The sequence below is a fragment of the Thalassospira sp. NFXS8 genome (assembly GCF_040148805.1).
Classification (GTDB): Bacteria; Pseudomonadota; Alphaproteobacteria; order Rhodospirillales; family Thalassospiraceae; genus Thalassospira.
Map to the genome: position 1 here is coordinate 1,845,195 of NZ_JAGEMF010000001.1, position 57,671 is coordinate 1,902,865.

Genomic DNA, 57,671 nt, shown 5'->3' on the forward strand with positions numbered 1-57,671 from the left:
AGGCATCTGTAAATTTTTATCAGGGCTGCATATTTTAGCCCGATAGGAATTGGCGTTCGGGTTTCTGCGAACCTTCGACGAAATTTGTACGAAACATTACGCAAAACGCCGACAATCTTTTCCACCGAAATTTGCCATAAAACGAATGGGCGACCCCACATGCAAATCACCCTTGCCGCTGTAGGCCGCATCAAGGCAGGCCCGGAAAAGGATTTGTTCGACCATTACGTCGCCCGCCTGCGCTGGCCCTTTGCCCTGCGCGAGGTCGAGGAAAAGAAAAAACTGCCCGCCGCCCAGCTTAAGGCCCGCGAAGCAGAACTTTTACTGGCCGCCATCCCCGAAAATGCCTTTCTGATCGCGCTGGACGAACACGGACGCGAATATGGATCCATCGATTTTGCCAAAAAGCTTGAAGGCTGGATCGATCAGAATGGCGGCAATATTGCCTTTGCCATTGGGGGCGCCGACGGCCACGGTGATGCACTAAAAGCCCGCGCCAATGCCATGTGGTCACTGGGCAAGGCAACCTGGCCCCATATGCTGGTCCGCGCCCTGATCGCCGAACAGCTTTTTCGCGCCCACGCCATTCAAACCAACCATCCCTATCATCGCGAATAGTAAAAACCCACTCGTTAGTGGGGCATAAAAAATACTTATTCCCCAAATACTTGCGCGCCATATAAGCAAAGGCTAAACAGATCGCCTTTCTTAAACGCACAAGGGGGATTTGTGTTGTTCAAACAGCTTCGTATGGCTGCCGTTGTTGGCGCCATGCTATTTTTAGGCGCCTGTGCCGTTGGGCGTAGCGTCGTCGATATCAATGCGCCATCTTCGTCGCCCAACCCGCAAAACGGCACGGCTATTCGGTTGGTAAATGTTGTTGATAACCGCGAATTCCAGATCAAACCACGATCAGCCGATATCCCGTCGCTTTCTGATGCGAAAATCGACGATAGCAGCATCACCGAACGGGCCTATGCCCGCAAACGTGGTGGATTTGGCAAGGCTCTTGGCGATGTATTGTTGCCCGAAGGCGAAACTGTTGCCAATCAGGTAAAAGAAGCCATCACAACCGGTTTTCGCCGGGCCGGATACCGTGTTTTTGACCAGGACAGCACCGACATGGATGCCCAAACCGCTATTCCGGTTTCGGCAGATATCATCGAATTCTGGACATGGATGCAACCCGGCTTCTGGCAGCTTACCCTGCATAACCGCATCAAGGTTAAGCTGGAAGGCGATTTGCCAGCCTTAAAAGATGGCCTGACAGTGGAAAACCATTATCAGGACGGCATGCAAATGGTGCTGGATAATGACTGGCCCCTGACCGCCTCGCAGTCATTGGTCGAATTCGCCGACAAACTGCGTGATGACCTGACAAAACATCAAAATTAAGCATCACAAACAAAATGCCGATAGCCCTATATTCAGGGCTATCGGCACGTCATTATTGCCACAACGCGTTGGTCCTTGCCAGTCGGCATCCTTGCCAAAAGCCAACGAACTAAAGCGTTTTTCCCTTAAGACAGACAGTTTGCCAAAACAGCCCTGACAGGCACAAATCACCACCGCCCTGTCGCACCGCAACCGGGTTATTTCAGGCTATATTCCAGCCGGACAACACCGGACGGATAAATATGGGTCGCCACGGGGGATGGTTGTAAATGGCTGGTTTCCTTGTCAAACAGGGAAATCCCCTGACCCAGAACAACCGGGATGACAAACATGTCCAGTTTGTCGATCATATTGGCATACAAGAACTGATTGATCACGCTTGCCCCGCCAACAATCCAGACATCGCCGTTATCAAGCCGTTCATTGCGCAAGGCATCGGTCAGTTCCATCAGGCTTCCGCCAAAGGCAACCGTATTTTCCGGGGCATCATCGCCAAGTGGATGCGACGTTAAAACAACGGTACGCCGGTCCCCGTATGGCCATTCACCATACGACATGACCTGGTCAAACGTCCGGCGACCAATGATCAGCGTTCCCACCTCATCAAGGAATTTTTCAAAATTGAATTCTTGCGGGTCATAGTCGTCAAGCCAGTCGACCGCCCCGTTTGAACGGGCGACATAGCTATCAAGGCTGACCGCCACATAAATGCGGAACAGTTTTTCACTCATTATATTAACCCAACCAATCTGCCGGATTTTTCCGGTTTAATTTTAGTTTTAGTTTAACATTAGTTTCCCAACGCTACCGGCGATTGGTGGCGATAATCCGGCTGGAATAGGGTGATATCATCATCCAAAAACGCAAAACGCCCCAAAAGCCGACATCATCCGGCCTTCGAGGCGTCCATTGCGGCCATATTTGACCATATCAGCGACATTTTCGGGTGCAGAACCGCCTTTTATGACGGTGACAGTTCCCAAATCTGTTTAAAAAGCCATCGTCAGATCAACATTCAACAACGTTGACATTCACGGCCAGCCCCCCCTGGCTGGTTTCCTTGTATTTGCTTTGCATATCCGCCCCGGTTTGGCGCATGGTTTCGATCACACGGTCCAGCGATACGGTATGTTGTCCATCGCCCCGCAGGGCCAGCCGGGATGCGTTAATCGCCTTGACCGCCCCCATGGTGTTACGTTCAATGCACGGTACCTGTACCAAACCGCCAATCGGGTCACATGTCAGGCCCAAATTGTGTTCCATGCCAATTTCGGCGGCATTTTCAACCTGCTCCGGTGTGCCGCCCATCACGGCACACAATGCCCCTGCCGCCATCGAACAGGCTACGCCCACTTCCCCCTGGCACCCCACTTCGGCGGCTGAAATCGAGGCCCGTTTTTTATAAATCGAGCCAATAGCCGCCGCAGTTAGCAAAAATTCACGAATTTTTGTCTGGGTTACATTGGCGCAAAACCGTTCATAATATCGCAAAACAGCCGGAATCACCCCCGCCGCCCCATTGGTCGGCGCGGTCACAACCTTGCTGCCAGCCGCATTTTCCTCGTTCACGGCCAGGGCATACAGGTTCACCCAGTCGATCACGGTTAGCGGGTCTTTCAACCCGGCTTCGGGACGGTCCACCAGTTCGCGATACAGTTTATTGGCCCGACGCTTTACATTTAACCCGCCAGGTAAAATACCTGGTGTGGCGCAGCCGCGATCAATGCAGTTCATCATCGCGTTATAAACCCGGTCGACGAATTCATAGGTTTCATCGGCCGCGCGCCAGGATTTTTCATTTTCCATCATAATTTCAGCGATGGATAATCCCTGTTCCTTGCAAATCGACATCAATTCGTCGGCCGATGAGAAGGGATGCGGCAGGATAATGTTATCGCCGGAATATTCCGCCCCGCGGTCATCCCCTGAAACAATAAAACCGCCGCCAACCGAAAAATATTCCTGGCAATGCAGCTTTACCCCGTCACGGTCATAAGCCGTAATTCGCATCCCGTTAGGGTGCTGGGGCAGGCTTTCATCCATATGAAAAACCAGATTATTTTCAAAGTGAAAATCAATTTTCTGCTGGTCAAACAGCATCAGGCAGCTATCGCGTTTGATCGCATCAATCGTCGGACCAATTTGATCGGGATCGACCGAGCGCGGGCGTTGCCCGCACAGCCCCATTAAAACCGCCGTGTCCGTGGCGTGCCCTTTACCCGTCAGGGCCAACGACCCGTAAAGGTCAACAATTACGCTGCCGGTTTGGGGCAAAAGTTTACGGGCATCCATTTCCAGACAAAACCGGTAACCGGCCCGCATGGGGCCAACGGTATGCGAACTCGATGGTCCAATGCCGATGGTGTATAAATCGACAACAGAAAGATTAACGTCCTGGGGACGTTGCGTGGATGAATTGGGCATAGGCCTCCCTCGGCTCTGATCGCGTTATATTTTTCTGCAATATTTACTGCGATATCAACGAACCGGTGCCAGCCCCCTCTGTCCTTTGGGGCCAAATGGCCCCTACCTGAGATTGTGCGTTGAACGCCTGCGCGTCACAACTTCATCCTTCGGTGGAAAGACGGCCAAACAGCCGGCTTTCGCTCTCCAGAGCCTCAATCCGCAACGGTCCATGTGCCTGAGAGTGTTCGGGGCGAATTGCTCCTTCGGCGCCCGCCGGAACGTTGTCCGACCGGTCTCTCCCATTGCGGTGCGCGAGGTATCACCGTTTAACGGATTGATCGTACCTGTTTGACCCGAACCTTGTCAAAGAAGCGCTGACGCATTTGCGAAAATTTCATCCGGGGTGGCTGTTCAGGGCCATCTTTCATGATAAGTTACGTCAAGAATTTGCGTCAGATGGCGGAACCCACCGCGCCCGGCGCCGTTTTGACCTATGACTGGATCATCATTTACAGGTTTGTTTACTGGTAATTCAGTCTTTTATCCTAGAAGTGGGGTTATGACAGTGACTGTATCGAACGCCGCAAAGCGTCCCCGTCCGGTGGTGCTATGCATTCTGGATGGTTGGGGCTATCGCGAAGAAAGCGAAAACAATGCCGTTGCACTGGCCAATACGCCGGTGTGGGACGACCTGTATGCCCATAATCCAACCGGTTTCATGATGGCCTGTGGCCTGGATGTTGGCCTGCCCGAAGGGCAAATGGGCAATTCGGAAGTCGGCCACATGAATTTGGGTGCAGGCCGTGTTGTGATGCAGGAACTGCCCAAAATTGACGACGCCGTCAAAACCGGCAGCATTGCCGATACCGATGCCGTTAAAAAAGTTATTTCCAGCCTGAAAAAAAGCGGCGGCGTTTGCCACATTGCCGGGCTTTTGTCCGAAGGCGGGGTACATTCGCATCAGGCGCATATGGCCGCCCTTGCCAAAATCATTGCCGATGCCGGTATTACCGTTAAAATCCATGCCTATACCGATGGGCGTGATACCCCGCCGCGCAGTGCGGCCGGTTTTTTGAAAAAATTCCGCTCCCTGCTGGGCGATGCCGATGTTGAAATTGCCACCGTTACCGGTCGCTATTATTCGATGGATCGCGATAATCGCTGGGAACGGGTCAGCCAGGCCTATTTCGCGATGGTCGAGGGTAAAAATTACAACAAAGCCCAAAAAGCAAACACCGCTGAAGATGCCATTGCCAACGCCTATGATGCCGATACCAACGACGAGTTCATTTTGCCCACCGTCATTGGCGATTATGACGGCATGAAAGACGGCGACGGCCTTTTGATGACCAATTTCCGTGCCGACCGTGCGCGCGAAATTCTGGCAGCCCTGTGCGCCCCTGATTTTAACGGATTTGATCGCAAAACGCCGGTCAAATTTGCCGTTCAGACCGGAATGGTCGAATATTCGTCCAGCCATGCCGCCTATATGGATGCGATCTATCCGCCCAAAACCCTGCCCAACATTTTTGGCGAAGTGGTTTCCAATGCAGGCATGAAACAACTGCGCATTGCCGAAACTGAAAAATACCCGCATGTGTCGTTTTTCTTTAACGGCGGCGAAGAACAGGTTTATCCCGGCGAAGACCGCATTCTGGTGCCCTCGCCCAAAGTTGCGACCTATGATTTGCAACCCGAAATGTCGGCCCCCGAAGTGTGTGCCAAACTGGTTGCCGCGATTGAGGCCGAAACATACGACGCCATCATCGTTAATTTCGCCAACCCCGATATGGTCGGGCATAGCGGCATTTTGTCGGCCGCGATGAAAGCCGCCGAAGCCGTTGACGAATGTGTGGGCAAGGTTGTTGCGGCTGTTCGCAAGGTTGGGGGCGTTATGTTTATTACCGCCGACCATGGCAACTGTGAAACCATGGTTGACCCGGAAAGCGGCGAACCACACACCGCCCATACCCTTAACCCGGTGCCGACCATTCTGGTTAACGGGCCCAAGGGCGTTACCCTGCGCGATGGCCGCCTGGCCGACGTTGCGCCAACATTGTTGCAATTGCTGGGCCTGCCGCAACCGGCGGACATGACTGGCAAAACGCTGATCGAAGGTCTGAAACCCGATGCTGCGCTGCCCCCGGCAAGCTGATATTGGCAAATGGTTGATTGCTCCGGCTCTGGCCGCCTTTATGGTGACCGGTGCCGGAGCATTTTTTCCGTTAGGTGCAGAATCCCTGCGCAAGGTTGACTCACGCCTTGATGCGGTGCAAAGCCAGCTTTCAGAACAAAAAAAGCAGGAAGAATTCCTGTCGCGCAAATCACATGAATTGCTGACCGAAGAACAGGCCCTGCAATCTGAAGAAGTGTCGGTTGCTCGCCGGGTTCAGCAATATGAAAGCGAACTGACCGACATAGAAGACAAGCTGGTCGAACTTGAAAACCGTGAAAAAGACGCCACCACCGCGCTCGAAGACAAGGCCGGGCAATATGCCCGCATTTTAATGGCGCTGGAGCGGTTATCGACCACCCCGCCCGAAGCCCTGATTGCCCTGCCGCGCAGCCCGCAAGACACGTTACGATCCGCCATATTGTTAAAGGCTGCCCTGCCCGGTGTTGAACAGCACGCCAAGGATTTAAAACGGGAACTGGGCGAAATTACCGATTTGCGTGGCACCATCAAATCCCGGCGTAGCGAATTGGGCGATGTAACAGCAAAGCTGCGCGACGAACGCGAAAGCCTGTCGCGGTTGCTAGACGATAAACGCCAGTTACGCCAGGATACCGAGGACGAAGCCCGCGAAGCCGCCCGTGCGGTGCAAAAAATGGCCCTGGAAGCCAAAACGCTGGGCGAACTTCTTGCCAGTATTAAAAATCGTGCCGATGGTTTGCCATCACCGCGCGAAAAACCCGACTACGAACTGGTTAAAGACGCCCCCGATAGCGAAATTGATGGCGTGTTGCCATCATCACCCACCCAAACCGCATCATTGAACACACCGGCCGGTAATCGTAATACGGTCGCCAAAACCGCCGACGCGGTGAAAGAAGCGGCCGTTGCCAGCTCGATCACCGAGGCACGCGGCCATTTGCGGATGCCGGCGGCGGGCAAAATTGTAACACTTTTTGGTGAACGTAGCGTTCAAAGCGGCCTTCCTGGCGGTGCCCATGCCAAAGGAATCGAGATTGAAACCCGGCCCGAAGCGCAGGTTGTCTCGCCTTTTGATGGCAAAGTAGTGTTCGCCGGGCCGTTTCGGGGCTATGGCAGACTCTTGATTATCGAACACGGCGAAGGATACCATAGTCTTGTTGCGGGTTTTGATCGCCTGGACAGTGTGGTAGGACAATATGTACTGGCGGGTGAACCTGTTGGAACCATGGGCGAAAACAGGCCGAAACTGTATCTCGAAATGCGCCATGACGGCGAAGCGATCAATCCGCTTCCCTGGCTGGCATCACAAAACGGCAAGGTAAGCGGATGAAAAAGTCTCGATTGGTAGTATTTGCACTGGCGGCGGGCCTGAATTTCGGCCTTGCAGTGCCAGCTTTTGCGCAGTCTTCGACCCCCGGTGATACCCCGACATCATCAGCCGAAACCTATCGGCTTCTCAACCTTTTTGGCGACGTGTTTGAACAGGTCAAAGCCAAATATGTTGAACCGGTCGATGATAAAAAACTGATCGAAGCCGCCATTAACGGCATGCTAACCTCGCTTGACCCGCATTCATCCTATTTGAATATGGATAATTTCAAGGATATGCAGGTTGATACCCGCGGCGAATTTGGCGGGCTGGGCATCGAAGTCACCCAGGAAAACGGCTTTGTAAAAGTAATTTCGCCGATTTTTGATACCCCTGCCGAAAAAGCCGGGATCCAGCCGGGCGATTTTATCACCCATATCGATGGCAAATCGGTGCGCGGCCTGCCGCTGAACGATGCCGTCGACATGATGCGCGGCAAGGTCAATACCGACATCAAACTGACCATTGTGCGCAAGGGCGAACAGGCCCCGTTTGATGTCACGCTGACCCGTGCGGTCATCAAAATCCAGTCGGTGCGCCCGCAGGTGAAAAACGATGTCGGTTATATCCGCATCACGAAATTCAGCGAACAAACCTTTAGCGGCCTGCAACGCGCCATCGAAGACCAGCGCAAGGAAATCGGCCCGAAACTGAAAGGTTTCGTGATCGACCTTCGCAACAATCCCGGTGGTTTGCTTGACCAGGCGATTGCGGTTTCCGATGCCTTTTTAAACGAAGGCGAAATCGTTTCGACCCGTCCACGGGACACCAAAAACACCGAACGCTATACCGCCAAAGACGGCGACCTTGCCGACAACCTGCCAATTGTTGTTCTGATCAATGACGGGTCGGCATCAGCATCGGAAATTGTGGCTGGTGCCTTGCAGGATCATGGCCGGGCGATCATTATGGGCACGCGCAGCTTTGGCAAAGGGTCGGTACAAACCATTTTGCCGATGCCGGGCAATGTGGCCCTGCGCCTGACCACCGCACGTTATTATACCCCGTCTGGCCGTTCGATTCAGGAAGTCGGCATTGTGCCCGACATCATTGTTCCCCAGTCGAAGGTCGAAACCATCGAAACCGGCCAACGCCGGTCCGAAGCAGACCTGAATGGTGCCCTGCATAACGAGGATTCAACCACGGTTGACGCCGAAACCAAGGCAGACAAGCTCCGTCAGGACGCCGAAAAAGTAACCGAAGACGATTATCAGCTTGCCCGCGCACTTGATATGATCCGGGGCATTTCGCTTTATGGCAGCTTCAGATCAAAAAGCTGAAAGATCGTGACGGGAACAGGAAGAGACTGACCCGCAGTGATCGGTAAACTGTTCAAATTTCTGCGGCCCCGCCGCAAAACGGAATCCTCTGCAACCGATACGGATGACGATATGTTGTCCGACACGGTGGCGGAGGATGTTCCGTTTACAGAACTGCCCTACGATGAACAGTATCGCCTGTTGCCGTTACGCCCGCCGTCGCGGCGCTGGCGGCTGTCCAAATTTTTGTTACTGGTACTTTGGCTGTTGCCTTTTGGCGTTGCCACACTGGTGGCCCTGCCTATCATCGACCCTGAAACCGGCTGGCGGCTGTTCCATCTTGGCGGTCCAAAGGTAACCGATGCCATCCCCGGAACCGAACGTGAACTGCAAGATGAAATTGCCAAGGGCGTGCTTGATATCGAGGCCCGCAACCGCGCCGAAGACGAAGCACGCCGCAAGGCCGCAGAAACCCAGAATACAGCAAACCCGAATAACGCTGATCCCGATGCCATGGGGGACCTTCCACCCGGCATCGCCAGTTTAACCGGACAAGGCAATAACGGGGCTGCAAACGGTGAAGACATCGCCCCGGGAGGCCCGTCGCCCGAAGAATTGGCCGCCATGGCCGCAGAGGGTGATTTTGATGAAAAAATCGAAGCTGACCCGCTGCGCCCTGCGCCGATTCCCGGGTTGGACGAAGAAGGCAGTTTTGGCCGGGTGCCGCGCATTGCCGACGATGGCACAACGCCGGCCCAGGCCTATGCCCGACCCTTTACCCTGGAACCTGAACAGCCCTATGTCGCCGTGATTGTAACCGGACTGGGCCTGAATGCGGACCGCACCACCAAAGCAATTGAGGATTTGCCCTTAAACATTTCTCTGGGCCTGTCACCCTATGCCGATAACCTGCCCAAAACATTGGCCCGTGCCCGGCAAATGGGCCACGAAGTGTTTTTACAATTGCCGATGGAACCCGATGACTTCCCGTTATCGGACCCCGGCCCGCGTGCCTTGATGACCAGCCTGCCCGAAGGGGAAAATCTGGTGCGGCTGGAATGGTTACTGGCACGGTTTCCCGGATATGTCGGGGTGGTGGGGCATCTTGGGTCCAAATTTGCCAATCTTGACAGTTCCATTCGCCCGGTTATTGATTTTCTTGATAAAACCGGGCTGATGTATATTGATGGTAGCAATACAGGCATGGTCAGCTTGGCAGCCCAGCTTGCTGCCAATGCTGAAGAAGCCAATGCCATTGTTGATTTTAACATTGATACCGTGCCCAGCCGCCGTGCGATTGATGCCCAGTTAAGCGCACTGACGAACAAGGCAAAAACGGATGGTTTTGCCATTGGCCTTGCCCAGTCCTACCCGGTAACAATTCAGCGGTTGCGCAACTGGGCGCAACGACTGGACCGCCAGGGAGTTAAACTTGCACCGGTTTCTGCCCTTGCCAGCAAACAGGTCAAACCGCAATCGCCACAGGAAGCCGCTGCTGCCCAACGCATGAATGAAACAACTGAAAATGCGAAAAAGGGCAGTTCTTCGCCAAATGCTGACGCCACCGAAGAAACCATCGAGGGTAACTGATCTGCCATGTCCAAAGACCCCGCCAAAAAAACCAAAGCAGACAAGAAAAAAAAATCCAGAAAAATAAAGACGGATTCCCTGCCGCTTCCCCTTGATGCCGGTCAGTCCAGTGACAGCGACGCCCCGGGCAGCGACCTTCCCTATCGGCCCTGTGTTGGCGTTGCCCTGTTTAATGAACGCGGCGATGTCTGGATTGGCAACCGTGTTGGTTTTGAAGGTGCGTGGCAATTGCCACAGGGCGGCATTGACGGCGATGAAACACCCAAACAGGCCGCCTTGCGCGAATTAATGGAAGAAATTGGCACCGATAACGCCGAAATCATCGCAGAAACCCCGGAATGGCTGACATATGATTTGCCCGAACATCTGATTGGCAAGGCATTTGGTGGCAAGTATCGCGGGCAAAAGCAAAAATGGTTTGCCATGCGCTATCGGGGCAAGGACGAGGATTTTGTCATTGCCGGTGACCACCCTGAATTTGACGCCTGGCGCTGGAACGACTTTTTATCCCTCCCCGACATGATCGTACCGTTTAAACGCCCTGTTTATCAGCAGTTGGTAGAAATTTTCAAAACTGTTCCAGATCAAATCAAACAAGGTGATGATCAGGCATAAGACCAAAAGTCTGCTTGAACGCGGCACACTTTTGGTTACATTTTGCTGTCATTAACACCCTTGGGTTTGGAAAGGTTCTAAAATGGGTATGGATCGCCTGATATTCGGTATATTGAGCATTGCAGTTGGCCTTGGCGGCCTGTTTTATGCCTCAGCCGCACATGATGGATATTCCTATTTTGTCGGGCTGATTATGTTTTTTGGCGCCATCCTGTTTACGTTCGCGCTGATCAACAGTCATTTTGACGACGTTGAAAAAACACATTAAACCCGGCGGACGACCACCTGGCGGGGGAATAACAAAAGGACCGGATTTTGACCAATACACATTGGGATCCAAACCAGTATGGCCTTTTCGGTGACGAACGCCGCCGCCCGGCGACTGACCTGATTGCCCGCCTGCCAAAACCGGCACAGGGGTTTAATCCCGCCAATATTGTCGACCTTGGCTGCGGCCCTGGTACTGTTACCTCGCTTTTGGTCGATGCCTATACCACCAGCGGCAACAACCCGGTCATTACCGGCGTCGACCATTCAGCTGAAATGCTGGACAAGGCCCGTGCCCATGATGATCGTATCATCTGGCAGCAAAGCGACATTGCATCGTGGGAACCAGATGCCCCGATTGACCTGTTGTTTTCCAATGCGGCCCTGCAATGGGTTCCAGGTCATGCCAGCCTGTTGCCCCGCCTGCTGAATTTTGTAAAACCCGGCGGGCTGGTCGCCATTCAGGTGCCCAACAATTTTCTGGCCCCCAGTCACCAGTTGATCAACGAGGCCGGTGAAAAATGGGAAAAGGACGTGGCCGCAGCACAGGACCAGATTAAAATCATGCGTCCGGGCGATTATTTCGATGTTCTGGCTCCGATTTGCAGCAATGTTGATTTGTGGCAAACCCAATATTGCCACGTCCTTCGCGGTGAAGACCCGGTATTTAACTGGGTATCCTCAACAGCCCTGCGCCCGGTTCTGGCAAACCTGCCAGATGATGATGCCCGTGCCGCCTTTTGCGACCATTATAAAACCCGGCTTAGCCAGGTTTACCCGCCCCGGCCCGATGGCATTACCCTGTTTCCGTTTAACCGCCTGTTCATTGTCGCCAGCAAAGCCTGAATACCGTCGCCACCTTGCGTGACCAAGCCGGTATAGATACTGAACAGCGCCCGGCGATAATGCCACCCGAAAGGGCGAGGAGATGACGATGACGCAAAACCACCTTACGGGATGCTGCCGTTGCGGGCAGGTTCAATTTGAAATCAGCGCACGCCCCTTAATGACAGCCGCCTGCCATTGTGCCGGATGCCAAAGCATGAGCAGCAGCGCGTTTTCGTTAACCGCCATGATCCCGGCTGATGCATTTGCCGTAACCCGCGGCGATCCTGTAATTGGCGGGCTGCATGGGCCACAGCAACATCATTATTTTTGCCCCAACTGCATGACATGGATGTATACCCGCATCGACGGGTTTGATGCATTCGTCAATGTCCGCCCCACCCTGCTTGAAAGCAACAAGTGGTCAACGCCGTTTATCGAAACAATGACACACAATAAACTTCCCTGGGTGCAAACCCCGGCGCAATATCACTATGACGAATTTCCCCCAATGGAAGACCTGCAACGCCTGATGGATACGTTTGCCGCAGCCCCTGCCTAAAGCATGGTTCTTTTGGGGATAACCCGGCTTTAAGGCCACAAAAGCAGCCCTTGCCCGTCACGGAATTATTACATGTGACACCATTGGCACGGGCTGTTTCACCTGTCATGATCCCGGATCAGAATTGTGAAGCCGACAGGGAATAATGGCTGTCGGCACCCCATCAGCACAGGTATTCAAATGTCAGATATCGTTGCAGCACAGGATGCACAAACACCGACGCCGGGCCGGGTGGTGCAGGATGTTTTTGTTAACCTGTGTGGATACGAAACCCGCATTCGCCAGTGGGGTACGCCCGGTAAACCCGCCATTATTATGGTTCACGGGTTGGCACGGCTATCAACCGACTTTGACATTATTGCCCGGCAACTGGCCGATGATTATTTCATTTTGTGCCCCGACATTCTGGGCCGGGGATATTCCGCCTGGGCACAAACCCCCGAACGTGAATATGTACCGGGCTTTTATGCCGCCCAGATGGTTGAAATGCTGGACCATTTCAGCATTAACCAGTGTAGCTGGATTGGCACATCGATGGGCGGCATTATTGGCATGGTGGTTGCCGATATCGCGCCCCGGCGCATTGAACGGTTATTGCTAAACGATATTGGCCCCGAACTGGCACAGGATGCGGTAGACCGGATTAAATCCTATGTCGGGGGGACACCGGAATTTTCCAGCATTACCGAAATAGATGCCATTATGCGCACCATCTATGCCCCGTTCGGCCTGGAAAATGACGCCGAATGGGCGGAACTGGCGATGTATTCGGCCCGGCGTCTGCCTAATGGCAAATTTGCCATGCATTACGATCCGCGTGTGATGGAAGTTTTTCGCGACCAGATCGACGAATATGATGGTTGGGACATGTTTAATCGTCTGGCGTGCCCGATCACATTATTTAGCGGCGCACAATCGGACCTGGTGCCGGCGACAATTGTAAAAAAAATGCAGAATGCAAAACCGAAAATGCACCTGCTTAGTCTGGAAAGCTGTGGTCATGCACCTTATCTGAACACTATGGACCAGATCGAATCGGTTAAAATATTCTTAAAAAGCTGACGTAATCACAAAAAAACCATTTTGCCCTGCAAACTGGAACCATATAAAAAGCCGGAAAACCGGCAGGGAATGGTTGCTATGCAATAAGTCCACTGGCATTTTGCGCCGAAATGATCATATTGCCGCGGCCTGACACGCAAACAAAAAATCGCATCCCGTCGCCAAACGCTGGTCGACCCAAAGATGCAAAATTTTTTCTTTCGGGGGCGTCCTTTTGGTGCCTGCAAACGTTCAGGTAAGTGACTGCCGGTTTACCGGAGTCGCAAGCTGGACCATGCAGAAAACACCATTGTATTTGACACGGGAATGACGGAAATGACGACGCGGCAATTTTTAACAGCAGGCATGATAGGCGGCATTGCAATGCTTTGCGCCACATACCCGCTTGTTGCCAGCGCCCAGCAAGCTGTTAGCGAAACTGAAATGCCGGCTTTGGCCCCCCGGACATCCCCCGAACCAAAAATTTCAAGCTATCTGGTGCAGGGTATTTTGCCCGCCCCTGGCCGTGCCGGTTTTGACAATTATTTCAGCACGGCGCCCAGCCGCCATCATGGCGCTGTTCTAACCCTGCCGGGACGTTCAACCAACAATGCCGATAATGATCAAACCGGTTTAATGTGGCTTGAAGCCAACAGCAACCAGAACGCCGGTAAAGGTGTATCGGCCCAGTTTGGCATCGGGTATTCCCCCAACCGTAATGTCGGTTTTGCCTTTGGCCCGGTTGTTGAATTAAACGGGTCGCTGGGCAATCATATCGGGGCATCGGCAAGTGATAACGAAGATTACCTGGTCACCCCGACAATGCGAAATGACAACGGCATTGCCAGTGCCGGTTTCAACAATGAAACAGGAACAGACAGTGCCGGGCTTGCTGCCAGTCTGTCCTATATGCCGTTCGAGGATTTGTGGGTTGGTATCCATGGCCGTCTGACCAGCGACCTTACATCATCATCCGGCAGCAGCACGACCGACCGCTTTGATGCCATGTTGGGCCTGACGGCGGGCTATCGGCTGCAATTTTAAGCCATAAGTCATCAATTTTCATTAAAATCGGGGTCTGGCATGGCTGATCTCTTGCCAGTGCGGCAACGAGGCTTCATGTTGCCCCTGTAAGCGTTTGTAATGCGACTCGCAAAGGCAGGGCAAAATACCCGTCTTTGATTTTGATATGATGGCAAGCCCTGGAAAATAAATGACCGTGTCCCCTTCGCCCTTTTCCGGTTCTTCTGAAGATCCGTTTCTCGCTTGCAAGGAACTGGCTGCGGCCAAAAACGCCAATCTGTATCGGGCAGCAATGCGCCTGAACCCGGCACGACAAAGGTTTTTTCTGGCGGCTTACGCGTCGATGCGGGTGATTGACGATATTGTCGATGACGGATTTTTGGAAAAATCCGACGCCGAACGCGACAATCTGCGCGACGACACCTTCGATATTATTGACCGCTGGCAAGACCAGATCGAAGCCGCCAAAGTCATGGCAGACAACCCGTGGCCCGACGTTGGCCCCCTGCCCGGTCCGGTGTATGACGCACTGACCCTGACATTGGGTGAAAGCGATTTGTCGGTAGACCCTTGGGTAAAACTGGCTGAAGCGCTTCGCAAGGATGTCGCCGAAGATCCGCTGGATGAATGGGACGACTTTATTGCCTATTGCGAAGGGGCCACTGCCGCCCCGGCATCGATTTTCGTTTATTTGCTTTCGGCCCGTTATGATGACGAAATCGGTTATGTGTCCAACCTGACGGCGTCGCCGCTGTATCATGCACGTGATATGGCAATTTTTTGCTATGTCATTCACATCCTGCGTGACCTGCCGATTGATGTTAAAGGCCCGGACCGACTGGTGACCATTCCCGGTGAAATGTTACTGGCAGCCGATATCAGCATTGGCGAAATTCGCAACGCAATCGGCCAGCAAAACTATGACGCGCTGAACGTTCTAGGCACTTTCATGCTGGAAAAGGCATGGGAACATTTTGAAACCGGGCAAGCCCGCAGTGCCGAACTTCTCGCTATTCTGGACCCGGAAGAAACCGATACGTTATCGCGCCTGTTTAGTGTCTATATCGAACTTGCGGCCATGATGGACGCGGGTTATGGCGACTTTCTGGCCGACCGGGTTGCCATTATTGACACCACGGCAGACAAAAGCCTGCCAGACCAAAGCACGCGGGAACGTGCCCTCAAAACGGCATCAGACAAAGATACGTCCCATGGCAATGGCAATGCCAACCAGTCCCCGCCAAAAGACAATTCTGAATCCGGATCAGGCGGCAACAGCACCGCTTCGTAGGTGCGGGCCAAACGTCGCTTTCTCATAAAATGACGGCCCGCAAAAAACAGTTTTATCAACAAAGGCCCGGCACATCCCATGCCGGGCCTTTGTTTTTCAAATCAAACCGAACTTTTACAGTTTCAGATCAATTCATTGCCTTGGCACTTGCCGGGCTATCGCTACCCGGTGCCGTTTTTTCATCGTCCTTTTTACCTACCAGCAGGGCCGATGCACTGGCATGTTGCACAAGCTGTTTACCGGTATAGCCCGCAATGCGGAAATATTCCGGTCGCGAGGACAGTTTCAGGGTGTAATCCCCCTCCTTGCCATCGCCTTTGCCAATCAGGTAATCAACCGGTTTATCCTTGCCCTTGATCGTCAGGGACAGTTTTAAAACCGGATGATCCATACCGTATTTCGGCTTGGCATCGTTGCCGAGTACGGACGAAATCCGCACTTTTGCCATCATAGCAGCAAGTGTAGAGGCCGCAGCAGGTTGCAGTTTCTGGTCGGCCGTCGCATTGGCAAGGGTCCAAACCGTTTGCGTTTTGGCCTGGTCCTGATCTACCTTGTCGGCATTTTCAGCGGAGGCTGTTTTGTCCGCCGATTTGGCATCGGTTTTTGCAACCGGCGCCGGATTTGCCACCAACGACAAACCATCGACATCCATTTTAACAATATCGTCAGCCGGGACTTGCAAGGCCGTACTGTCGATCCAGTCATCTGCCTTGGCCGGGGCGTCATAGCTGCCCATGGTTACGGCATAAACTTCGTTTTGATCATCGCGGCGGGCATGAATTTGATGGGTGCCTTGCGATGTACCAAAATACAGGACAGCCGTTGATTGATCACCCTTTGCAAGGGTAATACGGCGTTCAAAATCGTCCTTGGCCAGTTTAAACCGTTTGATGGCACCGCTTGATGTGGCAATTGGCAAGCCTTCATGAAGATCTGCCAACTTGCTGATCAAGCCATCAACCTTGTTGCTATCAGCCGGGAAGTTCCCCTGATCAGGCAATTGCCAATCCTTGCCGTTTTTCACCAGCATGACTTTGGCCCCATCTGAATCCTCGATGGTTACGTGGTCCACTTTATCGGTTTTGGCTGCAACAAGTTTATCATCCCCACCAGTTTCCGAGCTTTGCGGCTGGTAAAAGTTAATACCGATGGCAAAACCCACCTGGACGATAAACAACACCACCAATATCTGAATGGTCCGTTTCATAATTTCAGACCTCCTGAAGAATGCGCTGGTAATGTTTGCGTTCGGTTGCCGCCACCCGGCGACGCCAGCCCCACACAGCCAGAAGGCCAATCAGGGCAATACCGTAATTCAGATATTCCCACATCTGTTCGGAACCTTCCGATGTTGGAACAAGGGTCCGGGCAAACTGGGTCCGTCCGCGCAACGCCAGCAGGGATTGATCTTCAAGTGACCAGTCCACAACGTTTTGCATAAATTCCAACGGAGCCGTGTAACGTGTGCCCATCCCGCGGGAGGCAAGGCTAAGCGACATGTCATCGGCAAAACTGTTGGAACCGACCAGAACCAGGCGAGCCGAAGACGGAGAACGATCAATCACACCACCAATCTGGACGTTTTTGTCGTCGTCTTTTTTCGCCGTGGCGGCATCGTTCTTTTTCGCATCCTTTTGGTCAGTTTTTTTGGCATCATCGGCCAAAAGCGGCGAGTCTTTGCCCGCATAAAAGGACTTGAACTGCCCTTCAATCGCAACGGCAAGATCGTGCGAACCGCGATTCCCCGAAACAGCAAACCCGGTATCAGGATGGGCTTTGTAATCGGGCAAAATATCGGTGCTATCAGACAGCCAGCTTTGTTTGGAGCTATGTAAAAGGGCCGTAACGCTGCGATCCTTGTTTTTGGCATTATCAACCGTCACCGGTGATGCCCAGTTCAACGTCAACTGGTCCAGGCCGGCTGTTACCGGGTTATCCCCATTAAGCTGGTCACCGCGCAAATCGGGGAAATGCGGATAAGGCATCATGCTGATTTGCTGAACCGTCATGCCGCCAATTTTACGTTCAACCGGCACGGGCAAAGATGCATTTTGCGGATCCAGCACCATTTTATCATCAATCGACACACCATAGCTGGCGAGCCAGTCTTTCAGGCCAGAGTCAACTTTTTTGGCCGAAAGGGTGTTGGTAACGCTGATATCGTAAGGCGATGTTGCCATCACCACACTGCCACCGCGCATCAGGAACTGGTCAATGGCAAAACGCTGCTTATCATCCAGGTTAACCGGGTCCAGCACCATCAGCAAATCGGCTGCCTCGGGCACATGGCCGTCCTTCAGATCGGCTTCAACCACACGGGCGTTTTCCGACAGGGTTTTGTATAGTTCCGTATATTGCGGGCCCGGGGCCTGCTGCATATAGGGGCTGGGCGGGGGCGATGCCGGTTTAACCAAAGCAATGGTTTTAAGGAAACCCGGTGCCATACGATGCAGGGCAGAATCGATCGATCGTTTCAGCGCTGCTTTATCCGTGGTTTCGGGCAGCGGCACCTGTACTTCATCCTTGCCGCTTTTCAGCATCATATAAAACCAGAACGGTTGCGGGTCCATCAGGCTGGCGACCTGCGGGCTAAAGCCGTAATCATCCTGTAAACGGGTTGCCAAAGCGCCGTCATTGGCATCAGGGTCCTGAAAGGCAATGTTAAATTTGTCGCCTGCCTGATCCTTGTAATCCTTTAAAACGCCGTCCAGCGTTTTGCGGAATTCCTGCAACTGGTCGGGCAGTTTGTCGCTTGGGGAAACAAACCCTTCAAAGGTAACCGGTTGGGTCATGTTTTCAAACGGGTTACCCCCGGCCTGATACTGGTTAACCAGCTTGCGGATGGTACGGCTGATTTCATATTCAGGGTTTTTCAGGCCAACATTGATGTCGCCCTCGCCCTGGGTTTTTACCTCGATCAAATCACCATAAGTCAGGGTTTCAAACTGGTCGCCATAGGCAACGACAATATCGAAATAGGAATTAACCACAGACGACTGATAACGGCTGTTGGTCTGGAAAGGTACCGGACGAATACCGTATTTCGATGCGGCTTCCTGTTCCTTGTCGGGGTCGGCGGTCGGGTCAATAAATTCAACCCGGACATGGCCCTTGGATGCCACCTGGAATTCCGACAGCAAATCCTTTACCCGGGGCACCAGCGGTGCAAGCAACGGATGGGTTCGCGGCGAAAAATAAGCCCGGATAACCAAAGGTTCCTGCAAATGTTGCAATTCCTGTTTGGTCGAGGATGACAGCGAATAGATATGCTGATGCGTCATATCGGCACGGGCGGCCGTAATCGGTGCCAACCAGAAATTGGCCGCCACAAAGTTCAGCACAAACAGGGTGGCAACAGCGCCCCATAACCGATGTTTGTTGCTGGCCGGGTTACCATGCCAGCGCAGCTTTTCCAGGCTGAACAGGTTCAGCGTCAGGAATACGCCGACAATGGACAGGTAATAATAAAGATCACGCAGGTCGAGAACACCCCGCGTGATGGATTCGAATCGGGTTCCTGTGCCAAGGGCGGCCAATAAACCGCCAACCTTGTCCCCAAACAGCGATGTCAGGGTGTCGGAGCCGATCAGGTAAAACACACCGCACACAAGGGCGGTCAGGATCAGGGCGACAATCGGGTTGTCGGTGCGGCCGCTCATATAAAGGCCGATGGCAATATAGGCTGCTGCCAAAAACAGTGTCGCAACATACCCGCCAATCACGGGGCCCCAATCCAGCGGGCCTAAAATGGAAACGGTAATGGGCAATGGCAAGGTTAAAACCAGCGCCAGAACCACCAGCAGCAATGCGGCCAGAAATTTGCCCAGCACCAGCGAAATTGGCCGAACCGGCGCGGTTAGCAGGGTTTCAAGCGTACCTGCCCGGCGTTCTTCGGACCAGGCCCGCATGGTCAGGGCCGAAACCAGAAAAATCAGTAAGACCGGCATCCATTTAAACAATGGCTGCACGTCGGCAATGTTGCGGGCGAAAAAGGTTTCAACCCAGAAAAACACAAACAGATTTACCGCCAGAAACGCACCAATAAACAAATAGGCTGCGGGTGTGGCGAAAAATCCCCGAAATTCCTTGCGGGAAATACGCAGGATGTCAGCCATTGACCACCTCCTCATTAACCTCGGCGAAAATGGTTTCCAGATCGCGGCGTTGCGGTTGCAGGGCATAAAGCAGCACGCCGTCGCGGCTCAGGGCCTGGGCGATGACGGGCGCGGCATCATTGCTGGCTTGCAGCCGGTAATGATGGCGACCGCCTTCTTGCGAATGGCTGACAATGCCGGTGATTTCAGGAACGGTTGAAAAGGCCTGTTGCGCATCGCGGTCTACGGTGACCAGCAAACCACCCGATTCCTGCAATTCATCAATGCGGGCATCGACCACCAGTTTGCCCGCCCGCATGATCAGCGCACGTTCGCAAACGGCCTGTACTTCCTGCAAAATATGGGTGGAAACAATTACGGTGGCAGATTTTGCCAGATCGGCAATCAGGTCGCGCATATGGCGGATCTGCGTGGGATCAAGACCATTGGTGGGTTCATCAAGAATGATGATATCGGGGTTATGCAAAATCGCCTGCGCCACGCCAACACGTTGACGATACCCACGCGACAGGGTCTGGATCGATGCGGTTGCCTTGACTTCCAGAACCGTGCGTCGAATGGCACTGGCCACCGCCGCCGGGCGTTTGTCGGCAGGTACACCATGCAGGCTTGCCTGATAGTCAAGATAGTCGATTACTGTCATTTCCGGCCAGACCGGGCAGTTTTCAGGCAAATAACCGATGCGTTTCTGAATGGCACGGGTATCACGCCCGACCTCCAGGTCATCAATGGCAATTTTGCCCGAAGTTGGCTCCAGATAGCCGGTGATCATTTTCATGATCGTGGTTTTACCGGCGCCATTATGACCCAGCAAACCGACGATCTCGCCGTGCTTTATTTCAAAACTGACGTCATCCACCGCTATGAAATCGCCATAGCAGCGCGTCAGATGCTCAAGTTTGATCATCTGTTAGTTCCGTAAACGGGATTTTTGAACGGGATGGGACACATGCTATTATTCATGCGTCGTGGGGAGAACGACACATGCCAGCTTTTTGCTGAAATTTAAGAAACCTGCCCGTTACGAAGGGGGAGGAATAGGTGTAACGAGCGGACAGTGATGAAGTCGGCTGTCATGACCAGTCATTGTGACGAACGTCCATGCTGTGACAAAACCAGGGAGGGTTAACACTCCCAACCTTTGGCTAGAACATGGCAACAATATGACACCACGCCAGTAGACTGAAAATTTGCAAAGTTTTGCTAATTTTTTGCGGCGCAATATTAGCACATCCCGCAAGGAACAAAGGCTTTCGCGGCAGTTCAAAAGTGCTTCAAAATCCGTATTTTCGCCCGGATCAGCGAAACTTTCCAGTCTAAACGACCTATACCTTTTACAAAACAGGGATAGGGTGATCCTCACCCGATAATACGGCATGTGCCAGACACCGGCATGACGGGCCCCCGGCACCAAAGCAGATTCCCGACCGCATAAAAAACCCCTGCCCGTGATATCCACAGACAGGGGTTTTGATATTTCGGCAAACCCGGGCTTTAAAAGCAGGGTTAATTTTTGCGCAGGGCCGCCACACCGGGCAAGACCTTGCCTTCCAGCCATTCGAGGAATGCACCGCCAGCGGTGGACACGTAGGAAAAGTCACCGTCAACACCGGCATGGCGCAAGGCAGAAACCGTGTCACCACCACCGGCAACCGACAGCAACTTGCCAGCCTTGGTCAGTTTGGCTGCATGTTGTGCGACCGAAACAGTCGCCGTATCAAACGGGGCAATTTCAAACGCGCCCAGCGGGCCGTTCCATACCAGCGTTTCACAGCTTTCAAGGCGTTTATTCAAATCCGCAATAGTTGCCGGGCCTGCATCCAAAATCATGCCGTCGGCATCAATTGCTTTCAGGTCGGAAACAACGTGATCGGCATGTTCCTTAAATTCCCTGGCGACCAAACCATCAATCGGCAGAACGATTTCACAATTGGCGGCTTCGGCCTTGGCGAAAATTTCACGGGCGGTCACCAGCAGGTCATGCTCGCAAAGCGATTTTCCCACATCAACGCCTTTGGCTGCCAAAAACGTATTGGCCATGCCCCCCCCAATGACAAGCTGATCCACCCGTTCCACCAGATTACCCAACAGGTCCAGCTTGGTAGAGATTTTGGCCCCGCCAACAATGGCCATAACCGGGTGTTTCGGAGCTTCCAGGGCCTTGCCCAGCGCATCAAGTTCGATTTGCATCAAACGACCGGCATAAGCTGGCAATTTATGCGCCAGCCCTTCGGTCGAGGCATGGGCGCGGTGCGCACAGGAAAAAGCGTCATTGACAAAAATGTCACCCAGCTTTGCCAGTTCCTCGACAAAGGCGGGGTCATTTTTTTCTTCTTCGGCGTGGTAACGCAGGTTTTCCAGAATGGCAATTTCGCCGTCTTTCAGCGCGTTAACCACATCGGCAGCATCATTGCCAATGCAATCATTGGCAAAGGCAACCGGGCGACCCAGCTGTTTTGCCAGGGCATCCGCCACCGGTTTTAACGACATTTCAGGCACACGTTGCCCTTTGGGGCGACCAAAATGGGTAATGATGACAAGCCGCGCACCGGCATCGGCCAGTTCTACAAGGCCGGGCACGGTACGGTCGATACGGGTGGTATCGCTTACGGCACCATCTTTCATCGGGACGTTAAGGTCGGCACGCAGCAAAACGCGCTTGCCTGCGACAGAAACACCGTCAAGCGTATTGAAATCAGCCATTATCAGAACCTGCCTTTGCGTTTAACAAGTTCCGGCGGGGCAATGTCGTGCATGCCCCAAAACCGGAAACAGCCGCCAGAACAGCGGCGCGATCATCGGGTGCCTTTTTTCGCCGATCCATAAGCCCGGTGCAAGCCCGAAGCGAAAAAGCGGTCAATGAACACCAAAAAGGGAAGGATGAAGAATGCCGGAAAAGCTGGTGGCAACCGGCCCTGTCATCAAGACATGGTCATCGGCCAGCCATTCGATTCCCAAAACGCCCCCGTCAAGAACAACCTCGACAGTGCGCCCGGTCAGCCCGCGGCGCGCTGCGGCGACTCCTGCCGCACAGGCCCCGGTTCCGCAGGCACGGGTAATGCCAACACCGCGTTCCCACACCCGCATCCGAATACGATTATCGGCCATAACATGGCAAACCTCGATATTGGCGCGTTCGGGAAACATATCGTGATGTTCCAGGATGGGGCCGTATTTTTCCAGATCAATGCTTTCGGCATTTTCAACAAAAAACACCGCATGCGGGTTACCCACACTTACACCAACGGCATCGGCTAACGGGCCGACCGTCACGGGAATATGGTTGGTATCAACCGCCTTGAGTAACGGAATTTCGCGCCAGTCCAGCCAGGCAGGCCCCATGTCCACGCTAACCTGTCCATCCTCAAGCCCGCGTGCTTCAAGCAAGCCTGAAACGGTTTGCACCGTCACGTCACGCCGCTTAAGTTCGGCCATCAGTACATCGGCGACACAGCGTGTGGCATTGCCACAGGCCCCCACTTCGCTACCGTCATTATTGCGAATACGCATAAAGGCATCGGCGTCATCATCACGCGATGGCTCGATAACAATAAGCTGGTCACAGCCCACCCCGGTCTTGCGATCGGCAATGCGGGCGGCGGTGGCATCGTCCATGTCCAGAACAACCGAATCGCGCCGTCCGTCAAAGACGACAAAATCGTTGCCCAGGCCATGCATCTTGGTAAAGGAAATTCCGTTCATATCCACTTGGCTACCGGCTGTAAAAAGGCGACTACGCCTACAGCATCACGGCTTTGAGGCCGGGGCGCAATAGCGGATTTTACGGGGCACAAAACCGGCGTCGGAAAAAAATGATTTCAAACGCAGGTTTGGCTCGTCGACCGCAACATAGGTGGCGGCACAGCCATGCAGCCGCAACAGGCGATCCATGGCTTCGCGCATACAATTAAGAACATGCCCGCGCGCAACAATTTCAACGGCTTTGACATTATCGACATGCAAAACCTGCCCGATGCTGATGTCGGTGCGAACTTCATATGAAAACAGTCCGTGGACATAACCACGTTCGTTGCAGACAATTACGATTCCCTTGTCGCGCAGCCATTGGCTTTCGGGAACCGGGTCATCTACACAAACATAATCGGCCACAAAATCCTGCCATTTTTGCAAGGTTATGCCAACTTCGGTCATCTGGACCAAAGGGTAGGTCATATCCGCAATGCCGGCGGTAAGGGGTCGTGCGCTATAGGTGTTCAACATGGTCGTTTTCCCGAATTTATAATGCGATCATGGCGCAAAGAAAACGGCCCAGCGTTGATGTGCATCAACAACAACAGCCCCAATAACAAGGCATAAGCATTACTGCGATAAAACATTCCGAAGCGACATTAATGTATCTGGCATTCCCAACGCCCATAACGTTAATCGCCCCGAATTGACATTGATCAGTGTGGTGCGAACGAAATGTGCGGATGATGCCGGAAACACATGTTTATGAACGTTTTTGTTGAAACCTTGTGATATGGACACAACAATCACAGGTTGAACCGGAATTTTTTATCGTCGGCGGCACGGGGGATGACCAGGTCATTGCAGGATGCCGCCAGGGCTGTTCGGATTGCCGGCCCCATGCGGCAATCCACCCGCACACGCAAACGGGAGTCGAGAATGAGCCAGGGGAGCATGGCACAGACGGCTTCGTCCGCCGTTGACTACAATATGGACGTAGTGCGCTGGGGCGCGCTGGCGACCGTCTTTTGGGGCGTCGTCGGCTTTCTGGCAGGTGATCTTATCGCCTGGCAGTTGGCGTTTCCCGCATTAAACTTTGACTTCGAGTATCTGAATTTCGGGCGTCTGCGCCCGCTTCACACCTCGGCAGTCATTTTTGCATTTGGCGGCAATGCGCTGCTGGCGACATCGTTTTATGTCGTACAGCGCACTTGTCGCGCCCGCCTGTTCGGTGGCAAGGCTTTGCCTGCCTTCGTATTCTGGGGCTATCAGTTGTTCATCGTCATGGCCGCAATCGGCTATGTGATGGGCGTGACCCAGGGCCGCGAATATGCCGAACCGGAATGGTTCGTTGACCTGTGGCTTACCATTGTCTGGGTTTGCTATCTGGCCATTTTTGTCGGCACCCTGTTGAAACGCCAGGAACCGCATATTTATGTGGCCAACTGGTTTTACCTGGCCTTCATCGTGACCATCGCGATGCTGCATCTGGGCAACAACCTGGCGATACCGGTCTCGCTTTTCGGCACCAAATCCTATTCGATGTTTTCCGGTGTGCAGGACGCCCTGACCCAGTGGTGGTATGGCCATAACGCAGTGGGCTTCTTCCTGACCGCTGGCTTCCTCGGCATGATGTACTACTTCATTCCGAAACGTGCCGAACGTCCGGTTTATTCCTACCGCCTGTCGATCATTCACTTCTGGGCGCTGATCTTCCTTTATATCTGGGCCGGTCCGCACCACTTGCACTACACTGCCCTGCCCGACTGGGCACAAACCCTTGGCATGACCTTCTCGATCATGCTCTGGATGCCTTCATGGGGCGGGATGATCAACGGTCTGATGACCCTTTCGGGGGCCTGGGACAAACTGCGTACCGATCCGGTTTTGCGTTTCATGGTTGCCGCTGTTGGTTTCTATGGCATGTCGACCTTCGAAGGCCCGGTTATGTCGATCAAATCGGTTAACGGTTTGTCGCACTATACCGACTGGACCATCGGCCACGTTCACTCTGGTGCCTTGGGCTGGGTTGCTTTCGTAACATTCGGTGCGATCTACTTCCTGATCCCGGTTCTGTGGAACCGTGAGCGCCTGTATTCCATGCGTCTGGTGGCGCATCACTTCTGGCTCGGCACTATTGGTATCGTCCTCTACATCACCTCGATGTGGGTGTCGGGTATCATGCAGGGTTTGATGTGGCGTGCCCACGATCAGCTTGGTTTCCTTCAGTATTCCTTCATCGAAACCGTTGAAGCCATGCATCCCTACTACATCATCCGTGCCACTGGCGGCGCCCTGTTCCTTCTGGGTTCCTTCCTGATGGTCTGGAACGTCTACAAGACGATCCGTGGTGATATCCGTCGGGAAGCACCGATCGGGGTTAGTGCCCCGGCAGCGGTCCAGTAAGGAGGGATGGAAAATGCTTCTTAAAAAACACCACTTCCTCGAGAAGAACGTTTTCTTCCTTATTCTCGGTATTTTTCTGACCATCATCATCGGCGGGATTGTTGAAATCGTTCCGTTGTTCACGATGGAACAGACGATCGAGAAGGTCGAAGGGGTTCGTCCCTACACGCCGCTGGAACAGGCAGGCCGGAACATCTATATCCGCGAAGGTTGCTATAACTGCCATTCGCAGATGATCCGTCCGTTCCGTGACGAAGTGGAACGTTATGGCCATTACAGCCTGGCTGCAGAGTCGATGTATGACCATCCGTTCCAGTGGGGTTCCAAGCGTACCGGGCCGGATCTGGCACGTGTCGGCGGCAAATATTCCAATGCCTGGCATGTTGCCCACCTTGATGACCCGCGTTCGGTCGTGCCGGAATCGATCATGCCGGGCTATCCGTTCCTTGCCAAAAAGGAACTGAAGTTCGACGACGCAGCAGAACATCTTAAAACGTTGCGCATGGTCGGGGTTCCCTACACCGACGAACAGATCGAGGACGCAGTGGCGGACCTTCATCTTCAGGCCACCGCAGACGAGGATTACGACGACTTCCTCGCCCGCTATCCGAATGCCGCCACCGGGGATTTTGACGGCAATCCGGAGAAACTGACCGAGATGGATGCCCTGATCGCGTATCTGCAAATTCTGGGCCGTATGGTGGACTTCACCACCTATAACCCAAGCATGAATTTGCGCTGAGACAAGGAGGCGAATTATGGAATTCTTTTCCGCACTCGCTGATTTTCTCCGGCCCTTGTGGGGGCTGTGGCTGATGGTTTTCTTTGCGGTGATTATTGCTTTCGTCATGTGGCCAAGCAAAAAACGCCAGAAGAACTTTGAAGACCATGCCCAGATCCCGTTCAAGGACTAGGACGAGGGAGAACCGAGCTATGTCGACGCATGTCGAAAAAGACAATGTTACCGGCCGCGAAACAACCGGCCATCAATGGGACGGTATCAAGGAGCTCAATACGCCGCTCCCGTCCTGGTGGGTCTATGTGTTTTGGGTTTGCATCATCTGGTCGATCGGTTACTGGGTGGTTTATCCATCCTTTCCAACCGCACACGGCTATTTGAAAGGGATGTTCAACATCACCGAACGGTCGAAAATTGAAGAAACGATGGCAAATGTTGCTGCCGAACGCGCGCCTTATATGGAACGCCTCGCTGCTCTGGATGTTGACCAGATTGCCAACGATTCGGAACTTCTCAATTTTTCGATGGCAGGTGGCAAGGCTGTATTTGCTGAAAACTGCGCCCCGTGCCACGGCACGGGCGGGGTTGGCAATACCGGCTTCCCATCCCTTCAGGACGATGACTGGCTGTGGGGGGGGACGCTTGATGACATCTCGCAAACCATCCATGTTGGCGCGCGCTGGTCGCAAAACGACGATACCCGTTTCAATGATATGCCTGCATTTGGCAAGGATGGCATCCTGTCCAACGCCGAAATCAGCGACGTTGTACAACATGTCCTGTCCTTTAGTGGCCGGGAAACCGACCCTGCCGCCGCAGAACGTGGCACAGAAATCTTTGCCGATAACTGTGCAGCGTGCCATGGCGACAACGCCAAGGGCATTACCGAAATGGGTGCGCCAAACCTGACCGACAATATCTGGCTGTATGGCGGCGACCAGGCCACCATCACCGAAACGGTCACCAATGCCCGTCGCGGTGTCATGCCGGCCTGGGAAGGCAAGCTTAGTGACGAAACCATCAAAATGCTGGCGGTTTATGTTCACTCGCTTGGTGGTGGTCAGTAACAACCACAGCAGGGCAGTGTTATAAACTGCCCTGTGATCCTGACAAAAAAGAAGACCGGGGTTTTGCCGCCCCGGTCTTTTTTATTGCCTGCGCCCCACGATTACAGCTTGTAACTAAGCGAGAATTTGAAATTACGCCCCTTGCCCGGGAACACGCCAAGATAGGGCTGATAATAACTGTCAAACAGGTTCTGGATCGTAAAGTTTGCCTCTGCCCCGTAAAATGCGCCGTCATCCGGGGTCCAGCTCACAAAAACATCATGCAGGGCATAACCCGCACTCGCCGGATAGGGTGAATAAGGAAAGACATCATCGTCAGGAACGTCGGTTTGGCGTTTGACAAACTTGCCTTTCCAACCCAGCGACAGATCATAGGATGCAATTTTATAACCCAGTGTCGTCACCAGTTTCATTGGCGCGATGTCATAAACCGGTTGATCTGCGCCATGAATGTCGCGCAACGATCCGTTATGTTCGCCTTCCATAACCGAAAATGTCGCACCGCCAAACACACCGGGGCTATCGTAATAAAACTCCGCCTCGATCCCCTGGGTATAATAACCCGGCAAATTGGCATAGGACGGGGCATTATCGCCATAAAGGGCCACATTGGGGCTGCCAAACAGGACCTGGATATTATCGTCTACATCGTTGCGAAACAGCGACAGGCGGGTATGCACCACATCCTTTGCCTGCATCACATTTTCAAACCGGGTCGACAAACCGATGCGCTTTGCATTCACCCGTTCAACATTAAGCTGGTTAGAAGTCGCCCGCGTACTGCCCACTGTATAAATTTCATCCACCAGCGGCGCGCGCAACTTATAGGCCCAATCGGCAAACAGCGTGTAGTTCGGGTTCATTTTGTAAAAGGCATTTAACGACGGTGAAAAACCGCTATAGGTTTCTTCACCGTAATCGTGCCCGACCGCCGGGTTGTTATATTTGCTTGCTGCGTTCGGCACCCCTTTGCTGACGATGTAATCATAGCGCAAACCCGGCGTCAGTTCGAAACCATTGCCGAAATCAACATTATATTCCCCCCACCCGGAATAGATGGACTGGTTGCCCGACGGAATATTATAAGGCTGCAAATATCCGTAATTGCCTGTGGCACTGTTACGCAGGCTACGGTCATAGGCCCAGCTGTCGCGGTCCTGAAACTTGTACTGAACGCCATAGGTAAAACTGTTATCAAGCCCGAACAGTTCATAGTCGGACTGGTTATAAAGATCGGCTGTGTATGTATCATAGGTCAGCCAGTTAATGTTGCCGCCCAATCCCAGGCTGACAAACATATCATCAATCAGACGGTCATCACGCTGCCGGGTGCGCGACCAGCTTAGTTTTGCCGTCGTATTAATCAAATCACTGTCGGGATTATAATTATATTCGCCCGACAATGACCGGTCGCTGGTTTCACGGTCCACCGTGGAACGCGCAAGCGCAAGGTCATAGCCATATCGCCCAATCAGATAATCAGTGGGAATAATCTGACCACGTTTGGCGGCGAAGGGGGCCAGACGGTCGCTTTCAGACATTGCCCCGGCGATTTCGATAAAGTGGTTGTCGCGATCAAGGCTGCCTTTGAAATGGCCGCTATAAAGCGTGCCCGATGACAGGTTCAAACGCTGCCCATCACTGGTGCGGAACTTTTTGTTCGCTCTGCGCGTCCCGGATACCAGTAACTGAATCCCGGTATCCTTGTCCTGACCGTAAACGGCTGTGGTTTCGGTATTTTCATTCCCATTTGTGGCATAACCAAATTTGGTGAATGCTCCAAAATCCTGTCCGTCCTTTAACATATCGGCTGCCGATTTTGTTTTAAGCTCCACCGTGCCGCCAAATGCGCCATATGAGCGCGGCGAAAACGCCCCTTTATGCACATCCACTTTCTTGATCAGGTCCGGCTCGATAAACACAGTGCCCTGACGGTATTTTTCGAAATCCTTTTGTGCACCATCAAGCAGGATTTTAACGTCCTCCTGATCACCAAAACCCCAGATATTAAGCGATTGCCCCTGCGGGCGCGCCGTCCCGTTCATATCAATGCCGGGCAAATCATCCATTAATTCAGGAACTGTTGTTGCCTGGATCCGTTCGATCAGTTCGCTGTCAACCGATGATACACCGACATTGAAACGGTCAATATGATCGGCAACGATAATCACCGGGTCGAGTTTCAGAACCTCGTCTTCGCGCGCAGACAGCACATCTGTCGCAGGTTTGCCGGGCAATATGATGATGCTGCCATTACCAAGCTGGTATCTCATACCGCTTGCCCCCAAAAGGTGGTTTAAGGCCTGTTCAAGGCTGTAACGCCCGACAAGTGGCCCCACCTGCTGATGACCATTCACGCCGTCACTCAACGCAACGGGACGGTCAACCTGCTGGGATAACAGATCAATCGCCGAAACAAGATCGGTGCGGGGGATATTGAATTGCAAGCTGCTATCCGCCGCCAGTGCCGGTTTTTGCTGGGCAAAGGCGGATACCGAAATAGCAGGGATCAGGGCCGTCCCCAACAGCAATACCCATTTAAACGAAGAACCCGATGGCAAGGGTGAAGTCATATTCTGGTGTCCTAAACTATCTGACGGCAGAGAAATAAATCCGGCTTGATAGTAAGGACGCAGAAACAGCTGACTGCCCGACAAAGAAAATGAAAATTATTCGCAATTAGTTTTGGAGTTACTGAAAAACAGCCAAAACATGCTGGAATTCCGCGATTTCGGTTGGCCCACAATTTGCTGGACGACACCATCCAGTACTTTCAGCGATGCATGCTGGCGAGGGCTACCCGATATTTGAGGGGGTTTTTCCAATGGTGCCGGAAAGTATTCGCGCGAAAAACCCGACCGAAACAACACCAGCTGATCAGATAGCCCTCACCAACACATGCGCCAGAAATTGGTGGCCGGTCCCCTCTCCGTAGCGGAGCGACAACCAACCACCGCAAAGCCGTCCTACAGGGTTACACCCACGCTGCGCAGGAAGGTTTCCATGCGTTCATCGACCTCGGCTTTTGTCTCGGCCCAGGCCGGAATGGTACGCAAAAGATTATTATGCCAGACCATCAGGTGTGGATAATCACCGAATGGAAACTTTGCCCTGTCAATTTGCGAAAACGGTGCTGCAATATCGATATCGGCAAAGGTCAGCGCATCGCCAACCATGAAATTCCGGCCTTCAAGATGCTGGTTCAGCACTTTCGCCGCCCCGTGGATACGGTCTTCGGCATATTTAACCACGGCTTCGTCCTGGGGCTGGCCCATGACCGGTTTTGCAACACGTTCGCCAAAAATGGTGGTGGTAAAGGTGCGCCATTGCTCACCCGACCAGAACATCCATTGCAAAACCTGAAACCGTTCTTTCTCTGTCCTGCCAACCAGCGGGGAATCCGCCTTGCTGGCAAGATAAAGGTTAATGGCCGATGCCTCCCATAAAATGGTGTCTTCATCCTCCAGCACCGGTGTCAAACCATGGGGATTAAGGCGTGCCTTGAAGGCATCGGTCTGACTTTCGCCTTTGAACAGGTCAATTTTGACGCGCTCAATATCAATGCCCATGATCTTTGCCGCAGTGGTCACACGGCGCAGGCTGCCCGAGCCCGCGTCACCGTAAATCCTGATCGCCATAATGCTACCTTTCAAATCAAAGCCCGTGACTGGGCGCTACCACGGCTATATATCCATTCACATATCGAATGAAATTGACGAAATTATAATACCATCTATTCTATTTCAGAATTTAAGATGATGGTTTTAACAGCCATCCATACCGCAAGATGCAGGGCCAAAACGCGGCAGCACGGGAAGCCAAAGCATTGGGGGCAGGCCTGTCGCCATCGGATGGCCCTGTCTTTCCCTGCCCAATAATCACGGGCTTGGTCGCGCATATGAAAACCGGAAAAGTGAATGACCGGGTGAGTAGAAATCGGAAGGTGGACAATGGATAAGCTGGATGCCATGCGAATGTTCGTGCGCGTTGTTGAAAGCGGCAGCTTTTCGCAGGCAGCACGAGATTTGAATATCAGCCAGTCAACCGTCAGCAAGCAGCTTGCTGCCCTTGAAGCCCGGCTTGGCATCCAGCTTTTGCAACGTAATTCACGGATGCTGGCCGTTACGCCCGCCGGACAGGACTATTACGAAGCCACCCTTGATATTTTGCAGGATATAGACCTGATTGAAGAAAGGGTGACCGAGGGGCAATCCGCCCCGGCAGGATTGATCCGTGTATCGGTTTCCCCGGCATTCGGACGCATGTTTATTATTCCCAGGCTGGCGGAATTCCGCGACCGCTTCCCCGATATTTTGATTGAAATGGAGGTATCGGGTCGGCATGTGGACCTGATCGAGGAAGGCATTGATGTTGCCATTCGCATCGGACGGCTGTCGGATTCAGCCCTGATCGCGCGCCACATTGGCGATATGCGCATGATCACGCTGGCATCAAACACCTATTTTTCCCGGCATGGCACCCCGCAAAACCTTGCTGAACTAAACCAGCATCACTGCATCAGCTATGTTTATAAAGGCGACATTTTGGGCTGGGGTTTTCTGGTAAATGGCGAGCAGGTTACCTTTGATGCCAAGGGGGCCTTTCGCACCAATGATGCCGAACATGTGCGCGGCGCGGTGCTTGCCGGTTTGGGAATTGCCCATCATGCCAGTTGGCTTTTCACCCGCGAGCTGGCAAGTGGCGAGGTGATACGCATCCTTAATGCCTATGCACCACCACCCTACCCGATAAATGCGGTGACAAGTGCCGGGCGGCGCATGCCATCACGCGTGCGGCATTTTATCGATTTTCTGGCCGCCATTTGCGCCGGACAGCCTGAACTGAAAATAGCAGATGACTGAGGCACAAACGGCAAGGCACGCAGGCAAGGCACCTAATAAACCAGCGTCAAATTACCCGTTACCGGCTGAATGGTGATGGGGGCCAGTTTGGCCAGTACGGCAATGGTTTGATCAGCGCGTGTCAGGTTAAACCGCCCGGTAATCCGTTTTTGTCCCTGATACAGGGGTGACAGCACAAAACGGTGCCCGCTATGGCGCGAAATACCATCCAGCACATCGGCAAGCGGGGCATTGCGAAAACTTTGCCAGCCCTTGCGAATTTCCAGTGCGTTTGCCAGCGGTACTGTGGTTTGCAGGGCATCGTGCCCGGCACCAAGCCACAGGCGGTCACCCGGTTTCAGTTCATAATTGCGGCTGTCCCCGGCATTGCCACGCACCCCGACAATGCCTTCCAGAACCGACGTTTCAACATCATTCCCAATGATGGAAACGGCAAATTTGGTGCCCACAACCCGCACCGTTGCCTGGTCGGTGATCACCTGCATCGGCCGTTGCCGGTCCTTGGCGGCCGAAATAACGATACTGCCATGGACAAGGTGGATGTTGCGAAATTGATCATTAAACGCGATGTCATAATCACTTCCTGGCGCAACCGAAGCAACCGAGCCATCCGCCAGATCAATTTCCTGCCAGGCAGCATCGCGCGGGATAACCGCCACCGCAGATAAGGCCGCGACCAGCGCGAAACCCGCCCCGGCAAGGGTCATACCCAACCGGCGCAGCGGATTAGCCCGCCGTGCCGGTTTGTGACGCGGCTCTTGCCGCCGAACTTGCTTGGTCCGCAAGGGCGATGCCGTACGGCTTTGCTGATAGGCAAGGCTGATGCGATCAAATGTTTCGCGGTTGCCCGGTGCGGCGTCACACCATTGGGCAAAGGCCGCGAAATTTTCGGCTGCACTGGCATCGTCGGCCATCACATGCCACCAGTCACGCGCCGCCTGTTCCTGTTCGGCTTTGCTCTGATCGGGCCCGGCCATCACAGGATATCCAAATTACACATCAATTGGGGAATGCTCGCTGCTGCTTTCAGGTCTAAATTCATAATCCTAACTGTCCTTGTCGGGAAAATAACGCCTTTTTCCAACATCGTGCCGGCGCAATATCTCGCGCAGGTCACTTAAGGCACGTTGAATGTGTTTTTCAATTCCCTTCTTGGTCAGGCCTGTTGCATGTGAAATGGCAGCATAGCTCATGCCCTGAACGCGGCTCATACGGAATATCCGCGCGCGTTTATCGGGAAGTTCGGCCATTGCTTCCATCACCCGGTCCAGCGTTTGCCGATGTTCCAGCCGCTGTTCAGCGGATGGCGACTGATCGGATATTTTCTCCAGCCGGGCTTCAAGGCCACTGCTACCGTCCGCCCATTGCCGGGTAAACTGGCGTCTGTCGTGATCGCGGATCAGATTGATCAGAATGGTGGCCAACAGGGCATCGGGTTTTCCGACCTCGGCCCAGTCCAGTTGCATGGCACGGGCAAAACATTCCTGGACGAAATCCTCGGCATCTGTACGCGAACCGCACCGCTGATAGGCAAGCGCAAGCAACGCCTTGCGGCGCTTTGAAAACAGATTATGCAGCGGATCATGTGCAGACATGCCTGAGCTTGCGAAACCAACAGTGAAAAACAGGATGGTGCCGTTGGTAACAGCTTTGCCACAAAACAACAATGTAAATAATAATCATTATCATTTTCATTATCGTTATGGATACATAGACGCGCACGTCACCTGGCAGGTCCCTATACCCGGTTCGTATGCGAATCTGGCGACGCGACGAATCATATTCGCAGTGACCCCTTCGCAACCGTTTTTCAACAGCGATTTGTATGGGTATTGTCCGGCAAAATTACGTTCTTTTATGTCGTAAAAACCTCCGTTTCATGCGGCTTTCAGACGTACTTTCGTCAAAAAATTCATAAAATTTAAAATCCTTCGCATCTGCAAAATCGCCCTACCGTCAATACCGATCCCATCCTTTATCACAACTCTTGAATATAAAACCGTGACACTTCAAGCACTTGCTTATGACCGGGCATCAGTTCCCCTGCTCGAAAACAGGATTTGCTTTGGTTGAATACGTGACAGGCAACCGTCCACAAGCAGTTCGCAGGGCCGAAAATTGATTTGTGTCATGGAACAGCAAGGCCAGTTTCCAATATTTTGCCTGCGGGATTTGAATAATCCCAAGTCTGCCAGGTCGAGCGTGCCGCCCCGGTAGATCCCCGCAGTACCGACTGGTTGATTGCCCCACAATCAATATGAGAGCAGCCGGTCTGTATCGCACGGCAAATGGTCAGGTCCCGATCATGGAATTATCTCGTACTCAATCATCAGCGCCCGAAAAGATGACGCCACAAAACGACGAAGCGCCGCTTGAGGACGATATCCCGCTTTATAAAGACCGCGAAAAGGTCTATCCGAAACGTGTTTCGGGCCATTTTCGTAACCTGAAATGGTTTGCGCTGATCACGCTTTTGACAATTTACTGGATCGTTCCGTGGTTGCGCTGGGACCGTGGGCCATCGGCACCGGATCAGGCGGTTTTGATCGATATGGATCTGGGCCGGGCCTATTTCTTCTTTATCGAAATATGGCCGCAGGAAGTTTATTACATTACCGGCATCCTGATCATGGCGGCAATCGGCCTGTTTTTGGCGACATCGCTTTATGGCCGTATCTGGTGTGGTTATGCCTGCCCGCAAACGGTATGGACCGACCTGTTCATGCTGGTTGAACGCTATATTCAGGGCGACCGCAATGCCCGTATGCGGCTGGATAAAGCCCCGTGGTCATTAGAAAAATTTGGCAAAATCGGCGGCACCCATCTGGCGTGGATTATTATTTCGCTGGTTACCGGGGGCGCATTTGTTCTGTATTTTAACGATGCACCAACCCTGATCGTCGACATTTTCACCGGCAATGCCAGCATGGCCGTTTACGTCACCATGGGATTTTTGACATTTTCGACCTATCTGCTGGCCGGTTGGGCCCGCGAACAGGTTTGCACCTATATGTGCCCGTGGCCGCGATTTCAGTCGGCCATGCTTGATGACGAATCAATGATTGTCACCTACGAGGCATGGCGCGGCGAACAGCGCGGGCCGATCAAACGCAAAAACCTTGTACGTGGTGAAGTTCCCGAGACCGGCCACTGCATTGATTGCCATGCCTGCGTCAATGTCTGCCCCACCGGAATCGATATTCGCGATGGATTGCAACTTGAGTGTATTGGCTGCGGTTTGTGCATCGATGCCTGTAACGAAATGATGGACAAGGTTAGCTTCCCGCGCGATCTGGTACGTTTCGACTCGGTCCAGAACTCGCAATTGCGCGCGCACGGCCAGGCTGCCAAAGTCCGCATCATTCGCCCGCGCACGATCTTTTATTCTGTGCTGCTGGTCGTTGTTGCCGGGGTGATGCTGGTTGGCCTGCTAAATCGCAGCACCATGGACGTTAACGTTCTGCGCGATCGCAACCCGCTTTATGTGCCGCTTTCAACGGGCGATGTCCGTAATGGCTATACGCTTAAGATTTTGAACAAGGAACAAAGCCAGCAAACCTATCTTCTTGATCTGTCGGGCGTAAATGCCACCGATTTCCAGATTATCGGTCAAAAACCAACGCCAGACGGTAAATTCTCGCTGACAGTTGCACCCGATCAGGTCGGCAGTTACCGGGTTTTCATTGCCGCCAGTCCGTCGAGCCTGCAAAGTGATGCCACACCGATTGATTTCATTGTGACCAACACCGATAGCGACGTTTCTGAAACCCATGACACCATCTTTGCCGGCCCGAAAAAATAAGGGTCGGCCCGCCAAAAAGGGCCGTCGAAATGACCACCACAACCAATACAACCTCGATCCCGGCTTCCTCGGGCCCGCGCAAATCGGACCGGTTGATACCGTGGTATTTCGTGGGCGGATTTGCCGTCATGCTGTTCGCCAATATCTGCCTGATCGTTTTTTCCCAAACCAGTTGGGTTGGCCTGGTCAGCGACCATGCCTTTGAAGATGGCAACACCTATAACGAAGCCCTTTCCGATGCGCGGGCCCAGGCAGAACTGGGCTGGCGTACCAAGGTAACGGTTGCCGGTGTTATCAACAACGAAGCCACCATCACAGTGCTGTTCCGTGACAAGGCACAGGAACCGATTTCAGGCGCAAAGATGGAAGCGGTTCTAATGCGTAATGACCGCGATGATATGGACGAAAAAATCATGCTGAGCGAAATCAGCCCCGGTGAATACCGTACCCGCGCCAACGTCCCTGTCTATGGAAACTGGAAATTGCGGATTGTTGCGCACGCGCAAAACCACGACTATCAGGTCGTCGAGGATGTACTGATCAAGCAATGAACGCGATTACCGCCTGCCGCCATTGTGGCGAGCCGGTGACTGCCAGCTCGCCGGCTGGACCTGACTTTTGCTGCACAGGATGCGAAGGTGCCTTTTCCCTGATTAACGATCTGGGCCTTCAATCCTATTATACCCGCCGCAGCGTTGATCCCAACATTCGCGCCCTTAAACCCGAAGATGACGGGCCGGGTGCCTTTGATTTCACCGACCTTGTCAGCACCGGCGAGAATGGCGAGTGCCATCTCGACATGATGATAGACGGGCTGCATTGTGCGGCCTGTGTGTGGTTGATCGAAACCATTTTGCAGCGCCAGCAACAGGTGGTGCAGGCCCGCATCAACATGACCACCCGGCGTTTACACCTGGCATGGCAAGGGCAACCGGCTGACATCGCCGGGCTGATCGCACCGGTATTCCAGATGGGATACCGGTTGATCCCGTTTGACCCGGAAACCCTTGAACGGGCAACCGACCAACGCAACCGCGAGCTTTTGCGGTGTCTGGCCGTGGCCGGGTTTGCAGCGGGCAATGTCATGCTGCTGTCGGTATCAATATGGGCGGGTTATATTCAGGGTATGGGCGAATTTACCCGCGACCTGTTCCACTGGTTTTCTGCCCTGATTGCGGTTCCTGCCGTCGCCTATGCCGGGCGGCCGTTTTTTCGCTCTGCCCTTGGCGCGTTACGCCATGGCCGGGTCAATATGGATGTACCCATTACGTTGGCAGTATTGCTCGCCCTGGGCATGAGCCTGTTTGAAACCATGCGCGGGGCCGAACACGCCTATTTTGACAGTGCCATCACCTTGCTGTTTTTTCTGCTGATCGGGCGTTATCTGGACGGGCGAGCCCGCAGCCAGGCCCGCTCGGCCGCCGAACATATGCTGACCCTGCGCGCACGGTCCATCACCATCATAAACCCGGATGGAACACGCCGGGTTCTGGCACCGGAAAAGGCACAGCCTGGCATGGTTGTTCTGGTGGCCGCAGGCGAACGGGTGGGCGTTGATGGTGACATTATTGAGGGCCAATCCGACATTGATACCAGCGTGATTAGCGGTGAAAGCCTGCCCAGTCCGGTCAATGTCGGCTGCCGGGTTTTTGCCGGCACCATGAATTTATCAGCACCGGTTCGGGTGCAAATCACCGCAACCGGTGACTCGACCCTGCTGGCCGAAATTGTTCGCCTGATGGAAAATGCCGAACAGGGCCGCGCCAAATATGTCGCCCTGGCCGACCGTGTTGCCCGCGCCTACGCCCCCGTGGTTCACAGCCTGGCGGCAATAACCTTTTTGGGCTGGTGGCTGATCGGTGGCATTGGCTGGCAAGACTCGTTAATGAACGCCATTGCGGTGCTGATTGTGACCTGCCCGTGTGCGCTGGCATTGGCCGTGCCGGTGGTTCAAGTACTGGCAACCGGGCGCCTTTTAAAGGCCGGCATTCTGGTTAAATCGGCCACAGCGCTGGAAAGGTTGACCAAAATTGACGGGGTTCTGTTTGATAAAACCGGCACGCTCACAACCGGGCACCCCGAACTGATCACAACACCGGACCATGACACCCTGAAACTTGCGGCATCAATGGCCGCAAACAGCAACCACCCGCTGTCACGCGCCCTGGTACGGGCCGCGGGCGACACATTTGTTGCCGCCCGCGTAAGTGAACATCCGGGACAAGGCCTGTCGATGATGGTGCCCCAGGGGGAAATCCGCCTTGGCAGCCGCGAATTTTGCGGGGCCAATCATGCCATTTTACCGACAAACAATGAAAGCGGGCCTGAAATATGGCTGGCAGAACCTGGCAAGGCAGCCACCCGGTTTGGCTTTCGCGATTTACCCCGCCCCGATGCCGCATCGACAATTGCAACATTACATGCTGAAAAAATCCCGGTGCTGTTATTGTCGGGCGACCGGGCCGATAATGTGCGCCAGCTTGCCAATGAACTTGATATCGCAAGCTGGCAGGCGGCCCTGTCCCCCGCCCAGAAAGTATCCGTCGTGGAGCAACGTGCCCTGGCCGGGCACCATGACCTGATGGTGGGCGACGGCATCAATGATGCCCCGGCCCTTGCCGCTGCCCATGCCTCGATGTCACCGGCAAGTGCTGCTGAAATCAGCCAGAATGCTGCCGATATCATCTTTCAGGGCGACCGGCTGGGGGCCGTGATAACGGCACTTGGCGTTGCCCGGATGGCTGATCGACTGGTGCGGCAAAATTTTTCGCTGTCTTTTGCCTATAATATTGTCACCATTCCCCTTGCCGTGGCGGGCATTGTTACTCCGCTGATTGCTGCAATTGCCATGTCCACATCCTCGCTGGTTGTCATTGCCAACGCCTTGCGTTTGAATTGGAAAAAACAGCCATGACCACAGAGAAAATATCATGAGCAACCTGCTGCTTTTAATCCCTATCGCATTATTTCTCGGACTTTTGGGCCTGGGTGCATTTTTATGGGCATTGAAGTCCGGGCAATTCGACGATATGGATGGTGCCGCAAACCGGATCCTGTTCGACGACGACGAAAACGTCGCCCCGAAAAACAACCCAGGACCAAAATGACGATGATGAAATGAATAGCTTGTATCCTTTCATCACAATCGTCTAAAGTAATTCCAGTTTGTGCGCGTATACACTGTACAGCCTCGGAGAAACAGATGGCGGTTCGTTCCCAGCTTTGTGAGGCCTGTGATATTCGGGACCTTACCTTTTGCTCTGCCTTACACGGTGAAGAACACACGCGCCTGCGTCAGTTGCTGACCCATGTTCAGTATGACAGCCACAGCACCATTTTTCATGAAGCCGAAGATGCCGACTATGTGTTCAATGTAACATCGGGGTCGGTGAAGCTTTACAAACTTCTGGGCGATGGCCGCCGCCAGATTACCGGCTTTCTGTTTGCCGGTGATTTTCTGGGTCTGGCGCTTAACCAGACTTACAGCTACACCGCCGAAGCCATCGAACCGGTAACAGCTTGTCGTTTTCCGCGGCAGAAACTGGAACGCCTGTTTAACGAATATCCGCGCCTTGAAAAACGCATGCTGGGCATGGCGGTTGACGAACTCGCTGCAGCACAGGACCAGATGCTGCTTTTGGGGCGCAAGACAGCCAAGGAAAAAGTCGCATCATTTTTGCTGATGCTGGCCCGCCGCCAGGAACATCGCGGTGTCGATGCCGATGCCATCGAAGTACCAATGAGCCGTTCTGATATTGCGGACTATCTGGGCCTGACCATTGAAACGGTATCGCGCACCCTGACGCAATTGCGCAAGGAATCGACCATTTCACTTAAAGACAACAAACATATTGAAGCCATTGGCATGGGAATGCTGGAAGACCTGGCAGAAGGGCTTTAAGGCCCTGTAAATGTTCATTTATTTAAGGTCACGCCTGCAAACGGGAACCACCCCTGACCAAAGTGCATACGCAACTGCGAAAAAATATTTCGCGCCTGCTGTCATCCTATTGTAAACATGACTGCCCGTCCGGCGGAGACCGGGCTGCACATACCGGTAAACCCGGCGGAGAAACGTCATGAGCACCACCACCAATAAAAAGGGTCGGGTCACGGTTCCTGCCCTTCGTGCCCGCAAGGGCGGCGACCCGATTGTCTGCCTGACTGCCTATACCACGCCCATCGCCCAACGCCTGGATGCCCACTGCGACCTGCTTTTGGTTGGTGATTCCGTTGGCACAGTGGTGTACGGCATGGAAAACACACTGGCTGTAACGGTTGACATGATGGTCAACCACGGCAAGGCCGTGATGCGCGGCAGCAAAACGGCCTGTGTCGTTATTGACCTGCCCTTTGGCAGCTATCAGGAATCCAAAGAACAGGCATTTCGCACTGCAGCGCATATTCTGGCAGAAACCGGATGTGCGGCTGTTAAACTTGAAGGTGGCGCCGAACTGGCCGACACCATCGAATTTCTAACCCGGCGCGGCGTCCCCGTTATGGCCCATATCGGCCTGATGCCACAGCAGGTGAATACACTGGGTGGCTTCAAATCGCAGGGTCGCGACGAGGCAACTGCCAGCAAGGTTATGCTTGATGCCAAAGCCGTGGCAAAAGCCGGCGCGTTCAGTGTTGTTATTGAAGGCACGGTCGAAGCCGTTGCCCGTGCCATTACCGCCGAAATAGACATTCCCACCATCGGTATCGGGGCATCGGCGGCTTGCGATGGGCAAGTTCTGGTTACCGAAGACATGCTGGGCCTGTTTTCCGACTTCACGCCAAAATTTGTCAAACGTTATGCCAGTCTGGGCGACCAGGTGGCCGACGCAGCAGCCAGTTATGCCACCGATGTGCGCAACCGGAGCTTTCCGGCTGACGAACATTGTTATGGCATGGCAAAACCGGGCAATTTACGCGCGGTAAAATAAGACAAGCGATTTTCAAGACATGAGCCTGCTTACAGTTCACACCGTCGCCGATCTGCGCGCCCAGGTTTCCAAATGGCGCGCAGAAGGCCTCAAAATTGCGCTTGTCCCCACGATGGGCGCCTTGCATGAAGGCCATATCAGCCTGACAAAGCTGGCCCGGAAATATGCTGACCGGGTGATCGTCAGTGTTTTTGTTAATCCAACCCAGTTTGGCCCAACCGAAGATTTTGCTGCTTACCCGCGCACCCTGCCCGACGACCAGGCAATTATGGATGAAGCGGGGGTCGAGTTATGTTTTGCCCCGACGGTGGAAGAAATGTATCCCACCGGCTTTGCCACCCGCCTGCATATCGATAAAATGACCGACATGCTTTGTGGTGCCTCGCGCCCCGGCCATTTTGACGGCATGGCACAAGTAGTTAGCAAATTGCTGCTGCAATCCCTGCCCGATGTCGCGCTGTTTGGCGAAAAGGATTACCAGCAATTAATGGTGATCAAGCGCTTTGTTACCGATCTCAACATTCCGGTATCGATCATCGGTGCGCCGATCCATCGCGAAAATGACGGATTGGCGATGTCATCGCGCAACCGCTATCTCTCTGTTGATGAACGCCAAATCGCAACCACCCTGTTTGCGGTTCTATCGGAAATTGCCGCACGGGCCGCTAACGGTGATGCCATTGAACCGTTGCTGGAAACAGGGCGTCAACAAATTGCCGCTGCCGGGTTTTCCCCGATTGATTATCTGGAAATTCGCGATGCCGAAACTTTGGAGCTGATGCAAGGGGTTGTAAACCGTCCGGCCCGGGTTTTTGTCGCAGCACGGCTGGGCAAAGCGCGCCTGATCGATAATCTGGCAATTAACCAGCCAGATTGCCCCGATACCTGACGATAGGGCGGCTTTTGCGACCGTCCGACAGGACGGACTCGCCGCGCTCCCTGCGCCATGAAGTCTTTGTAGCGAAAAGCGCAGAAACCGGGCCTTTTGCCTTGCTTTGGGCTTGACTCTTACCCGGCTCTCACTTAAACACCCCACAGCAAAGGTCATCCGTATGGTGACTCCCCCAGTCCTCGAGATTTCGAGCACTGGGCAAATTTTTTTTGTGCGCACATGGTGGAAACACCGGCAAACAGACGGGATATGGGATGTTTGAAGGACTTAGCGATCGGCTTGGCGGCGTTCTCGACAAACTGCGTAAACGCGGTGCGTTAAAGGAATCTGACGTCCGCGAAGCCATGCGCGAAGTTCGCGTCGCCCTGCTTGAGGCTGACGTCGCCCTTCCCGTTGTTAAAGATTTCATCAGCAAGGCGACCGAACGTGCCGTTGGCCAGGATGTTTTACGGTCGGTAACGCCGGGCCAGATGGTCGTCAAGATCGTCCATGATGAACTTAAAAACATGCTGGGCGATGGCGAAGAAATCAATCTTGCAGCCACCCCGCCGGTGCCGATTTTGATGGTTGGTTTGCAGGGGTCGGGTAAAACCACCAGTTCCGCAAAAATTGCCCTGCACCTGACCAAAAAGCGCAATAAAAAAGTCCTGCTGGCCTCGCTCGATATTTATCGCCCGGCCGCACAGCAGCAGCTTAAAATTCTGGCTGACGCCAATGATTTGCATGTATTGCCGATCATTATGGGTGAAAAGCCGGTTGCGATTGCCAAGCGCGCCATGGATATGGGTCGCAAGGAAGGCTTTGATGCCGTGATCCTGGATACGGCGGGCCGCCTGCATATCGACATGGAACTGATGAGCGAAGTCGCCCAGGTCCGTGATGCGGTAAAGCCGACTGAAACCCTGCTGGTCACCGATGCCATGACCGGCCAGGATGCGGTGAACGTTGCCAAGGAATTTGCCGACAAGGTTGGCATTACCGGTATCGTTCTGACCCGTGTTGACGGCGATGCACGCGGTGGTGCGGCCCTGTCGATGCGTCAGATTACCGGTTGTCCGATCAAAATGCTGGGTGTTGGCGAAAAAATCGACGAGATGGAACCCTTCCATCCTGATCGTATCGCTGGCCGTATCCTGGGCATGGGCGACGTGGTTAGCTTGGTTGAACGTGCAGCCGAAACCATCGAGCGTGAAGACGCTGAAAAGATGGCCAAAAAGCTGCAGAAAGGCCAGTTCGACCTGAACGACCTTCTCGCGCAGCTTAAACAGCTTCAGAAAATGGGCGATCTTTCGGGCATCATGGGCATGTTGCCGGGCATGGGTGCCATGAAAAAGCAGATGGCCCAAACCAAGATCGACCCGAAACTGTTAAAACACCAGGAAGCAATCATTCAGTCGATGACCGTGAAAGAGCGCGAGAACCCCGCGCTGATCAAGGCATCGCGCAAGAAACGTATTGCAGCTGGTTGCGGCCTGAGTGTTCAGGACGTCAACAAACTTCTCAAACAGTACCAGACCATGGCGACGATGATTAAAAAGGTCGGCAAAATGGGCAAAAAGGGAATGTTTGGCAAAGGTATGCCCCAGATGGACCCATCCATGCTGGAAGGCGGGGATGCTGGAGATCTTCAGCTTCCCAAAGGTTTTCCCGGTATGGGCGGCGGTATGCCGAAACTTCCGGGATTGGGCGGCGGTGCATTGCCGCCGGGCTTTCCGGGGTTTGGTAAAAAGAAATAACCAGGCCCCCGGTTCGAAAGAACCACATCAAGCGGTCTCGCACGAACCTTGCTTTAAGGTTCATTCGAACCGGATCAAATTGGCCCTGCAAAGGGCCGTAACGTAAAGACTACTAAACCCGAGCTGAAAGGAACTTATCCGAATGGCTGTCAAGATTCGTCTCTCCCGTGGCGGTGCCAAAAAGCGTCCTTACTACCGCATCGTAGTTGCTGACGCCCGTGCGCCTCGCGACGGTAGCTTCATCGAAAAGGTCGGAACCTATGATCCGATGCTTCCGAAAGAAGCTGACAACCGCGTTACCTTCAAAGAAGAGCGCATTAAATACTGGCTTGGCGTTGGCGCCCAGCCGACCGAACGCGTTGCCCGTTTCCTGGGTAAAGCTGGTCTGGCTGATGCGTTCAAGCCGACCGAACAGCCCAAGAAGTCTGCTCCGAAGGCGAAAGCCCAGGAACGTCTTCGTGAAAAGGCTGAAAAAGAAGCTGCCGCTGCTGAAGCTGCTGCCGAAGCTGCTAGCGAATAATTGGCTGATCGTACGATCTGATCAGATACCAGGTAATTGTGAACTGACATGGCTGAGAACCGCAAATCCAAAAGCGATACAGATTTTGTCTGCATCGGCATGATCACGGCCCCTCACGGGGTGCGCGGTGCCGTGCGCGTCAAAAGCTATACCGTCGATCCGGATAATCTGGTTGGTTATGGCCCGTTATTTGATGCCAAAGGGAAACAGAAATTCAAACTGTCGCCCGTTGGCCACGTTCGTGACCAGTTGATCGCCAAGATCGATGGTGTCAATGACCGTGACGGTGCTGAACGACTGCGCGGAACCCGGCTTCATATTCCACGGGCGGCATTGCCGGACACGGAAACAGACGACGAATTCTATCTTGCCGATCTGGTCGGTCTGAAAGCGATCCATGTTGATGGATCTGTTTTTGGCACCGTCCGCGGCGTGGCTGACTTTGGGGCGGGCGATGTTATCGAAATCGCCCTGGAAGAAGGCCGGGGAAAAGTTGTTGTGTTGCCGTTTACCCGCGCAGTTGTGCCAGAAGTGGTTTTGTCGGAACGCAAGCTGGTGGTTAATCCGCCCGAGGGGCTGTTGCAGGAAGATGAAGGACCGGGCAATCGCCCGCGTCGCGCATCAAAATCACGCAACAACACCCAGGCCGACCGCGACTCCGAAGCCGTGACCGCAGATGCGGCAGGCGCGGAAACCGCGACCGGCAGCGGAAAGGAGGCCTGAGGATGCCCGTGTGGCAGGCCAAGGTCGCAACCCTGTTCCCGGAAATGTTTCCCGGTGCCGTCGGCCAGGCTTTGGCTGGCAAGGCATTGGAAAACGGGATCTGGTCGCTAGATGTCAAAGACATTCGCGACCATGCGACGGACCGCCACCGCACGGTTGACGATAATCCTTTCGGGGGTGGGGCCGGTATGGTCATGCGCCCCGATATCGTCGATGCCGCCCTGCGTGAACTTCGTGCTTCGGCACCGGAATTACCGCTGATTTATCTCAGCCCGCGGGGAAAGATGCTGAACCAGAAACGCTGCCGTGAACTGGCAGCGGGACCGGGTGTGATGCTGTTATGCGGTCGTTACGAAGGTATCGACCAGCGTGTACTGGATGAACACCAGGTCGAGGAAATCAGCATTGGCGATTACATCCTTATGGGCGGCGAATTGCCGGCCATGGTCCTGATTGAATCGTGCATACGCCTGATCGAAGGGGTGGTGAATACCGCTGCTTCCGTCGATGAGGAAAGCTTTGAAACCGGGTTGCTGGAATATCCGCATTACACGCGCCCGGCCAATTGGAACGGGCGTGACGTGCCGGAAATTCTACTCTCCGGGCATCATGCCAAGATACAGGCCTGGCGGCTTGACCAGGCAGAAGAAATCACTCGTGAACGGCGTCCTGACCTTTGGGATCAGTATGTTGCCACGGGCCCAGCAAAGAGGGTTAAATCATGACCAATGCAATCATTCAGCAGATCGAAAAAGATCAGCTTGATAAAATCTCCGAAAAGCGCGCTGTGCCGGAATTTGATGCCGGTGACACCGTTCGCGTTCACCTGAAAGTTGTTGAAGGCACGCGTGAGCGTATTCAGCAGTTCGAAGGCGTTTGCATCGCGCGTAAAAACCGCGGCCTGAACTCTTCTTTCACCGTGCGTAAAATCGCATCGGGTGAAGGTGTTGAGCGTATTTTCCAGAACTATTCCCCGGCCATCGACAAAATCGAAGTCGTACGTCGTGGTGATGTTCGTCGTGCAAAGCTTTACTACCTGCGCGGCCGTACTGGTAAGTCGGCACGTATCGCCGAACAGACCAATGGTCACAAAGGCAAGCTGACTGCGGCTGAACGCAAGAAGTAAGCTGACCACCGGGCAACCGGACAGCACCAAACGGGTCCATTGCAAAATGGGCCCGTTTTTTTATGCCTGACCCTTATCTGCCCTGCCACATCCCCTTGCGTATCTGTACCTCACGCGCCATTGGCCGTGATTGATCCACGCCGGTCTGTGGCGATTGAACCATCATAAAAACACGCAATAGTTGTGTTATGGCGAATCGGTAAAAACTGCCCGCCAACCATCTCATTGGCGGAATTGTTCACCCTTAGCCATCACATTTTTCTATATCAGCTATTTAGACTATGGGGCTCAATCCCGCTTTATGGGCTGCATCAGCTACCCAAAGATGCCAAATTTTGACCATTTCCATTTAAAGATGTTGTCGCCTGAAAAAACACCCGCTCTGGCGCTTGCGATTTGCAAGCTGGCGTGTATAAAAACAGTCCCGCGGCAAAAACAGCCCCGGGCACGCGTTTCTGAATAATAATATTTCGCAGCATCAAACTGCGCCGGAGGAAATGGCGGTAACCCGCTACCTGCATGGAAACCAGATTATCCCGTGATGATCGTACGGTTTTAGCCCCGGTATCATTCGCATCGCCTGCCCGCGCGCATCATGTTTTGCAATACCGCACACAGGATCGAATAGAGAGGAGGTCGAGATGGGAAACCCGAAAACCCTTTTTGACAAAATTTGGGCAAGCCATGTGATTAACACGCAGGATGACGGCACCTGCCTTATTTATATCGACCGCCATCTCGTTCACGAGGTTACCAGTCCGCAGGCGTTTGAAGGCCTGCGTAATGCCGGTCGCAAAGTGCGCCATCCCGAACTGACACTGGCCGTGCCCGACCATAACGTGCCGACCACCGACCGTTCGCAAGGCATCAAGGAAGAAGACAGCCGTATTCAGGTTGATACCCTTGATCAAAACGCGCGCGACACCGGCATTCACTATTTCCCGATGAACGATCTGCGCCAGGGTATTGTACATATCGTGGGCCCGGAAGAAGGCTTTACCCTGCCCGGTGTAACCATGGTTTGCGGCGATTCGCACACCTCGACCCACGGTGCATTCGGCGCGCTGGCCTTTGGGATTGGCACGTCCGAAGTTGAACATGTTCTGGCCACCCAGACCCTGGTTCAAAAACCGGCCAAAAACATGCTGGTCAAGGTTGAGGGCGACTTGCACCCCGGTGTTACCGCAAAGGACATCACCCTTGCCATTATTGGCCGCATCGGTACCGCAGGCGGCACCGGTTACGTGATCGAATATGCCGGTTCGGCCATTCGTGCGCTGTCGATGGAAGGCCGCATGACGGTTTGCAACATGTCGATTGAAGGCGGTGCGCGCGCCGGTTTGATCGCACCGGATGAAAAAACCTTTGAATATATCAAAGGCCGTCCGATGGCCCCCAAAGGGGCGGCATATGAACAGGCTGTTGAATACTGGAAGACCCTGCCGTCTGACGAAGGCGCACATTACGACAAAATCGTCGAACTTGATGCCAATGACATCATCCCGCAGGTAACCTGGGGTACCAGCCCGGAAGACGTCGCCCCGATCAGTGCCGTTGTTCCCGGCCCGGATGATGTAACCGATGCTGGCAAGAAAAAAGCCATTGCCCGGTCGCTTGAATATATGGGTCTGGTTGCTGGTACGCCGTTGGAAGAAGTTAAAATCGACCGCGTTTTCATTGGTTCATGCACCAATGGCCGGATCGAGGATTTGCGCGCTGCCGCCGTTGTGGCCAAAGGCCGCAAGGTTGACGCATCGGTCAATGCCATGGTTGTGCCGGGGTCCGGTCTGGTCAAGGAACAGGCCGAAGCCGAAGGTCTGGATCAGATCTTTATCGAAGCTGGTTTTGAATGGCGCGAACCGGGTTGCTCGATGTGCCTGGCCATGAACCCCGACCGTCTGGAACCGGGCGAACGGTGTGCATCGACCTCGAACCGTAACTTTGAAGGCCGTCAGGGCCGCGGGGGCCGCACCCATCTGTTAAGCCCGGCAATGGCCGTTGCTGCCGCCGTAACCGGTCATCTGACCGACGTTCGTAAACTTGAAATCGTGTAAGGCGCTGTAATGTCTGCACAAGCCTTTATCATTCATGAAAACGGCGTAACGCGGTATGGGCGGGCAATGGTGCTGGAAAGCCTGTTGCCCCAGCTCACCGGTATTAACCTGCCGGATTTCGTCGCCAATGACATCGACGCCACCGAAGACCTGATCGAAGCACTGGGTCTGGTGCTGGACGCTGAAAACAAGGGATAAGACAATGGACAAGTTCAACACTTTAACCGGTGTGGCCGCACCGTTGCCGATGCTCAATGTCGATACCGACATGATCATCCCCAAGCAGTTCCTCAAGACCATTAAACGTTCGGGTCTGGGTAAAAACCTGTTTGACGAAATGCGTTATGACGATAACGGCAATGAAATCCCCGATTTCGTTCTTAATCAGCCTGCCTATCGCGATGCTAAAATTCTTGTTACCGGTGCCAATTTTGGCTGTGGTTCATCGCGTGAACATGCGCCCTGGTCCCTGCTGGATTTTGGCATTCGCTGCATCATCGCGCCCAGCTTTGCCGACATTTTCTACAACAACTGCTTTAAGAACGGCATTTTGCCGATCGCGCTGCCGCAGGAAGATGTTGATAAACTGATGTCGGATGCCGAACGCGGTGCCAATGCCACGGTAACGGTTGACCTTGAAAAACAGGAAATCACCGGCCCGGACGGCGGTTGCATCAAGTTTGAGGTGGAAGCGTTCCGCAAGCATTGCATGCTTAACGGCCTGGATGACATTGGGCTGACATTGCAACAGGCCGACGCGATTAACGGTTTTGAAGCCGAACGCGCCGCATCCCAGCCCTGGCTGTCGCTGTAAAACATTCCGGGCGGCGCAAATATTTTGCGCTGCCCTTTTTAAATTCCCGCATGTCTGGCGCGCCCTCGCGCCGCTGTTTCTTTGCTAAGGTTTGAAAATGACGATTACCAAAAAAGTCCTGATGTTGCCGGGCGACGGCATTGGCCCCGAAGTGATGCGCCAGGTTCAGCGCGTTATGGACTGGATGGCCAAAAAACGTGACATCAATTTCGACGTCACCGAAGGCCTGATCGGCGGCGCATCAATTGATGCCCATAACAACCCGCTGACCGACGAAACCCTGGCCGATGCCATGGCCGCCGATGCGGTTCTGCTTGGTGCTGTTGGTGGCCCGAAATGGGATAACATCCCGTTCGATATCAAGCCGGAACGCGGCCTGCTTAAAATCCGCAAGGAAATGGGCCTGTTTGCCAATTTGCGCCCGGCCCTGGTATTTGACGCCCTCGTGGGCGCATCGACCCTGAAGGAAGATGTGGTCAAGGGTCTGGATATCATGATCCTGCGTGAACTGACCGGCGGCATCTATTTCGGCCAGCCGCGCGGCGTTGAAGAACGCGATGGCGTTCGTTTTGGTTTCAACACCCTGGTTTATTCCGAACCCGAAATCGAACGTATTGCCCGTGTTGCCTTTGACATGGCAATGAAGCGCAACAAACGGATGTGCTCGGTCGACAAGGCCAACGTTCTGGAATCCACCGTTCTGTGGCGCGAAGTTGTGGAACGTGTTGCCAAGGAATTCCCTGAAGTCGAACTGAGCCACATGTATGTCGATAATGCATCCATGCAGCTGGTCCGCAACCCGAAACAGTTTGACGTGATGGTCACCACCAACATGTTTGGTGATATACTTTCCGATTGTGCCGCCATGCTGACCGGTTCGCTAGGCATGTTGCCATCCGCATCGCTGGGTGCGGCGGACGAAACCGGTGCCCGCAAGGCATTGTACGAGCCGGTCCATGGCTCGGCCCCGGATATTGCCGGTCAGGACCTTGCCAACCCGCTGGCAACCTTGCTGTCATTTGCCATGATGCTGCGTTATTCGTTCGACATGGGCGACGATGCCACCATGATTGAAACCGCTGTTCAGAATGTCCTGAAGGGCGGCCTGCGCACCGCTGACATCATGCAGCCGGGTATGGCAAAGGTTTCGACCACCGTTATGGGTGAAGCCGTTATCAACGAACTGAACAAGCTGGTCTAACCATACCCTTAGCTGTTTCATGTTTCAGGCCGGGGCCAATACGCCCCGGCCTTTTTATTTTATTTCAAACCATTGGGTACAAAAAAGAACCGAATAAATCGTAATCGCCTCATGCAATGCACGCGCCGCGTGATATATTGGCGCACACATTTTTCAAATTTGCAGGGATTCATTCGATCATATGGCCAAAACCGCAAAATTTATTCTTGGCAGTCTTGTCATTGTGGCTGCTGCAGGTGCCGGGCTTCATTTTTTGGCGCCGGTTTACACCGAAAACAATTTGCGCAGTGCATTGACCAATCCGCAATCAATGATCCGGGGCGAATTTAGCAATTTTCAAATGTCGCTGTTCAAAGGCACCATGTCGGGCGACGATGTTAAAATCGTCACGACGGATGGCGCGGTTTATAGTGCCCGGCATGTCGATATTACCGGCATCGACTGGCTTGCTGTTTACGGATTTAACCCCTCGCACGATGCACTTGCCGGGGCCATGACCCTTAAGGGTGCCAATATCGAGGTGAATGGACGTAAAATTACGTTTGATCAGGCCCGTCTTACCGACGTGTCTGCTGATCCGTCAAGCTGGCTTCCTGAAACTTTTGCCGCTGCCGATATCCAGAGCCCCGGCCTGACCCAGTCCTTTCAGGAACAGACCAGCACAATCGAGGATATCCATATTCAGGATATCGCGGCGGACCATATTGGCGGAATCACCACAGGTTCCTGGAGCTATGACGCCGGACCGGATCAGGGCAATGCCAGCATCGCGCAAAGCATTTTTGCCAATTGCGCAGGGCCAATGCCCTTGCTGCAGCAACTGGATAACAGCGATTTTAACTGGAATTCAGCTGAATCGTGTAAAAACATGGCCCTGGCTGATTTAACAATGTCCCTGCCAGACCATTCAGCCATTTCAGCAGCCGGTATTCTGGTTGACGGGCTGACCACGCAATCCATTGAGACGGCCAGCATTAACGGGCTTAAAATTCGCCTGCCCAAAAAACGCGGTTCCCTGTCAATCGGGCGGATCGAACTTGGCGGGTTTGATCAGGCCATTGATCCCGATATGATCCCGACACCTGGTGAAACGTTTGACTTCAACCGTTGGCTTACCGCGTTTGAAAGCGTGAAAATCGCCAAACTGGAACTCTCGGATCAGCATTACAATCTGCCTGACGCCGAAATACGCTGGGACCGCTTTAGCATTTCCAACCTTGCCAACCATGTCATTGGTGAAGTTTCTTCCGGCGGGCTTTCGGTGCATGGCAGTACCGTTGCCGAAACCCTTAAAATCGGTCTTGACCAGGCCACCTTCCGCGATATTGACATTGCCAGTATCGGCACTGTTGTACGCCAGTTTCAAGGTGTTACGGCCAGCACCCCCGAAGAACAGCTTGCAGAAATGCAGGGCAAAACATTGGGTGAAGTCGGCTTTCCCTTTACGCCCCCCGTCCTCTCTACCTATTTGATGACCGGGTTTGAGCTTGGCATTACCGGCAGTGAAACCTTTCACCTGACACTTGATGAACTGGGGGGCGCCCTGGGCGATATTGGCCCGGCGCGCGATGGTGGCCCCGATGTTGCCCGTGCCACAACCGGCCATATCGGCGGCTTGAGCATTGACATCCCCGATGAATACAGCACCGACCCTCGCATTACCGGCATGCTTGGCGTTGAACGGTTTAGTCAGGTGACCATTGATATGGATAGCCATCAACGCTGGAACACGGAAAATGGCGAGTTTCAATATGCGATTGACGAATTGACCATTCGCGATTTTGGCACCCTTAAATTTTCCACAACCCTGGCCGGATTTACATCTGACATCATTGCCGAATTACAGGACATTCCCCTAATCGATACGCAACAGCGCCTTGGGAATGTTGTTGGCAAATCGGCCCGGCTAAAAGACGCATCGCTGGAAATTTCCGGCGATAACCTGATGCCCACAATCTGGAAAATTATTGCCACAACAAGCGGCATTCCCGCCGACCAGTTGCAATTAACCGCCGGTATGGTGGTTGTTCAGGCACAGCAGCAATATGGCAAGACCGGGCAATTGGGCGCATCCCTTGGGCAATTGGCAAACTGGCTTGCAGACCCGCGCCATTTGAAAATCACCTTAACCCCGACAAAGCCCGTGGCACTGGCCCCCTTGATGCAGGCAAAAACACCGCCGACACCCCCCGTGATGGCCGAAACATTCGGCCTAAAAATCCTTGCCAATGATGAAATTGGCAAATAACCAGCCCCGGCCCCGATGGTGACGAACCACCTTCGGGGCCCCCATATCATGGAATATGATTGGAAATTGCCGAACTTAACTGTTTTTTGGTTGAAACACGGCAAGTTTATCGGGATTGCGATGAACAAACAGACTTTCGATGCCGCCCTTGCCAAGGGCAAATGTTATCGCAGTATGCACAACGCCCTCGCTGGAAAATAAAACCCAGCTTTCAGCTTCGCTTTCGACAACCATCATATCGGCTGCTATTAAATTTTTGTGCCAAACGCCAGCAAAGAACCGGGCGACGTGATCTGTTCCAAACAGTTTGTTGATATTCACGCTGGCCTTGCCGCCACCGTCACTTTGCAAAATCACATCAGACGACAATAACGCCGCAATTCTATCGGCCTGCCCTGATTGCAAGGCATCAATAAACCCCGCCAAATCGTCGCGTGTCAAACGGTTCGGGCTGGCGGTTTTTCCGGCCTCATCTGGTGTTTCCGGCACCCCGGCGTGGCTGTGCCGGGTTGGCTGATGTGATTGATCTGGCTGGTTCCGTGTTGCCATATCCGACATTTTACGACGCGCACGAAACAATATCTGCCGGGCATTATTAGGCTGGTTTTCCAAAACCCCGGCAATTGCGGCATGGTCCCAGTCAAAAACATCATGCAAAACCAGTGCAATTCGTTCCGCTGCCGACAGCTTTTCCAACATCAACAGATAAGCCTGCGACAGGTAGTCCTGATTAATCAGGGCGGTTTCGGTTTCGTTGGCAAACGGATTGACCCATGGTTCGGGCAACCAGTTCCCCACATAATTTTCACGTCGGCGACGGGCAGATTTAAGGACATCCAGGCACAAATTACTACATACCCGTATCAACCATCCAACCGGATCATGCAAAGTCGCAACATCGACGTTACGCCACCGCAGCCACACATCCTGCACTGCATCCTCGGCATCGGCGTGGCTACCCAACATGCGAAAAGCCAGGGCAAAAAGCCGGGGGCGAAGCTGTTCAAAAATTGCTGTCGACATATTTATTGCCTTGCCAAATTTCCCAACGCGCATAGCGGCACAGGCCTGCGCCTGTACCGCTTTACTTTATCTCATAGGCCTGTTCTGGCCGATAAAACCCGATCAACCGGACTTTCAATCAGCAAGCAGGGCAAACCCCTGCCGGTTATATGACACATGTAGGGTGCGAAAATACCGAACCAGGCCGTTAAAATCGAACCATGTTGTTCAGGTCAGGCATTACGCCAATTGATGCTGGGCAACGCCCAGCCGGTTCCAGGCATTAATCAAGGCAATACCGGTTGTCAGTTCCGAAATCTGTTCAGTGCTGAAATGCGCGCCAAGGGCTTCAAAGCTGGCATCAATGGCTTCGGCTTCAGCACCAAGGGTCAGTTTTTCGGCCCAGTCAAGGGCAGCACGTTCCTCGACGGCAAAATCCTTTGCATTACGCCAAACAGCCAGCATATCGATTTTGTCCTGCTGACCACCGTGTTTAAGATAATCATCACGATGCATTCGCAGGCAAAAAGAACAGGCGTTAAGCTGGGATACCCGGCATTTAACAATTTCAATCAGGGTTTTGGCCAGGGTGTTTTCCGTTTCGAACACGGTCGCAGCGTGATACAGCCCCTTAAAAAGGGCGGGGCTGGTTTTGGCAAATTCAAAGCGGCTCATGATGCAATCTCCTGTTTGCAGACGATAAAAAACAATCTCTACAAACAGGACGACACAGCACGAGCCCCTGTTACATCCGATGATGAATTTTCCCTAAAAACACCATCGTCCCCATGCCCGGCCAAATTACCGCACGACATTTATCTGCCTAAGCCCCGGCACAACCTTATTATGGGTACCCGATATTTCAGCCCCAGCCCCCGCCCATAATACCCGACACCGGATAAAACTAACCAACCGGTATGGCGAGCAACGCATTTTGGGCAGATTCACGGCAGGACCTAAAGCCGCCGGTCAAATCAGGAAAACCCGCTTTTAGCCAAAGCTGCGGCCAGGGATGGATGCAATTCCCAGTTCCAGTCCTCGGCTTCCAACTGCGATCCTTCGGCAAGGGTGAAAATAGCCGCCAGGTAATCGCTAACATCGGTGTCACATTGCGGCAGACCAACGGCCATGGCAATTTTTCGACCGACCCGGCCATATTTTTTATGCCCGATGCGCGGACCGAAATGACCGGCGGCAAATGCCAGCTCCAGCCCGGTAATACAATGATCGGGTGCCCGCAAATGTGCGCGCAGCATATCACGCTCGCAACTTGATAATTCCGCCACTGACAGCGCCTGCTGATATTGTTCGACCGAACCGACATAAGCGGGCTGGACGTCGGTTTTTGCGGGGTTGGTAAAAGCAAAATGGTCCGTATTCCGGCGTGCATTGGCACGCACGCTAACGGCGGGTCCGGCATGGCTTGAATACAGCATGGTTTTCCTCCCTAAAAGGAAATCAACCGTTCATATCCGGGTTATTCAGGGCCGGTTGCATCCCTGTGTCCCGGCTGACGGGTTCTTGCGACCCGCTAGGTAGGATAAACCCGGAAAATTCCGGGTCCGATACATAACAATAACGACCAAAATGCTGTTTTTAGCGTTCTTTAAATGCGGCATCGGCAGCAGAGCAAACATTGGCGCCCTGCTGCCAGACATCATCAATTATGACGGTAACCAGGTTTGGTAAACACAAACTGGCCGACGCGCATTCCGCCGCCGCCTTCGCGGGCATCAAATGCATTAATGCAGCCAGCCAGATAAAATTCCCACATCCGCTTAAATTCGGTGTCATATTTTTCCGGGTCCAGCTGGTCCTGAATTTTACGGAAATTCTCGCGCCATGCCATTAATGTTCGGGCATAATTGTTGCCAGGATGAAAATGGCAGGCATCCACATCCAGGTCTGCCTGTTCTGCGGCTTCCACCACTTCGTGAACAGCTGGAATATACCCCCCGGGGAAAATATAGCGATCAATCCACGGCGAGGTAAAATCTGGCCGGGGCTTGATAATGGTATGAATAACAGCACGACCCCCAGCCTTTAACAAGCGGCTAACCTGTTCAAAATAGGTTTTGAACTGTGGTCGACCAACATGCTCAAACATGCCAACCGAAACCACCCGGTCATAACGTTCCTTGTTGGCTTCGGCGAAAACCCGGTAATCCTGCAAATGATAATCCAGACCTTCGTGGAAATCGGCAGGCAGTTCGGCCTTGCGTTCCAGCGCCCAGTTATATTGCTCGGTCGACAGGGTAATGCCATGAACTTCGGCCCCTGTTGTCCGGCGAATAAAACGGCTTAACCCGCCCCAGCCACAGCCAATATCCACCACCCGCGTTCCGGGTTCGGTAATTTGCAGGCGATCCGTGGTCAGTGTCATCTTATGTAACTGGGCTTCAGTCAGGTTTTTCGCCCCGTCATCCCAAAATGCACAGGAATACTGCATATCGGCATCAAGAAACCGGGTATAAAGGTCGTTGCCGATATCATAATGATGGCGCACACGCCGGGACGCGGCCTCGACCGAGGTAAATTGCGCGATCCGGAACTTGAATGCCTGCAACTTTTCAATCAGCAAGCCAAAGTTGCTGCTTGAATGGCCTCCATCAAAATTCAGGCGTAAAACACGAATCAGGTCTTCAAGCTCGCCGGATGTTACATCCAGCCCACCTTGCATATAAACCTCGCCAAAGCCCGGATCGGGGCTTAGCGCCATTTTCATGGCGTTGGCCCAGTTGGGCAATGTCATGGTTGCGCGTGGATCACCGCCATCACCAAGGGCGACCTCGTGGCGGTCATTTACGCGCACAACAAGCGTGCCGCGCGTTACATGTTCGCGAAAGAAATCAAGGACTTTCTTGTCAGTCCAATTCAAAGTCATCGGGTACGTCATAGCCGTCCTTCTCAAGCCGGAAATGCGACAACCCCCAAAATCGTGAAACATCAACAAACATTTCACAACCCCCGTGCGATATAGTGACATATTTCACTGCAATCTCAAGCAGTAAAAACCTAAACCGTCCTTGCGCGACGCCGCGGAAAGCCTTACATCTCGGCCAGCTTACCGGTCGGTTCAGGATGACCCTATCCACTTGTTTAAGGGGAAATCCGGTGTATAGGCACACCGTACCAAAACAGAAAGAGGCACTTGATGGGTTACAAAATCGCCGTTGTTGGCGCCACCGGCAATGTCGGGCGCGAAATGCTCAACACACTGGCAGAACGCAACTTTCCCGCCGAGGAAATCTTTGCGCTGGCATCGTCGCGCTCGATCGGGCGCACAGTTTCGTATGGCGATGACGACCTGATCGTTCAGGACGCGGCCCGTTTCGATTTTTCACAGGTCGACATTGCCCTGTTTTCAGCCGGCGGCACCACATCAAAAACCCTGGCCCCCAAAGCTGCCGAAGCAGGATGTGTCGTAATCGACAATTCCAGCTACTGGCGCATGGAACCGGGGGTGCCGTTGATTGTGCCCGAAGTCAATGGCGAAGCCCTTGCCGGTTACGCCAAGAAAAACATTATCGCCAACCCGAACTGTTCGACCATTCAAATGGTCATGGCGTTAAAACCACTACACGACCTTCAGCCGATCAAACGCGTGATCGTATCCACCTATCAGGCGGTTTCTGGTGCTGGCCGTGCGGCGATGGACGAGCTGTTTAACCAGACACGTGGCATCTATGTGAACGATCTTCCGACCAAGGAACAGTTCACCAAACAGATCGCCTTTAACGTCATCCCGCATATTGACGAATTTATGGATGATGGCGCGACCCGCGAAGAATGGAAAATGATGGCGGAAACCCGCAAAATTCTCGACCCCGACGTGGCCGTTCACGCCACCTGCGTGCGGGTACCGGTTTTTGTTGGCCATTCCGAAAGCATTAATATCGAATTTGAAATGCCCGTTACCGTCGAGGAAGCCCGCAAGGCGCTAAAGGC

Annotated in this window: 52 protein-coding genes and 1 riboswitch (1 of these 53 only partly in view); of the genes, 36 read left to right on the forward strand and 16 right to left on the reverse strand. The window is 53.5% G+C overall.

What is annotated here, in order from left to right:
- Window positions 1–159: 159 nt before the first annotated feature.
- A complete protein-coding gene (gene rlmH / locus J4E05_RS08370; RefSeq protein ID WP_085588589.1) occupies window positions 160–618 on the forward strand; it encodes a 23S rRNA (pseudouridine(1915)-N(3))-methyltransferase RlmH in 459 nt (152 codons plus the stop codon).
- 114 nt (window positions 619–732) lie between these two features.
- Window positions 733–1,395, forward strand: a complete 663-nt coding sequence (locus J4E05_RS08375; RefSeq protein ID WP_349594234.1) for a hypothetical protein — start codon at window positions 733–735, stop codon at window positions 1,393–1,395.
- A gap of 197 nt (window positions 1,396–1,592) precedes the next feature.
- Here J4E05_RS08375 and J4E05_RS08380 read toward each other — a convergent pair whose 3' ends face one another.
- Together J4E05_RS08380 and J4E05_RS08385 are read right to left on the reverse strand one after the other, a co-directional pair.
- Window positions 1,593–2,126, reverse strand: coding sequence for a dihydrofolate reductase family protein (locus J4E05_RS08380; RefSeq protein WP_085588585.1), 534 nt, complete (start codon window positions 2,124–2,126; stop codon window positions 1,593–1,595).
- Between the two features lie 277 nt (window positions 2,127–2,403).
- Entirely contained in the window at window positions 2,404–3,819 is a 1,416-nt protein-coding gene (locus J4E05_RS08385) for an L-serine ammonia-lyase (protein WP_349594238.1), read from the reverse strand.
- A gap of 195 nt (window positions 3,820–4,014) precedes the next feature.
- A riboswitch (glycine riboswitch) is annotated at window positions 4,015–4,113 on the reverse strand.
- Window positions 4,114–4,360: 247 nt separating this feature from the next.
- Between J4E05_RS08385 and gpmI the strand changes: the two genes are divergently transcribed.
- From gpmI to J4E05_RS08440, 11 genes are all read left to right on the forward strand, one after another.
- Window positions 4,361–5,956: a 2,3-bisphosphoglycerate-independent phosphoglycerate mutase gene (gpmI, locus tag J4E05_RS08390; protein ID WP_349594241.1), complete on the forward strand. Its 1,596-nt coding sequence runs from the start codon at window positions 4,361–4,363 to the stop codon at window positions 5,954–5,956.
- Window positions 5,931–7,286: a murein hydrolase activator EnvC family protein gene (locus J4E05_RS08395; protein ID WP_349594244.1), complete on the forward strand. Its 1,356-nt coding sequence runs from the start codon at window positions 5,931–5,933 to the stop codon at window positions 7,284–7,286. The genes gpmI and J4E05_RS08395 overlap by 26 nt, the downstream gene beginning before the upstream one ends.
- Window positions 7,283–8,605 carry a S41 family peptidase gene (locus J4E05_RS08400; protein ID WP_349594247.1) on the forward strand — a complete coding sequence of 441 codons (1,323 nt, stop codon included), beginning with the start codon at window positions 7,283–7,285 and terminating at the stop codon, window positions 8,603–8,605. Before J4E05_RS08395 ends, J4E05_RS08400 begins: the two co-directional genes overlap by 4 nt.
- 111 nt (window positions 8,606–8,716) lie before the next feature.
- Window positions 8,717–10,174: a divergent polysaccharide deacetylase family protein gene (locus tag J4E05_RS08405; protein WP_349594250.1), complete on the forward strand. Its 1,458-nt coding sequence runs from the start codon at window positions 8,717–8,719 to the stop codon at window positions 10,172–10,174.
- Window positions 10,175–10,180: 6 nt separating this feature from the next.
- Window positions 10,181–10,789: an RNA pyrophosphohydrolase gene (locus J4E05_RS08410; RefSeq protein ID WP_085588573.1), complete on the forward strand. Its 609-nt coding sequence runs from the start codon at window positions 10,181–10,183 to the stop codon at window positions 10,787–10,789.
- 82 nt (window positions 10,790–10,871) lie between these two features.
- A complete protein-coding gene (locus tag J4E05_RS08415; protein ID WP_085588570.1) occupies window positions 10,872–11,057 on the forward strand; it encodes a hypothetical protein in 186 nt (61 codons plus the stop codon).
- A gap of 47 nt (window positions 11,058–11,104) precedes the next feature.
- Window positions 11,105–11,902, forward strand: a complete 798-nt coding sequence (locus J4E05_RS08420; RefSeq protein WP_349594255.1) for a methyltransferase domain-containing protein — start codon at window positions 11,105–11,107, stop codon at window positions 11,900–11,902.
- A gap of 88 nt (window positions 11,903–11,990) precedes the next feature.
- Window positions 11,991–12,443 carry a GFA family protein gene (locus tag J4E05_RS08425; RefSeq protein ID WP_503012325.1) on the forward strand — a complete coding sequence of 151 codons (453 nt, stop codon included), beginning with the start codon at window positions 11,991–11,993 and terminating at the stop codon, window positions 12,441–12,443.
- A gap of 180 nt (window positions 12,444–12,623) precedes the next feature.
- Complete coding sequence (locus tag J4E05_RS08430; protein WP_349594258.1) at window positions 12,624–13,505, forward strand: alpha/beta fold hydrolase; 882 nt, start codon at window positions 12,624–12,626, stop codon at window positions 13,503–13,505.
- A gap of 315 nt (window positions 13,506–13,820) precedes the next feature.
- Entirely contained in the window at window positions 13,821–14,528 is a 708-nt protein-coding gene (locus J4E05_RS08435) for a hypothetical protein (protein WP_349594261.1), read from the forward strand.
- A gap of 169 nt (window positions 14,529–14,697) precedes the next feature.
- Entirely contained in the window at window positions 14,698–15,798 is a 1,101-nt protein-coding gene (locus tag J4E05_RS08440; protein WP_349594264.1) for a squalene/phytoene synthase family protein, read from the forward strand.
- A 127-nt stretch (window positions 15,799–15,925) separates the two neighbouring features.
- Here the strand turns inward: J4E05_RS08440 and J4E05_RS08445 are convergent, their stop codons facing one another.
- The 6 genes from J4E05_RS08445 to J4E05_RS08470 form a co-directional block, all read right to left on the reverse strand.
- A complete protein-coding gene (locus J4E05_RS08445) occupies window positions 15,926–17,005 on the reverse strand; it encodes a DUF4340 domain-containing protein (protein ID WP_349594267.1) in 1,080 nt (359 codons plus the stop codon).
- A gap of 4 nt (window positions 17,006–17,009) precedes the next feature.
- Window positions 17,010–19,913: a Gldg family protein gene (locus J4E05_RS08450; RefSeq protein WP_349594269.1), complete on the reverse strand. Its 2,904-nt coding sequence runs from the start codon at window positions 19,911–19,913 to the stop codon at window positions 17,010–17,012.
- Window positions 19,906–20,820 (reverse strand): ABC transporter ATP-binding protein, encoded by a 915-nt coding sequence (locus J4E05_RS08455; RefSeq protein ID WP_349594272.1) that lies wholly within the window; start codon window positions 20,818–20,820, stop codon window positions 19,906–19,908. The genes J4E05_RS08450 and J4E05_RS08455 overlap by 8 nt, the downstream gene beginning before the upstream one ends.
- A gap of 599 nt (window positions 20,821–21,419) precedes the next feature.
- A complete protein-coding gene (locus tag J4E05_RS08460; RefSeq protein ID WP_349594276.1) occupies window positions 21,420–22,616 on the reverse strand; it encodes a phosphoglycerate kinase in 1,197 nt (398 codons plus the stop codon).
- Between the two features lie 153 nt (window positions 22,617–22,769).
- Entirely contained in the window at window positions 22,770–23,615 is an 846-nt protein-coding gene (gene dapF, locus J4E05_RS08465) for a diaminopimelate epimerase (RefSeq protein WP_085588553.1), read from the reverse strand.
- A 45-nt stretch (window positions 23,616–23,660) separates the two neighbouring features.
- On the reverse strand, window positions 23,661–24,134 hold the full coding sequence (locus J4E05_RS08470) for a hypothetical protein (RefSeq protein ID WP_246832844.1): 474 nt from the start codon (window positions 24,132–24,134) through the stop codon (window positions 23,661–23,663).
- A gap of 423 nt (window positions 24,135–24,557) precedes the next feature.
- On the opposite strand from J4E05_RS08470, the gene ccoN reads away from it, so the two are divergent.
- From ccoN to ccoP, 4 genes are read left to right on the forward strand one after another with little or no spacing between them, the layout of a single operon-like run.
- Window positions 24,558–26,009, forward strand: coding sequence for a cytochrome-c oxidase, cbb3-type subunit I (gene ccoN / locus J4E05_RS08475; protein ID WP_085588768.1), 1,452 nt, complete (start codon window positions 24,558–24,560; stop codon window positions 26,007–26,009).
- 13 nt (window positions 26,010–26,022) lie between these two features.
- Window positions 26,023–26,751 (forward strand): cytochrome-c oxidase, cbb3-type subunit II, encoded by a 729-nt coding sequence (gene ccoO, locus J4E05_RS08480; protein WP_085588549.1) that lies wholly within the window; start codon window positions 26,023–26,025, stop codon window positions 26,749–26,751.
- Window positions 26,752–26,767: 16 nt separating this feature from the next.
- Entirely contained in the window at window positions 26,768–26,923 is a 156-nt protein-coding gene (locus tag J4E05_RS08485) for a cbb3-type cytochrome c oxidase subunit 3 (RefSeq protein WP_085588547.1), read from the forward strand.
- A 19-nt stretch (window positions 26,924–26,942) separates the two neighbouring features.
- A complete protein-coding gene (ccoP, locus tag J4E05_RS08490; protein WP_085588545.1) occupies window positions 26,943–27,815 on the forward strand; it encodes a cytochrome-c oxidase, cbb3-type subunit III in 873 nt (290 codons plus the stop codon).
- A gap of 101 nt (window positions 27,816–27,916) precedes the next feature.
- On the opposite strand, the gene J4E05_RS08495 is transcribed toward ccoP, so the two are convergent.
- A complete protein-coding gene (locus J4E05_RS08495) occupies window positions 27,917–30,388 on the reverse strand; it encodes a TonB-dependent receptor domain-containing protein (protein WP_349594282.1) in 2,472 nt (823 codons plus the stop codon).
- A gap of 393 nt (window positions 30,389–30,781) precedes the next feature.
- Entirely contained in the window at window positions 30,782–31,453 is a 672-nt protein-coding gene (locus J4E05_RS08500; RefSeq protein WP_349594285.1) for a glutathione S-transferase family protein, read from the reverse strand.
- Window positions 31,454–31,765: 312 nt separating this feature from the next.
- Between J4E05_RS08500 and J4E05_RS08505 the strand changes: the two genes are divergently transcribed.
- On the forward strand, window positions 31,766–32,677 hold the full coding sequence (locus J4E05_RS08505; protein WP_349594287.1) for a LysR family transcriptional regulator: 912 nt from the start codon (window positions 31,766–31,768) through the stop codon (window positions 32,675–32,677).
- A gap of 32 nt (window positions 32,678–32,709) precedes the next feature.
- Here J4E05_RS08505 and J4E05_RS08510 read toward each other — a convergent pair whose 3' ends face one another.
- Window positions 32,710–33,654 carry a FecR family protein gene (locus J4E05_RS08510; RefSeq protein ID WP_349594290.1) on the reverse strand — a complete coding sequence of 315 codons (945 nt, stop codon included), beginning with the start codon at window positions 33,652–33,654 and terminating at the stop codon, window positions 32,710–32,712.
- Window positions 33,655–33,723: 69 nt separating this feature from the next.
- Window positions 33,724–34,272 carry an RNA polymerase sigma factor gene (locus tag J4E05_RS08515; protein WP_349594293.1) on the reverse strand — a complete coding sequence of 183 codons (549 nt, stop codon included), beginning with the start codon at window positions 34,270–34,272 and terminating at the stop codon, window positions 33,724–33,726.
- Window positions 34,273–34,982: 710 nt separating this feature from the next.
- Here J4E05_RS08515 and ccoG point away from each other — a divergent pair.
- The 17 genes from ccoG (at window position 34,983) to J4E05_RS08600 (ending at window position 52,721) form a co-directional block, all read left to right on the forward strand.
- Complete coding sequence (gene ccoG, locus J4E05_RS08520) at window positions 34,983–36,479, forward strand: cytochrome c oxidase accessory protein CcoG (protein ID WP_085588531.1); 1,497 nt, start codon at window positions 34,983–34,985, stop codon at window positions 36,477–36,479.
- Window positions 36,480–36,508: 29 nt separating this feature from the next.
- Window positions 36,509–37,030 carry a FixH family protein gene (locus J4E05_RS08525; protein ID WP_085588529.1) on the forward strand — a complete coding sequence of 174 codons (522 nt, stop codon included), beginning with the start codon at window positions 36,509–36,511 and terminating at the stop codon, window positions 37,028–37,030.
- The gene (locus J4E05_RS08530) at window positions 37,027–39,393 is read left to right on the forward strand and encodes a heavy metal translocating P-type ATPase metal-binding domain-containing protein (protein ID WP_349594297.1); all 2,367 of its coding nucleotides are present in this window, start codon (window positions 37,027–37,029) and stop codon (window positions 39,391–39,393) included. Before J4E05_RS08525 ends, J4E05_RS08530 begins: the two co-directional genes overlap by 4 nt.
- A gap of 16 nt (window positions 39,394–39,409) precedes the next feature.
- A complete protein-coding gene (ccoS, locus tag J4E05_RS08535) occupies window positions 39,410–39,586 on the forward strand; it encodes a cbb3-type cytochrome oxidase assembly protein CcoS (protein ID WP_085588525.1) in 177 nt (58 codons plus the stop codon).
- A 95-nt stretch (window positions 39,587–39,681) separates the two neighbouring features.
- Complete coding sequence (locus J4E05_RS08540; protein WP_349594300.1) at window positions 39,682–40,380, forward strand: cyclic nucleotide-binding domain-containing protein; 699 nt, start codon at window positions 39,682–39,684, stop codon at window positions 40,378–40,380.
- Window positions 40,381–40,558: 178 nt separating this feature from the next.
- Window positions 40,559–41,407 carry a 3-methyl-2-oxobutanoate hydroxymethyltransferase gene (panB, locus tag J4E05_RS08545; protein ID WP_085588521.1) on the forward strand — a complete coding sequence of 283 codons (849 nt, stop codon included), beginning with the start codon at window positions 40,559–40,561 and terminating at the stop codon, window positions 41,405–41,407.
- Window positions 41,408–41,426: 19 nt separating this feature from the next.
- A complete protein-coding gene (panC, locus tag J4E05_RS08550) occupies window positions 41,427–42,296 on the forward strand; it encodes a pantoate--beta-alanine ligase (protein ID WP_085588519.1) in 870 nt (289 codons plus the stop codon).
- A 257-nt stretch (window positions 42,297–42,553) separates the two neighbouring features.
- The gene (ffh, locus tag J4E05_RS08555; protein WP_349594304.1) at window positions 42,554–44,035 is read left to right on the forward strand and encodes a signal recognition particle protein; all 1,482 of its coding nucleotides are present in this window, start codon (window positions 42,554–42,556) and stop codon (window positions 44,033–44,035) included.
- 142 nt (window positions 44,036–44,177) lie between these two features.
- Window positions 44,178–44,555: a 30S ribosomal protein S16 gene (gene rpsP, locus J4E05_RS08560; protein WP_085588515.1), complete on the forward strand. Its 378-nt coding sequence runs from the start codon at window positions 44,178–44,180 to the stop codon at window positions 44,553–44,555.
- Between the two features lie 48 nt (window positions 44,556–44,603).
- A complete protein-coding gene (gene rimM / locus J4E05_RS08565) occupies window positions 44,604–45,278 on the forward strand; it encodes a ribosome maturation factor RimM (RefSeq protein ID WP_085588513.1) in 675 nt (224 codons plus the stop codon).
- A gap of 2 nt (window positions 45,279–45,280) precedes the next feature.
- Window positions 45,281–46,003 (forward strand): tRNA (guanosine(37)-N1)-methyltransferase TrmD, encoded by a 723-nt coding sequence (trmD, locus tag J4E05_RS08570; RefSeq protein ID WP_085588511.1) that lies wholly within the window; start codon window positions 45,281–45,283, stop codon window positions 46,001–46,003.
- Entirely contained in the window at window positions 46,000–46,404 is a 405-nt protein-coding gene (gene rplS / locus J4E05_RS08575) for a 50S ribosomal protein L19 (RefSeq protein ID WP_085588509.1), read from the forward strand. Before trmD ends, rplS begins: the two co-directional genes overlap by 4 nt.
- 641 nt (window positions 46,405–47,045) lie before the next feature.
- Window positions 47,046–48,458: a 3-isopropylmalate dehydratase large subunit gene (gene leuC / locus J4E05_RS08580; protein ID WP_085588507.1), complete on the forward strand. Its 1,413-nt coding sequence runs from the start codon at window positions 47,046–47,048 to the stop codon at window positions 48,456–48,458.
- A 9-nt stretch (window positions 48,459–48,467) separates the two neighbouring features.
- Window positions 48,468–48,656 carry a hypothetical protein gene (locus J4E05_RS08585; protein ID WP_085588505.1) on the forward strand — a complete coding sequence of 63 codons (189 nt, stop codon included), beginning with the start codon at window positions 48,468–48,470 and terminating at the stop codon, window positions 48,654–48,656.
- A gap of 4 nt (window positions 48,657–48,660) precedes the next feature.
- Window positions 48,661–49,272, forward strand: coding sequence for a 3-isopropylmalate dehydratase small subunit (leuD, locus tag J4E05_RS08590; RefSeq protein WP_085588503.1), 612 nt, complete (start codon window positions 48,661–48,663; stop codon window positions 49,270–49,272).
- A gap of 97 nt (window positions 49,273–49,369) precedes the next feature.
- Window positions 49,370–50,473, forward strand: coding sequence for a 3-isopropylmalate dehydrogenase (gene leuB / locus J4E05_RS08595; RefSeq protein WP_349594311.1), 1,104 nt, complete (start codon window positions 49,370–49,372; stop codon window positions 50,471–50,473).
- Between the two features lie 181 nt (window positions 50,474–50,654).
- Entirely contained in the window at window positions 50,655–52,721 is a 2,067-nt protein-coding gene (locus tag J4E05_RS08600) for an aq_1923 C-terminal domain (protein ID WP_349594314.1), read from the forward strand.
- Between the two features lie 75 nt (window positions 52,722–52,796).
- Here the strand turns inward: J4E05_RS08600 and J4E05_RS08605 are convergent, their stop codons facing one another.
- The 4 genes from J4E05_RS08605 to J4E05_RS08620 form a co-directional block, all read right to left on the reverse strand.
- Window positions 52,797–53,744, reverse strand: coding sequence for a sigma-70 family RNA polymerase sigma factor (locus tag J4E05_RS08605; RefSeq protein WP_349594317.1), 948 nt, complete (start codon window positions 53,742–53,744; stop codon window positions 52,797–52,799).
- Window positions 53,745–53,963: 219 nt separating this feature from the next.
- Window positions 53,964–54,398, reverse strand: coding sequence for a carboxymuconolactone decarboxylase family protein (locus tag J4E05_RS08610; protein ID WP_349594320.1), 435 nt, complete (start codon window positions 54,396–54,398; stop codon window positions 53,964–53,966).
- A gap of 299 nt (window positions 54,399–54,697) precedes the next feature.
- Entirely contained in the window at window positions 54,698–55,159 is a 462-nt protein-coding gene (locus J4E05_RS08615) for a hypothetical protein (RefSeq protein ID WP_349594322.1), read from the reverse strand.
- A 224-nt stretch (window positions 55,160–55,383) separates the two neighbouring features.
- Window positions 55,384–56,607: a class I SAM-dependent methyltransferase gene (locus tag J4E05_RS08620; protein ID WP_085588496.1), complete on the reverse strand. Its 1,224-nt coding sequence runs from the start codon at window positions 56,605–56,607 to the stop codon at window positions 55,384–55,386.
- Window positions 56,608–56,877: 270 nt separating this feature from the next.
- On the opposite strand from J4E05_RS08620, the gene J4E05_RS08625 reads away from it, so the two are divergent.
- Window positions 56,878–57,671, forward strand: partial view of an aspartate-semialdehyde dehydrogenase gene (locus J4E05_RS08625; RefSeq protein WP_085588494.1) — the 5' portion only. 226 nt of this gene lie beyond the right edge of the window; 794 of the gene's 1,020 nt are visible here — the first part of the coding sequence; its start codon is at window positions 56,878–56,880; its stop codon lies off the right edge, out of view.

Excerpts from the sequence above, each read along its gene's own strand:
- rlmH (WP_085588589.1), top strand. The coding sequence starts at position 160 with ATGCAAATCACCCTTGCCGCTGTAGGCCGCATCAAGGCAGGCCCGGAA.
- J4E05_RS08380 (WP_085588585.1), bottom strand. The coding sequence starts at position 2,126 with ATGAGTGAAAAACTGTTCCGCATTTATGTGGCGGTCAGCCTTGATAGC.
- J4E05_RS08385 (WP_349594238.1), bottom strand. The coding sequence starts at position 3,819 with ATGCCCAATTCATCCACGCAACGTCCCCAGGACGTTAATCTTTCTGTT.
- gpmI (WP_349594241.1), top strand. The coding sequence starts at position 4,361 with ATGACAGTGACTGTATCGAACGCCGCAAAGCGTCCCCGTCCGGTGGTG.
- J4E05_RS08395 (WP_349594244.1), top strand. The coding sequence starts at position 5,931 with ATGCTGCGCTGCCCCCGGCAAGCTGATATTGGCAAATGGTTGATTGCT.
- J4E05_RS08400 (WP_349594247.1), top strand. The coding sequence starts at position 7,283 with ATGAAAAAGTCTCGATTGGTAGTATTTGCACTGGCGGCGGGCCTGAAT.
- J4E05_RS08405 (WP_349594250.1), top strand. The coding sequence starts at position 8,717 with ATGTTGTCCGACACGGTGGCGGAGGATGTTCCGTTTACAGAACTGCCC.
- J4E05_RS08410 (WP_085588573.1), top strand. The coding sequence starts at position 10,181 with ATGTCCAAAGACCCCGCCAAAAAAACCAAAGCAGACAAGAAAAAAAAA.
- J4E05_RS08415 (WP_085588570.1), top strand. The coding sequence starts at position 10,872 with ATGGGTATGGATCGCCTGATATTCGGTATATTGAGCATTGCAGTTGGC.
- J4E05_RS08425 (WP_503012325.1), top strand. The coding sequence starts at position 11,991 with ATGACGCAAAACCACCTTACGGGATGCTGCCGTTGCGGGCAGGTTCAA.
- J4E05_RS08430 (WP_349594258.1), top strand. The coding sequence starts at position 12,624 with ATGTCAGATATCGTTGCAGCACAGGATGCACAAACACCGACGCCGGGC.
- J4E05_RS08435 (WP_349594261.1), top strand. The coding sequence starts at position 13,821 with ATGACGACGCGGCAATTTTTAACAGCAGGCATGATAGGCGGCATTGCA.
- J4E05_RS08440 (WP_349594264.1), top strand. The coding sequence starts at position 14,698 with ATGACCGTGTCCCCTTCGCCCTTTTCCGGTTCTTCTGAAGATCCGTTT.
- J4E05_RS08445 (WP_349594267.1), bottom strand. The coding sequence starts at position 17,005 with ATGAAACGGACCATTCAGATATTGGTGGTGTTGTTTATCGTCCAGGTG.
- J4E05_RS08450 (WP_349594269.1), bottom strand. The coding sequence starts at position 19,913 with ATGGCTGACATCCTGCGTATTTCCCGCAAGGAATTTCGGGGATTTTTC.
- J4E05_RS08455 (WP_349594272.1), bottom strand. The coding sequence starts at position 20,820 with ATGATCAAACTTGAGCATCTGACGCGCTGCTATGGCGATTTCATAGCG.
- J4E05_RS08460 (WP_349594276.1), bottom strand. The coding sequence starts at position 22,616 with ATGGCTGATTTCAATACGCTTGACGGTGTTTCTGTCGCAGGCAAGCGC.
- dapF (WP_085588553.1), bottom strand. The coding sequence starts at position 23,615 with ATGAACGGAATTTCCTTTACCAAGATGCATGGCCTGGGCAACGATTTT.
- J4E05_RS08470 (WP_246832844.1), bottom strand. The coding sequence starts at position 24,134 with ATGTTGAACACCTATAGCGCACGACCCCTTACCGCCGGCATTGCGGAT.
- ccoN (WP_085588768.1), top strand. The coding sequence starts at position 24,558 with ATGGCACAGACGGCTTCGTCCGCCGTTGACTACAATATGGACGTAGTG.
- ccoO (WP_085588549.1), top strand. The coding sequence starts at position 26,023 with ATGCTTCTTAAAAAACACCACTTCCTCGAGAAGAACGTTTTCTTCCTT.
- J4E05_RS08485 (WP_085588547.1), top strand. The coding sequence starts at position 26,768 with ATGGAATTCTTTTCCGCACTCGCTGATTTTCTCCGGCCCTTGTGGGGG.
- ccoP (WP_085588545.1), top strand. The coding sequence starts at position 26,943 with ATGTCGACGCATGTCGAAAAAGACAATGTTACCGGCCGCGAAACAACC.
- J4E05_RS08495 (WP_349594282.1), bottom strand. The coding sequence starts at position 30,388 with ATGACTTCACCCTTGCCATCGGGTTCTTCGTTTAAATGGGTATTGCTG.
- J4E05_RS08500 (WP_349594285.1), bottom strand. The coding sequence starts at position 31,453 with ATGGCGATCAGGATTTACGGTGACGCGGGCTCGGGCAGCCTGCGCCGT.
- J4E05_RS08505 (WP_349594287.1), top strand. The coding sequence starts at position 31,766 with ATGGATAAGCTGGATGCCATGCGAATGTTCGTGCGCGTTGTTGAAAGC.
- J4E05_RS08510 (WP_349594290.1), bottom strand. The coding sequence starts at position 33,654 with ATGGCCGGGCCCGATCAGAGCAAAGCCGAACAGGAACAGGCGGCGCGT.
- J4E05_RS08515 (WP_349594293.1), bottom strand. The coding sequence starts at position 34,272 with ATGTCTGCACATGATCCGCTGCATAATCTGTTTTCAAAGCGCCGCAAG.
- ccoG (WP_085588531.1), top strand. The coding sequence starts at position 34,983 with ATGGAATTATCTCGTACTCAATCATCAGCGCCCGAAAAGATGACGCCA.
- J4E05_RS08525 (WP_085588529.1), top strand. The coding sequence starts at position 36,509 with ATGACCACCACAACCAATACAACCTCGATCCCGGCTTCCTCGGGCCCG.
- J4E05_RS08530 (WP_349594297.1), top strand. The coding sequence starts at position 37,027 with ATGAACGCGATTACCGCCTGCCGCCATTGTGGCGAGCCGGTGACTGCC.
- ccoS (WP_085588525.1), top strand. The coding sequence starts at position 39,410 with ATGAGCAACCTGCTGCTTTTAATCCCTATCGCATTATTTCTCGGACTT.
- J4E05_RS08540 (WP_349594300.1), top strand. The coding sequence starts at position 39,682 with ATGGCGGTTCGTTCCCAGCTTTGTGAGGCCTGTGATATTCGGGACCTT.
- panB (WP_085588521.1), top strand. The coding sequence starts at position 40,559 with ATGAGCACCACCACCAATAAAAAGGGTCGGGTCACGGTTCCTGCCCTT.
- panC (WP_085588519.1), top strand. The coding sequence starts at position 41,427 with ATGAGCCTGCTTACAGTTCACACCGTCGCCGATCTGCGCGCCCAGGTT.
- ffh (WP_349594304.1), top strand. The coding sequence starts at position 42,554 with ATGTTTGAAGGACTTAGCGATCGGCTTGGCGGCGTTCTCGACAAACTG.
- rpsP (WP_085588515.1), top strand. The coding sequence starts at position 44,178 with ATGGCTGTCAAGATTCGTCTCTCCCGTGGCGGTGCCAAAAAGCGTCCT.
- rimM (WP_085588513.1), top strand. The coding sequence starts at position 44,604 with ATGGCTGAGAACCGCAAATCCAAAAGCGATACAGATTTTGTCTGCATC.
- trmD (WP_085588511.1), top strand. The coding sequence starts at position 45,281 with ATGCCCGTGTGGCAGGCCAAGGTCGCAACCCTGTTCCCGGAAATGTTT.
- rplS (WP_085588509.1), top strand. The coding sequence starts at position 46,000 with ATGACCAATGCAATCATTCAGCAGATCGAAAAAGATCAGCTTGATAAA.
- leuC (WP_085588507.1), top strand. The coding sequence starts at position 47,046 with ATGGGAAACCCGAAAACCCTTTTTGACAAAATTTGGGCAAGCCATGTG.
- J4E05_RS08585 (WP_085588505.1), top strand. The coding sequence starts at position 48,468 with ATGTCTGCACAAGCCTTTATCATTCATGAAAACGGCGTAACGCGGTAT.
- leuD (WP_085588503.1), top strand. The coding sequence starts at position 48,661 with ATGGACAAGTTCAACACTTTAACCGGTGTGGCCGCACCGTTGCCGATG.
- leuB (WP_349594311.1), top strand. The coding sequence starts at position 49,370 with ATGACGATTACCAAAAAAGTCCTGATGTTGCCGGGCGACGGCATTGGC.
- J4E05_RS08600 (WP_349594314.1), top strand. The coding sequence starts at position 50,655 with ATGGCCAAAACCGCAAAATTTATTCTTGGCAGTCTTGTCATTGTGGCT.
- J4E05_RS08605 (WP_349594317.1), bottom strand. The coding sequence starts at position 53,744 with ATGTCGACAGCAATTTTTGAACAGCTTCGCCCCCGGCTTTTTGCCCTG.
- J4E05_RS08610 (WP_349594320.1), bottom strand. The coding sequence starts at position 54,398 with ATGAGCCGCTTTGAATTTGCCAAAACCAGCCCCGCCCTTTTTAAGGGG.
- J4E05_RS08615 (WP_349594322.1), bottom strand. The coding sequence starts at position 55,159 with ATGCTGTATTCAAGCCATGCCGGACCCGCCGTTAGCGTGCGTGCCAAT.
- J4E05_RS08620 (WP_085588496.1), bottom strand. The coding sequence starts at position 56,607 with ATGACTTTGAATTGGACTGACAAGAAAGTCCTTGATTTCTTTCGCGAA.